Source organism: Roseivirga spongicola, assembly GCF_034376045.1.
Lineage (GTDB): Bacteria > Bacteroidota > Bacteroidia > Cytophagales > Cyclobacteriaceae > Roseivirga > Roseivirga spongicola.
In genome coordinates this window covers 2,505,001-2,562,671 of record NZ_CP139724.1, presented here as the reverse complement: position 1 = coordinate 2,562,671, position 57,671 = coordinate 2,505,001, and the positions used below count along the sequence as shown (strand labels likewise).

Genomic DNA, 57,671 nt, shown 5'->3' with positions numbered 1-57,671 from the left:
GGCAATCAACAGCGATGTTGCCAAGTTAATAGACACTACAATGGAGAAATCTGTCAGATCCCTTCTATCTTCTTCTGGCAACAGAAGCACCATTAAAAGGGCCATAATAGTAGTGAGTGATGCTGCCAACAAAGCCAAGAAAATTCTGGAGTTCTTCTTCTTATGTAGGTGATCGAGCATCACTATGGCATTGTCTACAATCAGTCCGAAGGAAATAGTCAGACCGGCTATGCTATACATGTGCAACTCTACATTCAGCGCATAAAGGATAATAGCAGTAATACAGAGATTGACAATAATGCCTAGGAACAGCGTAAATAGGTAGCGAACATTTCTATTGATAAGAAAAATAAAAAGGACCAGTATACCGATGGAAAGTCCTGTTCGAATATAAATCTTATCCATTTCCTTACGGAGAAACTCTGTGTCATCCCGCTCTAAGCGAACATCTATTCCGGCAGGTAATCCCGATTTTAGCGCTTCTATTTCCGCCTTAATCTCATCGGCCAAAACCACCTTATTCACCATAGGCCGAGCCATTATTGACATGTATACGGCATTCTTACCATTAATTCGTTGGTAATAGCTAGGTGCTTGTTCTTCCACAAAAACTTTAGCAACATCGTTCAGATAAATAGGCTTACCATCAATCCTTGCCACCTCAGTTTGCTCTAAACTGCTAATATCTGGTATTTGCGAACTTGTCTTTAAGAAATACTGCTGGCCTGAAGGCGTTTTAGCCAGTCCGGCATAAACCGCGCTTGTCGAGCTACTGAGCGCTTGATTGATACTTGATTTATTCAATCCATATCTCAGTAGAGATGGAGCATCGAATTCTATAGTTATCTGTAGAGGATTTCCCCCTCTGATTTGAACACTGTGAATATCGCGAATTTGGCTTAACGGTTTTCTGATGTATTCGTCTACATCTTCTTGCAGCTTAAAGGCTGCAAAAGGCCCGTTAATGGAATACATTAAAATAGGCGAAATCTGCTCATCATCATTTTGCTCCCCTCCCGATTGCTGCACAATGGGATAGGTAAGGTTTTCCGGAAGTTTCTTATAGATATTTCTAATGATTGCATTGACTTCAAACTTCCTGAAATCCATATCAGTGTCCTTGTCAAACACCATGGTAATATCGCCTCTGTTATACGCTGAGGTACTTTTCAACTTGTTTACCCCTTCAATTTGTGACAAGGCATTCTCTAAAGGAGAAGTGGCTAAACGCTCCACTATATCTGGAGAAGCATCTGGTAATCTATAGCTGATTTTAAGTATCGGGGCGCTTTGCGTGGGAGTAAAGTTAACGTTGAGCCTAGGGATAAACGCCACTCCAATAATGGCCAGCACTAGAAAGATAACTACTACCCTAAATGGTCTTTGTGTCTGCATGAACTAACAAAGTAGTCATGTTTTTTTTAATAGCCACCAATTAACCTAACTTTTCATCCCATTCATACCTTAATTCTAACTTGACTGATAATAAGTAAGTACTTTCATAATTGTATTTTTATTGTTTTTTTATTGTTTTTTTATTGTTTTTTTATTGTTTTATAATTGCTTTTAAAAAAATCATTCCCTAGCTTCAAACACTTTCAAATCCGGAAAAAGAAAGAAGGAAGTTCATCCTGCCACATGGCTAACGAACAAAAGACATCCACAATACCGATTATCTGAATTGCAATTCTCTCAATCCCTATTGTGTTGTTGCCGCTCATTTGAGTAAACAAAGGGGATTGCCGAAAACCCTGAAAGAGAGTAGGTAAATTCAAATAAGATAATCATGAAAAAAATATCTTTAACATTAATGATTACGGCTTTAGCTATAATGGGTTTAACACCGTTTGAAACAAAAGCGGATATAGAAAGAGGTAACACATTGGCTAGGTCTGAAAACGCCATTTGCGAAAGTGGGGTTTCCTTCATCTGTTCTGGTGTTGGAAATCTATGTGATGTATCAATTGATGGCCCAGATTGTGAACCAGTAAAACCTCAATAAAATTTAAGTTATGAGAAAAATATCATTATTATTATCCTTATGTATTTGTATGGTTATCCTATCAATAGGGTCGACCAATATTGCCTTAGCTGAACCTGGCAGGGGAGCGCATGAAGTAACTACTGAAACACCCGAGTGTGTGAGTGGACAAAAAATCTATTGTCATGGAGACGGCAATCTATGCTCCTTAACTATTGGATGGGACTGCGTACCTACGCCTGAATAACATCTTGGCCACCTTAAGAAGAGAAATGTACATTTCTCTTCTTAACCTAAAACATATATTAATGAAAAAAATAAATTACGTTCTTATATCTTATCTTCTAATCGTCTTTTCATGCCAAAAAACTGCGGAAAATGAAAGTCTCACTTATGACTGTAAGCTAGAACAGCAATATAAAGAGTTGACAAACTCAATAATTAGATCCATTAAAATAGATAACGACTCTTTAATTGGATTGTACTCTAAAATATCAGTTATCAGCAGTGAAGATGGGGAATTTTTGTATGGTATAAACTTTGGTCTTAACCGCATCGAAAAATTTAATCTCACAAACGAAACTTACATCAAAACGATTTATACCAATACCCCTGTAGAACTAAGACAACTCCCTCTATCCGAGGCAAAGTTTATTAATCAAGATTCAATCATACTTTTTGGATCTGGGGGAAGAATGGTCATTATGAATGAAGCGGAAAAGGTGGTTGACAAATGGGATTTCTCAAAATTAATCTCTCCAAATAGTGACCTTTCTGGAGTAGACCCGCTCAATAATTCGGAAAGCTTCTTTTTTTATAAGAATAAAATCTACGTTAGATCTTTCCCGCCACTAAATTGGGATAAAGACGTTGAGTTCTATGAAAAACCATTCATGTTAGAATTTGATCCGGTTAATCTTAAAGTAACAAAGTTACTCGGTATGTTTCCTGAACTTATGACTGCCGATCCTAACAATTATTTCTACAATGACTACAAATTTTCATGGACTAAATTCAAAAACAACCCAGGTGAATTAATTATATCATATAGAAGAGCTCATTGTCTTCAAATCCTAGACCTCAGTTCCTCCAACAGCACATTTGTGTCGGCAAAATCTAAATTTCTAAATGATTTTGAACTTATTCCTAGGGAATACAACTCCCAAGCAGGAAGAAACATCCTTGTTAGTCAAGGTATTTATCACAACTTGATTTTTGATAGTTATAGAAAATTATATTATCGAATAGTTTCTCACTCACAACCATTAAGGAACTCAACCACTAATCGCATAAATAGTGCCGCGATCAAGCCTTTCTCAATAATCGTATTAGATGATAAATTAAATTATTTAGGAGAATCAACCATCTCTAATTACCAAAACTACAGCTATCTTAATCCAGCAGTTTCTTCAGAAGGAATTGTTTTCCCAGTCTATGACAATGATGAAAACATTGTCTCTTTTGATATTATCAAGATAAATTATGAAGAATAAGTATGCATTTATAATAGTACTGTTGTTAGCGTCTACCCTCGTGCTCACTCAAAGTTGTATAAATAAAAACGAAAGCAATCAATACCCCTTTCTATCGGAGTTTACACGCTATATGAAAGAGGTTCATAATCAAAGTTTAAATGAAGGGGAAATATACTATTTATTGGATCTTCAAAGTTGCGACCCATGTATTGAAAAAAACCTTGCCCTTTTAAATGAAATGTCTAATGAATTAGATTTAAACGTAATCTTCATTAACAATACACGATTCAATATTTGGGATTCTCTAATAGAAAATATAAAGCAGAAATACAGCACTTTCATTGACTTGGGTGGTGAGGCTCATCTATTCGAGATTGGGCTTTCAAAGCCACTTATTATTTATTTTGAAAAAGAGAGTCATACGGACTATATGTCAGTAAGCGACTATGAAATAGATTTAGCTTACTCTTTTATAAAGGAAAACCTTAAAAACTAAAAACAACTATATAATGAAACACTTTAGAAAAAATTTATTAAATCTTATATTATCATCTTTATTAGCGGTTTTTTTTATCTTAACTCCAAACTGGGGTTTTAGTCTCAATGAGTTAGGAAACACTGAGGTAATCTATGAAACCCCTGAGTGTAATAGCGGGGTTAAAACTCGTTGCGAAGGAGCGGGCACTCTTTGTGACTACGCCACAGCTGGCTGCTTACCTGAACCAGATTAAAGAAACTATTCAAATTTCAATTTTCCTTGTTAGTTCCCACTAGTCTCTGATCTCACTGAAGTCGGTAGGCGTCATAAAAATTGAGCCTTAAACAAACTGGATACAGACTTTTAGATGCCTGATATTTTGACCAAGTTAGGTAATTGTAGAAATACCTAACTTGGTCAAAATAGTAAAATCGGGCCCTGTAAACCCTTTTGAAGGTATCTATCTTGGACTTGAAGAAATGGTCGACAGCCGCTTGGGCAATATTTAGAGTAAGTTTTACCCTCTTTTATTTCCAAAAGTAAATACAGTTGGAAAGACATCGTGTCCGACTATTGGCTCACCCCCTTAACGCCATTAGGGGTGTAGAAAGGCTGACCGAGAGCTATTGAGATGTTTCTTCCATTTAGCTTTCCTAAGTTGTCTTTTGCCTCTTTTTGTTTATTGTAATGCCTAGAGGTTATTTGTTTTATAGATTTTCGATAAGTTCAATGATGTAAATATGAGCTTACACTTTAGTACTTGTCGTTCCAAGACTAACAAAGGCTTGAAGAAATTCCCTTATTACCGTTTAGCCAATTCAACTAAAACTTTCTTTCTCAATAGTTTCTAATTCATAAAATTTGAAACTATTTTTAGCATAATGAGAAACACAATACTAGCAGCACTTTTTATTGTAACACTCTTAGGCTGCAAACAAGAAAAAGAAAAAATTGAGGAGCCCGATGTAGAATCTTTACGCGCTCAGGTAAAACCCACCGAAGTACTTACGGCAAAGGCAATCTACTCTACTTTCGAGTTTAGAGTAAATGCTTCTGGCACTATGGAGTCGGCTAAAGAGCTAAAAGTAACTTTTGAAGGCTCTGGCTACCTAGAGAAACTGTATGTAAAGAATGGTCAAATGGTTAAAGCAGGTGAGCCATTGGCCGAACTGCAGAACGACAATGAAGAATTTGCCATAGAAAAAGCCAAGCTGGCCTATGAAAGCGCAAAGGTAACTTTTCAGAATGACTCTATAGGTTACTCTACCCTTTCTCCTGCTGCCAAAAATAACTTAGAGCTAAAATCTGGTCTAAGAAGCGCTACCGTTAGTCTAAAAGAGGCCCAAATGAATCTGAAAAAGACTTTGGTTAAAGCCCCAATAACAGGTCGTATTGCCGAACTAGAAGAAAAACAGGGCAACATAATTTCTGCCGGAAAAGAGCTTTGTGTAATCTACACACCTAATCAGCTAGTACTTACTGCCAAAATTATTGAATCTGACTATGGGAGGATCGAGATTGGGCAAAAAGCAGATGTTTTCCCTCTAGCTATTAAAGATCGATCTTTCGAAGCCACTCTTATAGAAATTAACCCTAAGGTAGATGAAGGGGGAATGATTACTGTAAAGCTTCAACTTAACGCTACGGAAGGGCTGCTTCCAGGAATGACTGCAAATGCCGTAATCCGATCGCCACAGTCTGAGAACATTTTGGTGCCAAGAGAAGCCATTGTAATGAAGTCTGGAAAGCCAGTGGTCTTTACATATGAGGATGGAATTGCCAAATGGAATTATGTTGAAACAGGACTAGACAACGGTGTAGAGGTAGAGATTACCTCTGGTTTAAATGATGGTTCAGAAGTGATCATCACCAACAACATTCAATTGGCTCATGAAGCTCAGGTAAGTAGAACAAGCGTGATGGGAGCTACTAATTAAGCATCATGGTAAAGTTTCTGATTAACAGACCCATTGCCGTCTTCCTTTCATTTGTAGGCATTCTTTTTTTCTCCGCTTTAGCTATTAAGGAGCTACCAGTGTCTCTTCTTCCTGGTATTGAAGTTCCTTCTGTAGCCATCAAGGTAGACTATCCTAATAATCCTGCCCGGATCATTGAGAATAGTGTATTGAACCCTATCAGGTCCGAACTTAACTCACTGAACAACCTAAAGTCTATTGAAAGCACAGCGGGTAGTGAAACAGGTATAGTAAAGTTGCAGTTCAACTATGGCACTCGAATGGACTTGGCCTATGTAGAGATCAACGAAAAAATTGATAGGCTGACCGAATCGCTTCCTAGAGACATGGATAGGCCAAGGATTATCAGAATCAACACTTCCGATATTCCCATCATCAGACTACAGCTCCTGCCTAAAAATCAGGCCGACTTTATTGAAGTTTCTGAGCTAGCCGAAAAAGTACTTAAGAAAAGAATAGAGCAACTCCCAGGAATCTCCATTGTAGACATCAATGGTTTCCGCGATCAATATATTTCTATTAATCCAAACAGAGAGAAACTACAGGCACTTCAGCTCAGTGAGGGTCAGATAGACCAAGTACTTAAGAGTGCCAATCAAGAGCTAGGCCAGCTTTCTGTTAAGGACGGCCAATATCGGTACTATGTTAGAATGGCCAACCGACTAGACGATTTAGATGAAATTCGCAACCTGCCTTTAATCACACGAGATGGAAACGTTATAGCTCTGCAGAGTGTAGCCGACATTAGCTACCAACAAGAAAAGGTACAGAGTTACCACCTCTTTGGAGAAACCGAAGGCTTAGTAATTACAGTGCACAAGCAAAACAGTGCAAAAATGACAGAGCTGGTGCCAATGGTTTACGAAGCAGTAGAACTCTTTAAAGAAGATTACCCTAAAGTAGATTTTGAGCTTACACAAGATCAAAGTAGTCTACTCAACGCAGGTATAGACAACCTTAGAACTAGCCTCATATATGGAGGAATTTTCGCATTTGCTGTGCTCTTCCTTTTTATGGGCAATGTAAGAATGCCTATTATCATGGGAATTACGCTCCCAGTTTCTCTGATTATCAGCTTCCTTCTCTTTTATGCTGTAGGTCTTAGCATCAATATTATCTCTCTAAGTGGCTTAGCTCTTGGCCTAGGAATGCTGATTGATAATGCAATTATTGTAATAGACAACATCACAAGAAAGCGAAAAGATGGGTTGGGCATCATTGAGGCTTGTATTCAAGGGGTTAACGAAGTGATGGCTCCGCTGATCAGCTCTATGTTAACTACTCTAGCGGTATTCGTTCCTCTAGTTTTTCTTAATGGACTTTCTGGAGCCTTATTCTACGACCAAGCTGTTTCAGTAGCCATTATATTAGGCACTTCGCTAATGGTAGCCTTTGTGCTTTTACCATTGCTTTACAGAATTTTCTTTCAGAATGTTAAAAAGGAGATCAAGGAAGATAGTCTCGTTTTCAAAACCATTCTTAGCGCCTACAAAGGTTTTTATAAGCTGCTTTGGAAGTTTAGGGCCATAAGTTTCGTTATTCTCTTACTGTTAATTCCGTTGACCTATGTGACCATTAACCAAATTGAGAAAGCTGGACTACCGGACATCGAAAAGACTGAAACACTCCTCTCAATAGTTTGGAATGAACCCATAGCTGCTGAAGCTAGTAAAGACCGCATTAGAAACTTGTTGAATGAACTGAATACGGAAGCTGAAAGTGAGTCAGACATTGGGCTAAAGCAGTTTATCCTTTCTGTAGATGAAGGGAGTGTGGAGAATGCCGAAATCTATTTTAAGTTCAATTCCAAAACAGACAAAAGCGCTACCGAAAAATGGCTTTTGAGTTATTTCGAAAAGAGACACCCAAATGCGAATATTAATATTGAAGATGCACCAAATGCCTTCGATCAGATTTTCACTACTGAGGGAAGCTTCTTTTCAGCCAAATGGAAAACACTAGGTAACAATGAATTACTCACCTCTGCCGATTATCAGGAGTTAAGCAATGAGGTTAAAGCAATCAGCTCAACCCCTCCACTACAGGGCAAAGGCTTTATTTATGAAGATGCTCTAGAAGCATCTATCGATAGTGAGAAGCTATCGGTATATGGGATTTCGGAAGGGCAATTTAAATCGGCACTCAGCAAGGCACTAGATGGCTATTTGGTTACCGAAATCAGAAGATTTGGAGAGGTTACTCCTGTACGAATTCAGCGACCAGAAGCCGACTTAAGGCAACAGCTAGAAAGAGTTACTGTAATGGGCAAACAGAATCAAGAATATGCCCTAAGTAACTTTGTTACCATTAGCTTCTCTTCTAATGAAAAGAACATTACTGCCGATAGATCTAGTGTTTATCAATCTATGGAATGGGAAGAGCTAAGCAGTGAAGACATTGAAGCTCTTACAGTAGAACTCCCCAAAGTGGCATCAGCTAGAGGACTAACGGTAGATTTTGATGGCACTTACTTTGAAGACAAAGAGAACTTGAGCCAGATGGCGTTTATCTTGATGATTTCAGTGGCATTACTCTACTTTATTCTGGCCGCACAATTTGAGTCATTGATTCAACCATTAATCGTAATCTTCACTCTGCCTTTGGGTATTTTAGGAGCACTCATTGTGTTGCAACTCACTGGAGGAACACTGAACGTAATGTCGGCCATAGGTATCATTGTGATGTTGGGAATTATGGTAAACGATGCCATCCTAAAAATTGACACAATTAATAGGTTTGCAGCTAAAATCAGCCCTACAACTTCAGCAGATTATAAAACTCAATTGGCTGCGGCCATTGCTAAAACTGGAGAAATTAGATTAAAACCTATTCTGATGACTTCAATCACTACCATTCTGGCACTTTTGCCCGTAGTTTTCTCCTCAGGTTTAGGCGCAGACTTACAGAGACCTTTGGTTTATGCAGTTATTGGAGGCTTAACCATCGGTACCTTCACCGCACTCTACTTTGTACCGTTGGCCTATTGGTTTGTAAGTAAGAAGAAATAAAGACTAGTAACGTAATCAGCACTTTAAGGGCTGACTGACTTAACGAGATATACCTTTGACAAACTTTGGTAATTAGCTGCACCAAAGAATCAAGTTCTGCTAAAAATCGGCAGTAGAAGTTTGTCAAGGGTTAAGTAATAGATGTAAACACTAGTTTAAAAGACCAAGACAATGAAACTCAAAGCCTTCATATTAATATCAAGCGTCTTGATATTTACTTCCTCTTCAGTCCAAAACGACACCTACTCTCTTCCTGTAGACCCCATAGCAGACCTTTACAGCTATATGGTTCAACCTATTTCTGAAAATAATGAAGAGAAGCTCGCTATGTTCAGCTATAATGAAAATGCAATGCTCATCTATGATCTGGAAGAGCAGGAGATAGAAAGGAAAATCAAATATGACCATCAGGGACCTAATGCCTTGAATAACATGAAAGTTTATGGAGGTCTTAGCTATATCAATACCGATTCCATCATCTACTTCGACTCACAATTGGATCTGGCTTATTTATCTGACGATAAAGGAAACGTATATAAAAGGTTGACGGTAGACGGTGGTAATGTTGGCTTCGGCTCTAAGGGAATCGGACAGTCCTTAGCCTACAGAAAAGGGCATTTATATGTACAAGCATGGCCAGTAAGAATTGGTGCAAATGAAATGAAAAATGCAGACGACTACCCCAATCATTTCGGAAAGATAAGTCTAAAAGATGGTAGTGTTGAAAGACTTCTGTTTGACTTCCCACCTGAGTATAAAAACAAAGACTATTCTCAAATGCTAAAGAGCGCTAACATCATATACAACCAAAAAATTGACAAGTTCATTATCAACTTCCCATCGTCCCATTCAATCTACGTCACCGACTTTAATGGCTATACGAAAGCATATAAGGCCGAAAGCAGCATAGTGAATAATACTGAAGAAAAAAGCACCCATAAGGCTAAGGTTGGAGCCTCCTCACTCGATTCGTTTGCAACTTGGCTTAGTGATCAGTACGAAAAACTAATTTTCGACCCTAAATCTGGTTACTATTTCAGAATCGCTAGAAAGGGAATTACTGAAAGGGCTTACAATGCTCGTGACTTTGCTACAGAAAAAGAGGTGATTGTTTTAGATCCAAATTTCAACCACGTAAAAACGCTCAAGCACCACGGGGGCTCATTGCTTTACTACTTCTTTAAAGGAGATCAAATATTTTGGAATAAGGATATGCTAATACATAATGTTGAAGCTGGTAACGAAGATATTATTTACTTCGATCAGGTAAAATTTAAATAGCACTACTTTAAAGCAGTCAGTACTTAAAGTGCTGCCTTCATTAATACTACAAACCTTTGACAAACTTTAGTCACTAGTCGCACCAAAAACTCAAGTTCTGCCAGAAATCGGCAGCAGAAGTTTGTCAAAGGTTAGCACTCACCACTCAGAGCTATCCTTAAAAGTCACTTTCACTAAAGACGGGTTTTCAGATCGGCTAAGTTGATCTAGATTAGGCAATTCATGGTCCAGTTCTTCACAAAGCTGGAACAAGTCTTCCGGAAGCATTGACACGAGCCACTTATCTTCTTCCCAGCCTAAGTCAGTGACTATAGAACTAAAGTTAGAGTCCTTTCGCAGATCAACTCTTACAGACTTTCCTGTTGTTCTATCGATAATGAAATAATCATAGTGCGAATAGCCCACTACTGTCCACACATAAGCATATTTTTCTGACAGGCTCATGTCTGTTTCCCATGCTTTGTTTGAACTCACTAGCTTGTCTTCACTAAAAACTTCTTCATTCTCCCAGTACCAATCTTCTCCAAAGTCGAAGTGAATGAATGGTTTAAACTGACCTTGCTTGTAATAGTAAACCGAATCGCTGTACATGTGGGTCAGTAAAACGCCATCACTGTAAGAAAACATGGAAGGAGCAGGATTCATATCTATGTTATCCGAAGCTTCATCAGTTTTTAAAAACTTCTCAGTCAACTCCATTTCACTGTTAAGCACACCGAACTTGTACATCAGTGAATCCTCAATGATGGTGTAGTTGAATTCAACTAAATACTCGTCTTTATAGCCAATCACGTGACCAACTTCGAATGGTAGTTTTTTAGAGTCTAGGAATTCACCTTCAAGCCTATATTTAAATACTATAGATCTCTGTCTTTCATAAATAAATAGTTCATCGTCCTGAATCCAAATACTATTGATAGCTTGATACTCTCCTGGCCCTTGTCCCAACTGACGAAAAGTTCTAAGGTATTTTCCTTTGCTATCGAAGAACACAATCTCCTCATCTCCCTTGTTGATAACCAGATATTCGTTTCTGTGCATTAAAACTCTTGAAGCGGAAGTCAGCAGTGAGTTATCCGTTTCTTGCAGGGGAACCACTTCAATTGATTCAATAATAGAACTGAAACTCTTTCTTTCAGCATCAATAGAAAGTTGATAGGACTGGAAAGTTTCTAGGTTCTGAGAGTGAACACCCTCTTCATTTTTTGCTCCTGAACAACTAGCTAAAAGAAATACAACTAAGCTCAACCGTAGAGCTCCTGATAGATAGAATGTCTTGGCCGGAATGACCTTAAAGCTGTAAAAGCGACAGGCATAATCTGCCATTAGAGACATAAGTTTGTCAAAGTTTAACCTTACCATTCTGAACTCTCCTTAAGTTGAATCTTTAGCAATACAGGGTTTTCTGATGACTCAATCTCTTCTAATGTTGCTGTGCCACTAAAAGCAACCTGACTCTTATCTATACTACTTAACCACTCCTCCAATTCATAAGATGAGATGGCTCCAATCAATAATCCTTCGCTCCAATTGAGAATACTCACTCCATACTTCATGCTCTTTAAGGTGTATTTCTTCAACATAACCGCACGATTATTTCTATGGTCAATAAGATACTTTTGGAAGCCTGCCATGGCTTGATTCGCAAATAGATATAAATACTGTTTACCAATTTTTGCCGAAAGGGAATGTACCTTAGGCTGGGTTTCATTCATAATCCTCTCATAATAGTTTTCCGTATTACGACTCTCGTCCTCCCAAAACCACTCTTCCCCAAAATCAAAGTGAAACCTTGGTAACAATTCTCCTTTATGGTATTGATAAACCGTATCGGTAAGCATTGCCATATAGAGAATAGTATTACCTGATGTCATCACAGCTGAAATATCACTGTAGAATGCTACTTTGGAAAAGGACTTTACAGCCAGTAGCTCATCTACTCTTGAAAGATTAGAGTCTAAAACGACCGCCTTGAAAGTAAGAGTATCGTCAATCGCATTGAAATTCATATCCAGAAAATACCCTCCGTCATAAGGCCTGATGTGATCAGCCTGATATTCAATAGCTTCTGAGTTCAGAAACTTCCCATCTATAGTGTATCGAAGAACTGCCTTACCTCGAGCATAGACTGCAACAGTATCTCCTTCTAACCAGATATCTTGAATATTATGGTATTCCCGTGGCCCTTGTCCTTGATGGTTCCACTTAGTGACGAAGTTACCCAAGTGATCAAAAACGAAAACATCATTATATCTAGAATCTGGAAAAACTAGATTTTTTTCTGACAATTCGAGATCTCGAACGCTTGAAACAAGTGATTGAGAGGTTTCTTCCAATCTAATTACCTCAACTGTTTCTACTAGCTCTGAAAGGTGTTTTGTTTCTAAATCAGTTGACAATTTTATTGAAACAAAGCTGTTATCCTTATCAAGTTCAACACTCTTATTACCGTCTGAATTACAAGCACTAAGAAAAAAGAGAGCAACACCCCATGTAATTAAAGCCTTGCACATTTTTATATAGTTTACCACTCCGAGCTATCTTTAAACTTAATCTTAACTAAAACTGGGTTTTCTGAAGATTTAATTTCTTCCAGCGTAGTTCCTTCATTAAATGAGTATTGATCTTGTCCCAAGCTGCTAATCAATTCGGGTACGTTAATTGACTGAATGGATCCGAAAAGTTCTTCATTCTCCCATAAACTAGGGCTCAAAGCGTAATACTCTTCTCCCTTCCTTGTATCAACCCTAATGCTTTTATCATTACCCCTATCAATCAAATATTTATTCCTTCCAGGTTCACCTCCATAGGTAGAAAGCCAAATAAACTCACTACTAATTTTACTCGACACATTCCAAACTTTGCCTGAATTTTGCACGTCTATAAACATATTATCAGGCATGGAAGTCATGTTTTTGAAGTACCATTCATTACCAAAATCATAGTGTATAAATGGTTCAAACTCTGTGGCATTGAAGCTGTAAACTGTATCACTCATCATTCTATTGAATAGTATTTTGCCGTTATCTGGCATTAATGAAGAGTTAGCCATAAACACCTGAAATTGCATATCATCTCCAGATGGCAAAAAAACTTTCTGTGTTTTAAATTCACTATCCACAAATGCAAAGTTGAATCGGAGTGAGTCATCTAAAGTCAGATAAGAAGCATCAACAACATACCCATCCTGATAAGGGAAAATATGTCCTGCCTGCAAATCCATAGATTTCGACCTAATAAAGTTTCCTTCCAAATCATACCATTTCACATATCTCCCTTTGGTATATATCGCTAAATAATCCCCGTCAAACCACATGTCATTAACAGTAGAATACTCCTCCGGGCCTTCTCCACTTCTATTAAATTTTCTTACAAACTCACCTGACTCTGTAAAAACACATATATCACGTTCAGCACCATTTCTAAAAACAATCAAACCTCTATGCATCAAATAGTTATTAGCAGAGCTAATCAATGACTCGTCTGTTTCTTGTAGTCTAGAAAACTCTATATGCTCAATCAATTCTGTCAATGTTCTTGTCTCCATTTCATTGACTAAATCATAGGAGATAAATTCATCTATGGTTTTAGAATCTTTCTCGGTGGATGCCTTTTCATTATCCTTATTGGATGAACATGCGGTAAACAGAATTAAAATTATGAGCAGAAAGGTGTTTTGATTTTTTATGTGCATTACTGATTGATTTTTTTAACTACCTAAAACATACAAGCCTATTAACCTAGAGCCCACTCAGAGCTATCCTTAAACTTAATCTTAACCAAAGCGGGATTTTCTGAAGACTCTATGCTCTCCAAGGATGCATCTCCAAGGTAGTTTACCTGAGAAGAATTGAGTGAATTAACAAAGTCTGCCAAAACGGTGCTATTGGCAACAAAGACCAATTGACCAGCTTCATATTTTATTGGCCTGAACTCACTTTGATAACCACCTCTTATAGTTGCCGACTTTCCCGTTTTTAGATCGATCAAAACGGAAGGCGTTGCACCATCATGCAAGTAGGAAAGGTAGACTTGATCAGGAGAAACAATGGGAGCTATAGTATTTACCTTGCCTTCCTGCCTTCTCACCTCATCAAAATCTTCCATGCTCTCTATCTCCCCAACTCCCTTCCAGGCCCAGTTATCTCCAAAGTCGAATGACATGTAAGGCTCAAACTGACCATTTCTTTGAATGTACAGCGTGTCATTATTAGCATAATGATGCATTAACTCTTCTTCAACCAAAGTAAAATCAGAATAGCCCCAGCCGGTCATAATCAGTTTGCCATACTTATATGGAATCTGCATATCGATGGGATTACCTTCTGAGTCTAGAATGATGGTATAAAACCTATGAACGCCATCGATAGGCCTTATCGTTGAGAGGTAAAACTTACCAGATTTAGAAATAATAGAATTGATGGCGGATTGAGTAATTCTTGTTGAAGACTTATAATTTCCTTGAATGTCGTATTCCTGCACTCTACCGTTTGGAGGGTCGTAGATGAATACACTATTACCCTCCACCCAAAAAGAAAGAATAAATGAATACTCCTGAGGGCCATTACCACTTTTGCTAAAGGAAGAAACATACTTTCCCTCCTCAGTGAATTGAATAACGCTATTGGTGTTGAAGTTTCTCAGCACTATACTTTTGCCAATTCTCTCATATTCTAATACACTCCCTAAAAGTGAACTGGCTGTTTCTTCAAGTTGAATGATCTCTACAGACTCAATAAAATCAGCCAGATTTTGTCTAGGAGCGTCAATATCTATGGGAATGGATGCAAAACCATCTTTGAAGACAATCCCGGAGCTATCACAGTTACTACAGGAAGCGGCTATTAAAAAACACAGAATGAGAAAAGCTAAGGTATTGTGGGTTGATCTTTGAATCATTCCTTTAATAAACTAAAATAATAGTTTAACTGAAAGAGGATATCCAAAAATAAGGCCGTCAGCCCTTTGAGGGCTGACGGCCTTAATGTTGTTTACCTTTGACAAACTTAAGTCTCGAACAATTCAGAAGTCAATCACTCCATCAAATGCTGGAAGCAGAAGCTTGTCAAAGGTTGTATGGATAATAAATTATATCACCCCAAGCTCTTTACCTACCTCGGTAAAGGCAGCAATGGCTTTGTCTAAGTGATGCTTCTCATGACCTGCAGAAACCTGAACTCTGATTCTTGCCTGACCTTTAGGCACTACCGGGTAGAAGAATCCGATTACATAGATTCCCTTCTCTAAAAGTGCATCGGCCATTTTCTGAGCTAAAGGTGCTTCATAAAGCATTACAGGCACAATGGCATGTTCTCCTGGCTTAATATCGAAGCCAGCTTTAGTCATAGCCTCTCTGAAGTACTTGGTGTTTTCTTCTAGCTTGTCTCTCAACTCAGTAGTCTCAGACAGCATATCGAACACAGCTATTGAAGCACCTACGATTGATGGTGCCAAAGTATTTGAGAATAGATATGGTCTAGATCTCTGACGAAGCAACTCAATGATTTCCTTCTTACCAGAAGTAAACCCTCCACTAGCTCCACCAAGGGCTTTACCTAAAGTTCCGGTAATGATGTCCATTCTGTCCATGCAACCACAATGCTCATGCACTCCTCTGCCTGTTTTACCCATAAAACCAGTTGAGTGGCACTCATCGCTCATTACCAATGCGCTGTACTTATCGGCCAGATCACAGATTTTATCTAACTGAGCAATAGTTCCGTCCATTGAGAACACACCATCAGTTACAATGATGATGTTCTTAGCACCTTGCTCCCTAGCATCCTGAAGTTGTTTCTCCAAATCAGCCATATCGTTATGCTGATAACGGAATCTCATTGCTTTACAAAGTCTCACACCATCAATGATAGACGCATGATTCAATGCATCAGAAACAATTGCGTCTTCTGGGCCTAAAAGTGGTTCGAATACACCGCCATTCGCATCGAATGCTGCTGCATAAAGAATAGTATCTTCAGTACCTAGGAACTCAGAAATCTTACGCTCCAATTCTTTGTGAATATCTTGCGTACCGCAAATAAATCTAACGGAAGACATTCCAAAGCCATGTGTATCAATAGCCTGCTTTGCTGCTTCTACCACCTTAGGGTGAGAAGAAAGGCCTAAGTAGTTATTCGCGCAAAAGTTGATTACTTCTTTACCTTCAGCAGTTTTAATATCTGCTCCTTGAGGAGTTGTAATCACTCTTTCTTTCTTGAAAAGACCAGCTTCTTTGATAGATTCCAACTCAGCTTCTAGCTTCGGCTTCAGCGTATCGTACATATTAATTCGTTTTAGGTTTTACAATTCTTGGTTTCGCCATGGGCTTTTTCTTCACTGCTACAGCTTCTTCTTCTTGCAAAGGGTAAGCCCTTCTAATATTATTAATAAGAAAAAGTTTTTGTGCAGTAAAACTGTTGGGGTTCACCTGATCGAAAAGCTTCTTCAATTCCATAAACCTTTCCATTTCTTTAGAGGCAAATGCATTAGGATCAATTTTTTTCTGCTTAAGCCAGGTTTTGAAATCAGGATACTCCATGTTTGAGCAAATATAAGCAGCAGAATTCAATCGCCTTTGGTAACGCAAACGTTTTACATGTACAACCTATTAATTAATATTGCAGCCAAAATAGAATGAGGATGGATAAAGTATTAGTAATAGGTGCAAGCGGCCAATTAGGCTCAGAATTAACCTTGGGTTTAGCAGAATTATTTGGAGAAAACAATGTGGTGGCTTCCGATATCTCCTCCCCTAGTCCATCCATCAAACATTTAGCATTTGAGCAATTAGATGTAATGAATGCCAAGCAGCTTGGTGAAATAGTAGACAAGCATGGCATTACTCAGATTTATCATTTAGCGGCAATTCTTTCCGCCAAAGGCGAAGAAAACCCACAGTGGGCTTGGAATTTGAATATGACTAGCTTACTCAATGTACTTGATCTTGCTAAGGAAAAAGGCCTTAAGAAAATATACTGGCCAAGTTCAATCGCTGTTTTCGGACCTACTACTCCTGTAGATATGACACCGCAAGACACAGTAATGGCTCCTACCACCATTTACGGTATTAGCAAACAAGCCGGAGAAAGATGGTGCGAGTATTACTTCCAAAAATATGGAGTCGATGTACGTTCTATCAGATACCCTGGTTTGATTGGATATAAATCTTTACCTGGCGGAGGAACAACAGATTATGCTGTAGATATTTACCATAAGGCGTTAGCTGGCGAAGATTTTTCATGCTTTTTAAAGGAAGATACTTCCCTGCCGATGATGTATATGCCTGATGCAATTAAAGCTACTTTAAACCTGATGGAAGCTCCAGCGGAATCAGTTAAAGTAAGATCTAGCTATAATGTAGCCGGCTTCTCGTTCACGCCTGTTGAATTAGCTAACTCTATCAGAAAATTTCATCCAGATTTTCAAATTACCTATGCTCCAGATTTCAGACAGAAAATTGCAGACTCTTGGCCTAACAGCATAGATGACTCTGCTGCAAGAGAAGACTGGGGCTGGAAACCCGACTATTCTATCGATGAAATGTCTGCAGACATTTTGGAGAACCTTCCAAAGTATTTTTAATAAAAAAATAGAAACGCTATCCATTAGGAGTGCGACATCCGCAAGGAACGCCATCAATTTGAGACAAAAGCGAAACACCTTTATCTATTTCTGAATAGACAGGGTTTGAATTGTATAATTTTTCTTTAGAATTGTTAATTAAAATGTGTTTCTATTCATTTTTAGAAAGATTGTCTCAGATAAAAAACTCACATTATGAAATTCGAAGGCCTCCGCTCGGAACTCCCGGGTAAAGAAAGAAAAGTTGGTGATTTAATAAGGTTTGTAAATACACGAAGCGAAGACAACCCCAATTATAGTTTGCTTCTAGGAGCTGGTGCATCAGTTACATCTGGGATTGAGTCGGCACAAGGGTTAATTGATGTGTGGAAAAAAGAGGTTTACTCCGACAATTTTCCTGATGATAAGAATATATCGAACGAAACTATTAATGAATTTCTACAGAAACCGGAAAATAGTAGATGGTATGATTCTAGAAATGAATACTCATCCTTATTTGAGAAGAAATATGACCTTCCAAGACAGCGGAGAATGTTTATTGAAGAAAAAGTAAGTTCAAAAGTACCTTCATTAGGCTATGCTTACTTGGTTAAACTCGTTAAATCGCGATTCTTTAAAACCATTTTCACAACAAATTTTGATGATCTTATAAACGAAGCATTCTATAGATATTCAGATGAAAGACCGATAGTATGCGCGCACGACTCTGCAATTAGTAGTATAACTGTTACCTCAAAAAGGCCTAAAATAATAAAGCTACATGGCGACTACTTATTTGATGATATAAAAAGCACCTTGAGAGAAACTGAATCTCTAGAAGATAACATAAAAAACAAATTCATTGAATTCGCAAAAGATTATGGATTAATCATTGTGGGATACGCAGGAAACGATAGGTCTATCTTAGATGTGATTCACTACTTATTAAAACAGGAAGAATACTTTAAAAATGGTATATACTGGTGCTTCAGGCGTGACAGTGAAATAAACGAGGATGTAAAAAAGATACTCTGGAAAGACAGAGTTTACTACGTAGAGATTGATGGATTTGATGAACTAATGGCTTCACTAAATTGCAAGCTTAATAATGGCGAATTACCCATAGAGAGAAGCATCCTTTCGAATAGACAAAATAAATTCATTGAATCCTTAGTGTCAAACCCTAAGCTAAAAAGCACCAATTCATCTATAATAAAAGATGATATGGAAAGACTTAAAGAGGCATCCGAAGAGGAGGTGCTGTCGAACTTTTTGGATTCAATGACCAAATCTGGTGAAAAGACTCAAAATCATGATGAAGTTAAGTTTTCAAAGAAAACTGATAAAAACTCATCATCGGCCTCTTCAGAAGAAAAGATGAGACTCATTCAATTGTATGAATCATATAGATCAAAAAGATATAGTGATACGCTAGCCAAAATAGACATCATCCTAAAAAAAGGCTCCCTTTCATTCAAAGCTGAAATGGATTTAAAAAAGCTAAAGGTAGACTGTTTGATATCGCTAAAAGAGAACCATCAAGCTGTGACATTAATTCATGAGCTAATTGAGCATTTTCCAAACACAATTTCTTACCGATTAAAACTAGCTAATCTACAAGAGGACTTTTCAAAAAAACTTGAATTATATGATCAAACTATTGCAATCGACCCTTATTGGTTTAAATCATATAATGCAAAAGCTGCGGCAATTATTAATGAATATAAACAGATTCATAACACTACAATCGACCTCAAAATGTTACTTGAGACACTTGATAAAAGCCTGCAAGTCTCTCCAGGTCTTGATAACGATGCATGGCGTTTTAAAAAAGCTCTAATAACTAATGATCTATATGAAGATAAAAAAGACAAAATAGAACAGCTCCAGCTAATGAGTAATGCCGTTGAAGAGCAAGACCCATATTCCTCAATTGCTATAGACATAAAGGTCGAAATAATGTACCTAAGTAAAGCTGACTATCTTGATATCATTCAATACCTAGACACCAAAATGTCTAAACAAAAGGTGTACAGCGACAAGCACTTTCTTATGAAAAAGCTAGAAGTGTATGGAAGGTTTCATAAAAAAACCGAGGTCGAATCACTCCTAAGAAGGATAGAGTTAGACTACAATCTAGATGCAGACTTTCTTGAGGAAATGTCTTTAATCCAGCTTGAGCTGTTTGGCAATATTGAAAAAGCCAGAGAATATCTCCAACAGGCCATTGACTTGGAGAGTACCGAAAGTCGACTCAAAAGCTTATTCAACATCTTACTTTATCAAGATCGTCTTGCTGATGCAAAAGAACTTTTTGAATCGAAATTTCATAATGATTCAGATATGCACCTAAAAATTCTAGAGCATGAAAATCAATGGGACGAAAGTCTGGCGTTAGTCAAGGAACTTTTAACAGAAAAACCTCAGAATAGAAGCTTACTCCAAAGCGAAGTATTCTTATCTCTTAAAGTGGGAGCATTCGATGAAGCTCATAAGCTGGCTAGACTAGCACTTGAACCAAATAATTTTACAGACTCAATTTTTATAATCAACCATGAACTAGCTTGTAAACTCCAAGGGAAGAACATTCAAAAAGACAGACTGAATAAAGTAGTCAACAACCCAAAGGCTGCATTGATTGAAAAAGCTGGTGCATATTACTTATTAGGGGAGAAACCTAAATTTTATAAAAAACTTGAAGAAGCAATTAATGAAGACCAGTCGATAAAATATCAAATTAAAAAATGGGTTATTTTTGAAGACTTGAAAGAAACCAGATTCAAAGAACTCATAAAGATTAAATAGCAAAAAATATCCGACTAGCGAAGTCAAAAAGTTCAACCATCAAAATACAAAAATTAAAAACTGATATAATTTCAAAGCAATAAAACAATCTCTGGTCTTTGTCTCTTTGAGAAATTAACTATTCACTACCCATGCAAGCTTCTTTAACCAAAATTCAGTCTCATTGAATGTAAAAAACTATGCAAAAAGCACAGGTTGATTTTTCTGACTACATTTAACATTTTTTCTATTCTTTGGAAATGATATACTTAGTCAAAAGAATAACAGAACTGATTTAAGAACAGATATTTAAGCAGCACACAAAAAATGCTGGCCAAACCATTAACCCCTCTAAAGTATTTCGACATCGTAAGAAAGTAAACTTCCAACCTTTTACCTACCTGTTAGGTCTAATTGGTTATGAGGAAGCTATTCTATTTATGTCTCGGGTTAATTTGTCTACTCTCTTGTGAGAAAGAGACTACCCCTGGTACTACAGAGCGATACTTTTATATTAATTCGGAAATCACCCCTCCCTCGGAGGATGTAGGAATGTATGTAAACTGGACCACAGGAGATAAAACTGTGTTTAGGTTCATATATACGCACCCAGAAGAGAAGAATATTGCTGATGATGAGCTTTCAGAAATCTTTTGGATTGAAATCCCTTCGGATGTAACAGCGTTTTCAGGGAATCAGCAGGCCGATTCCGATATAGAGGTCTATTACACTCGCTCCTGTTATTGCTATTTCGAAGCTTTTGAGTTCGAAGAGTTCAGCGTTTCAGGAACCAAAAAGAACAATGGGACTTGGGAGGTGTCTTTTTCTATGAAAGCTAAGTCTCCTTCATACAATGAGATCTATGAATTGGAAGATTCAGGCACTTACTTCCTTAGTCAGATGAATTAAAAAAGCCCCTGCACCAACGTCATTCCCAACTTGATTGGGAATCTCTCGAAGTTAACCTACTAACTCAGAGAAATTCCTACTTCCGTTGGAATAACATAGCACAGAGGCTCCTTAAAATCTCCTTTACTTATTCTCCTTGGCTTAAAGAGTAACCTCTTTCACCATCGAAGTGATACAAGTGCTCAGTTTTGATAAAATCGAAACCTGTAGCTTCAACCTTATTCAAAAGCTCAATCACATCACCATTCTGAAGAACTTCACCCTCAGGATTAGTGAATCTACATCTCCAATGGTCAGTTTTGAATGTCTCAGGCATTCCATTTGGATAAACCAATACACCTCTGTTCGAGATCAACTTCAACTTCAATTTGTCTGTAGAAGCTTCGTTCAATAGCTTATCACCAATTTCATTTGCATCTCTGCTATCGCCTCTCCAATCGATGAAAACATCTACACCAACCAAGTCTTTTTTCTTGGCAGGCTTCTCTTTAACATCGATACTGATTTTTACATTCTCTTCGTACTGAACTGGTTTCAGTTTAGATGGCTTCTGACCTAATCTTTCGATTATAGCATCAGCAAATTCTTTAGTTCCCACCTTCTCAACACTTCTCTGAGCTCGGTAAATGTCTCCAGTATGAATACCATCTTCCAAAGTCTTCAACCAAGCATTCTGAATAAGCTCAGCTTTATCGGCTTTGCCTAGTTGTACCAACATCATGCAGGCGCCATTTAATAGACCAGAAGGGTTGGCCATGTTTTTACCGGCAATATCTGGAGCAGAACCGTGAATTGCTTCAAACATTGCGTGGTTCATACCAATATTAGCAGAACCAGCCATTCCTACAGAACCAGCCACCTCAGCCGCAATATCAGAAATTACGTCTCCATAAAGGTTAAGCGTAACCACCACATCTAACGACTCAGGACGAGCAGCAACAACTGCAGATCCGATATCGATAATCCAGTGATCAGCCTCAATATCTGGATACTCTTTAGCAATTTCATTAAACACTTTGTGGAACATTCCATCAGAGTGCTTCATAATGTTATCCTTTGTCATACAAGTAACCTTCTTACGATTGTAAGCTTTGGCATACTCAAAGGCATATCTAACAATCTTCTCAGAACCTGGCTCAGAAATAAGCTTTAAGGTCTGTACAACTTCGCTAGTTTGTTGGTGTTCAATACCTGCGTAAAGATCTTCCTCATTTTCTCTTACAATAACCACATCCATGTTAGGGAAGTTAGAAGGCACGTAAGGAGGGTAAGATCTAAAAGGTCTTACATTAGAAAAAAGACCCAATGACTTTCTAATGGTCACGTTTAAGCTTTTGTAACCTCCACCCTGAGGTGTTGTAATTGGAGCTTTTAGAAAAACAGGGTTGTTTCGAAGAGTTTCCCAAGACTCAGGGCTAATACCAGACTTGTGTCCAGATTTATAAACCTTCTCACCAATTTCAATTACATCGTAGGCTAGTCCTACTTCAGCTGCATCCATAATTCTAATGGTAGCATCCATAATTTCAGGACCAATACCATCACCATAGGCAACTGTAATTCTCTCTGTTTTACTCATTTTTTAGGGGGTTCTATTTTCGGCCACAAAGGTAATCACCAATGTCTGATTAAAGAATTCTAACTCAGAATAATATGAATTGTTGCTCCAAATTTTATGCAGACGGAATCAATATTTCACTTTGCCAAAAGCGACCACTATATTTGAGCCCTCACTGAATAAGACGAAATGGAATACAATAACATTTTAGTAGAGAACAAAGAAGGCATAGTTCATCTGACAGTTAATAGACCAGATAAACTCAATGCACTGAATATTCAAACTCTCGATGAAATTAAAACTGCTTTTGAAGAAATCTATGACGATGCTTCAGTTAAAGGAGTAATTATAACTGGCGCTGGCGAAAAAGCCTTTGTAGCCGGAGCAGACATTTCTGAAATAGCTGAACTCTCTGAAGTTAACGCCAGAAAATTTGCCGAAAGCGGCCAAGAGATATTCTCTGCCATAGAAAATTGCCACAAACCTGTTATTGCATTAGTAAATGGTTTTGCACTTGGTGGTGGCTGCGAATTGGCCATGGCTTGCCATATGAGAGTAGCCACTGCAACCGCTCGCTTTGGCCAGCCAGAGGTTAACCTAGGAATAATCCCTGGTTATGGTGGCACCCAAAGACTTACTCAATTAGTAGGCAAAGCAAAGTCTCTTGAGCTTTGTATGACTGGTGATATGATTGGTGCAGAAGAAGCCAAAACTTTAGGCTTAGTAAACCACGTAGAGGTAGATACTGACTCTGCCTTGGCTAAGTGCGAAGAAATTCTAAAGAAAATCGGAAGCAAGGCTCCAATAGCCATTGGTTTAGTTATTGATTGCGTAAATGCCGTTTATAACGAACAAGAAAATGGCTATCAGACAGAAGCTAACAGCTTTGCAGCCTGTACAAAAACTACCGACTTTGCTGAAGGCACAAAAGCATTCTTAGAAAAAAGAAAAGCAGAGTTTAAAGGCGAATAATATAACCTTCGCGAAAACTTACGTTTATTAGCTATAATATTTGGGCTGCCACATGGCAGCCCAATAACTTTAAATCAAACCATAGCTTTAGGCTCTATTTACCCAATGAGTCAAATCAAAAAACTAGCAGGTCAGACAGCCTACTATGGCATTAGCAGTATTCTTGGCAGAGTACTCAACTTTTTGTTATTGCCCATATGGACTGATAGACTAGATGAAGCCGAATACGGCAGTGTTAGCTACTTGTATACCTATATAGCCATCATGCTGATTATTTATACATTCGGTATGGAAACGGCTTTCTTTAGGTTTTCAAGAAAAGAAAATGCTAAAGATGCTTTTAACAATGCTGGCACAGCAGTGCTACTGGTTTCCACCCTTCTTTCTGGCTTCATTTTCTTTACTGCACCCAATATTGCTGGGCTTTTAGGCGAAGGAATCGCTCCACAGTACATTCAATACATGGCCATCATTCTCTTTATAGATGCCATTGTAGCCATTCCATTTGCCAAACTGAGGCTAGAAGAAAAAGCTTTAAAATTTGCTCTAGTGAAGTCTGGAGTTATAACTGTTACCATACTACTAAACCTACTTTTCATTATTGTTTTCCCTGATATTCTGGCAGGTAAATACCTCTCCTCTTTAGCGGGGTTTGTTGAAAGCTTTTATAAGCCAGCTTATGGAGTTGGGTATATTTTTATGGTGAACCTGATTGCCAACGCACTTTACTTGCCGTTTCTATGGCCTGAATTCAGAAGCTTAAAGCTTAAAATTCATTGGCCTACGTTTAAGCCAATGTTCCTTTACGCATTCCCTATTTTCTTAATGGGGTTAGGCGGCATATTCAATGAACAAGGCTATAACATCATTATGGAAGCTATTTTAGGCAAGGCTGAATTAGGCGTTTTTGCCAGTGCAGTTAAGCTAAGTGTCATTATGATGCTCGGCATTCAAGCTTTCCGATATGCAGTAGAGCCATTCTTTTTCAACCATGCGGAAAACAGAGAAGCACCCGCCCTTTTTGCGCGAATCATGCACTACTTCGTTGTATTCAACATTTTCGTAATGGTGGCTGTTGCTCTGAATATGAACCTATTGAGCGATTTATTCCTTCAACAAGAGGAGTATAAAGCCGCTTTATATGTACTTCCGCTTCTTCTTTTAGCCAAACTCTTTTACGGCATCTATGTAAACCTGAGTGTATGGTTTAAAATTAAAGACAAAACCATTTATGGTACCTATTACGCCTTAGCTGGAACACTTATCACACTGATAGGCAATATATTACTTATTCCAATTCTAGGGTTTTATGGTTCAACTATTACATCGTTACTGTGCTATATAGTGATGTGTAGCCTGTGCTATTTCAAGGGTAAAAAGGAATTTCCAGTTCCTTATAAATTAAAACCACTCATAATTTACCTATTACTCGGTTTGGCCATTATTTATGGTGAAGGACTAATAGAGATTGCTAATCGCTGGCTTTCATATGGTTTCGACTTGCTTGTTACTGCAATTTTTGCTGTATTTATGTATTTCAGAGAAGGTAAGTCGTTGACGTATAAAACCATTAGCAACAAAAGCTAAGGCCTAAAAATGATATGTTAAACCAATCTGCTTGATCAATCGTTGCGTGTATTAATTGTGAAGTTGAAGCTCCCTTTTTACTTATTTTTCTCATCCCTCCTTCTGGCAGGATTGAACACCTTAGCTCAAGGCGTTGAAGGAAAAATAAAAGAAGAAGCCACAAGGTATGAGCAGTCCAACGCAGAATTCATGATGATTGAAGCCGAGAAGTTCTTCTTACTAGAAGATTTTGAAAGGGCTTTAGCATACTTAGATAAGTCTATAGAAGTAGACAAAAAAAACCACGCAGCCTATTTTAAAAAGGCCGAAATCTACTTAGGTCAGAATAAACCAAAAGAAGGTTTAGAAGCCATCATGGAGGCCATCAACATAAGAAGCAACATTAAATACTACTACGTTTTGGGGGCTCAGCTGGCCAAGGCCAATAGAGATATGCAAGAAGCCTCACGGTTCTATCAACTGATGACCGAAAACACAACGGATTATAAGCCATATTTGGTTGAGCTAGCAACAACCTTTCAAGCCACAGGCAAACAGAAAGATGCTATTATCGCTTTTGAAAGCACGGAAAATCTTACGCTAGACGAAAGCATGAAGCTGGTGGAGATGTACGTACAGGAATCTAAAAAAAGAAAAGCGACAGAGTTAATGGAAAGACTGATAATTCAGCACCCTTCCGATTCAGATTTAAAATATCAGTACGCTAATCTGTTAAATACACTAGGAGAAACAGAGCTGGCTATTGCAAGCCTTGAAGCAGAGCCAAACAAAACCGCAGAAATGCGAATACTCCTCTCAAACCTATACGAGGGCAAAGGCGAGTCTTCAGCTAAATACGATCTTCTGATAGAGTCTTTTGGCGATCCTGAAGCCTCTTTAACTGATAAAACCTTGCTCCTAGGGCAGCTTATTCTAGAAAACAGCACTGACTTACCCATCGACCTGATCGATAGTCTTCAAACCAGTCTGGAAAGTCAATACCCTAATGAGGCACTAGCTGTAGAGAATGGAACCTATGTTTATACCAAGTTGGCTGAAATTGCCTCTGGCAACCAGAGAGACTTATTTCAAGTAAAAGCCATCAACAGATATAAGCAGCTGAAGGAATTAAAACCGGGCGACTTTAAAGTTTGGGACAAGGTGCTTTCTTATGAGTACAACACAGGAGACTGGCAGGCCTTAAGTGCAGATGCAGACGAAGCTTTAATGCTTTATCCTAATCAGGCAATCTTTTACATTTATCTGGCCAGCGCAAAAATAAACCTTAATGAGCCAGACGAAGCCGAAGATCTCCTGAACCAAGCATCTCGAATGACTCGCTCTAATGAATTACTCACTAGTCAAATTCTTGGAAAACGAGCTGAGATAGCTGAAATGAATAATCAAATTCAGCAAGCCTCTCAATTGTACCAACAAGCATTAAAGCTTAACCAAATTCACCCAGAAACTAGTATAAGCTATGGTAAGTTCATGGCTACTCACAATAGTATCACAGAAAGTACCGAGACCATTAGTAATAGATTTACCGTAGGAGAAAAAGATTTAAAAGACGTATACCAAAGGGCCTTAGCTTTATATTCTTCCGATAAGCCAGCTGAGGCACTCGTTTTACTATTAAGTAATATTCATACATTTGAGGATAATAAAGATGGCGCTGCTATGGAACTCTATGGCGATATCTACAAACAGCTTAAGTTGACCGATATCGCCCTGAAATATTGGGTTAAAGCAAAAGAGTTTGGTGGCGCTTCAGACAAAATAGATCAAAAAATTGCTAGCGAAAAAAACGACTAAAAGAGCATCTATCTTAGTTTTCACCCTAATGATCTTGCTCATTACTGGTTGCAACAAACGCTTCTTAGGTTTTAAGTTCTCCCCGAGAGAGGTTTTAACCATAGAAGAAGTTAAATACGATTACATCTCTACTCGCTCCAAAATCAAATACAAAAACGGAGAAGAAAAGACCAAAGCTACCGCGAACATTAGAATCAAAAAAGACAGCCTAATATGGTTTACTTTGAGCAATGGAGTTGGAATTGAAGGAGTTAGGGGAAAGATAACACAAGACTCCGTAATTGTTATGGATAGAATCCATAGACAATATGCTGCATACAGCTTCCAAGAACTCAACCAACGATTTCAGTTCGAGTTTAACTACGCTATATTCCAAGCCATCATTATTGGAGACATGCCAATCCCCATTACCAAAAATGATGATATAGTTGAAAAGAATAACAATTTCTACGTAACCCAACGTGTAAGCGACCTAAGGGTAAGCAGCATGGTAAGCTCTAAAAACAGAAGATTAGAGAACCTTTTCGCCACAACTTTAAGAAACGACAACACACTAGAATTGAAGTATGGAGAGTTTAAACCTTTAGAAGAAAAGCCTTTTGCATACAAGGCCTTAATGGTACTCACCTACTTTCAAGAAGGTAAAAAAGAAGAAGCAGAAATAGACATTGAGCACAACAGAGTTAAAATTGAAGAAGAATCGCTTAGCTTCCCATTTAGCATTCCAGACAGGTATGACAAGGTCAAATAGTTTCTTTCTGGTATTCATCTTTTGTTTGGCTACATTCTTTGTTGCGCCTAATTCTTTTGCCCAAAGCGAAAGAGCTAAGCTAGAAAAGCAGAAAGCAGACATCATTAGAAAAATAAAAGAAAACGAAAAGATTCTAAGCCAAACGGCAGCTCAAAGAAACACTTCGTTAGGTAGGTTGAAAGCGCTAAACAATCAGATATCTTCTCGCTCTTCTCTTATTACAGCCATTAACTCAGAAGTAAACATTCTTAACGAAGAAATTGCTGAAAACCAAAGCATTGTAGATGCAATGGAACAAGACCTAAAGGCGCTGAAACAAGAGTATGCTCAAATGATATATGCTACTCAAAAAACTAGTTCAGGCTTCAATCAGCTTACTTTCATCTTTGCTGCTAGCACATTCAATCAACTCTTTATGCGCATGAAGTACATAAAGCAGTATGGTGAAGCAAGGCAAAAACAGGTAAAGCAAATAGAAATCGTTCAGCAAAACTTAACCGATCAGATACTAGAAATAGAAAAGCAGAAAGAGAACAAGCAAGCTTTGTTAAATGATGAGCTTACCGAAAACCAAAAACTACAAGGTTTACAGCTTGAGCAAAGAAGACTAGTAACACAACTGGAGCAGGAAGAAAAACGCATTCGCCAAGAACTTGATAAACAACGGGAGTCTGAACGCGAGCTTACTAATCGAATTGAGGCCATAATTGAGGCCGAAAGAAAAGCTGCCGCTGCGGCTAATATTGACATGACAGCCCTAACCTCGGCCTTTGAAAAGGAAAGAGGAAAACTACCATGGCCTGTGGACGAAGGCTTTGTTTCTTCAAAGTATGGACTCCATGCTCACCCAACACTCAAAAGAGTTCAGATTAACAACAAAGGGATTGATATTCAGACGGGAAGCAATGCAGTGGTCAAAACGGTTTTCCCAGGAAAGGTAAGTGCAATTATGTCTATTCAAGGACAAGGAATTACAGTACTTATTCAACATGGAGAATATTTTACTTCATACTCTAAACTAAAAGCAGTAACCGTTCAAAAAGGACAAGATGTCCGTCCTGGCGATGTTCTTGGCCAAGTATTAACCAATTCCGATAACGTTTCTGAAATGAAGTTTAGAATTTACGGAAAGAAGGGGGCGGTAAACCCAGAAACCTGGTTACAGTCAAAAACCAACTAACCTTAAGTTGTCAAACCGCCACTTGACTAAAAAACTAAGCGCAGAAAACATACAATTGATAAACAAATTGCTTTTGAAAGCTTAAAATGATAGTTTTTGCCTATCTTTGAAAGATTAGAATTTTATACGCATGGAAACAATTTTAGCGATAGGAATGCCGGGAGGACCCGAAATCTTTGTCATCTTATTTATTGTTCTTCTCCTATTTGGAGCTAAGAAGATTCCAGATTTGGCAAGAGGGTTTGGAAAAGGAATTAGAGAGTTCAAAGACGCTACCAAAGAGATTAAGAAAGAGGTAGACGATGCTGGAAAAGAAATCGATAAAGAATAAGGTTAATGAAGGATTATCATCTTTTAGATGAGATTCAGGAAGACCTTAAGCAAAATCGAACAACCTGTGCAGAATTAGTAGATGGCTACCTAGCCAACATAGAGAAAGGAAAACATCTCAACGCATTTGTTGAAGTTTATTCTGAAGAAGCTAAGCACAGAGCAAGAGAAATAGACATTAAAATATCCAATAACACAGCCGGCCCTTTGGCCGGCTTAATTTTTGGAATCAAAGACTTGATCTGTTATAAAAACCACCAGGTAAACGGATCGAGCAATATCCTCTCAGGTTTTGAATCTCAGTTTTCCGCTACAGCAGTCGAAAGATTGCTGGAACAAGATGCTATTGTTATTGGCAGACAAAACTGTGACGAGTTTGGAATGGGTTCTTCAAATGAGAACTCTGCCCACGGCCCAGCGCTGAACCCATTAGACCCAAGCAGAGTTCCAGGTGGCTCATCAGGAGGCTCAGCTGCTGCAGTTGCTGCCAACATGTGTCATATTGCTTTGGGTACAGATACAGGTGGATCTGTGAGGCAACCTGCCGCATTTTGTGGAATAACTGGTCTTAAACCCACTTATTCAAGAATATCCAGATGGGGTTTATTGGCTTATGCCTCCTCATTCGACACAATTGGCATCTTCTCTAAATCTGCTGAAGACAATGCCAGAGTCCTTCAGGTAATTGCTGGAAAAGACGGCAAAGATGCTACCTGCTCAAGCCAGCCTACACCAGAATTTAACACGCCTGTAACAGACAAAAAATTCAGGATTAGCTACTTCAAACAGTTTTTCACTAACGAAGGCATTCAACCAGAAATTAGAGAGGCATACAAATCACTAGTAGAGGAGCTTAGTAATGATGGGCACGAATTAATAGAAGCCGAATTCCCATATGCAGACTACATTCTACCCACTTATTACATTTTAACTACTGCAGAAGCTAGCACAAACCTGTCTCGATATGATGGTGCGCATTACGGCTTAAGAAGCAGCAATACGGAAGACCTTGAGACTATGTATAAGCGCTCTCGTACAGAAGGTTTTGGTGATGAAGTAAGAAGAAGGATTATGCTCGGCACCTTTGTACTTAGTGCCGACTATTACGATGCATACTTTACTACAGCCCAAAAAGTTAGAAAGCTAATTAAGACGGCTACAGAGAACATCTTAACAGACAGCGACTTCATTATTACTCCCACTACACCCACTACAGCTTTCAAACAAAACAGCCACACAAGCCCTTTAGCTATGTATATGGCCGATTTGTTTACAGTTCAGGCGTCAATTTCTGGCATTCCAGCCATTTCTATTCCATGTGGTTCAGATGGTGAGAACTTGCCAATAGGAATGCAAATTATGGCAGGAGCTTTTGAGGAAGAAAAACTTTTTGCATTTTCGAAAATCCTGCAGAACAAAACGCGTTAAGCAGACAATGAGGAAGTGGATATCAGTCGTTTTATTATCAATAATTTCAATTTTCAGTATTGCTCAGGAAGAGCTTCATCCGTATGAGGTATATGATTATGCTCCTGACATTTCTAAAGAACAAACTGAAAAGTTATATAACGAGCTAAACCTAGACATAGACATTGCTTATAACGAGCGAGTTCATGCCTTCATCAACTACTTTACTGTTAGAGATCGTGATTACACGCGAGAAATGCTCAGAAGAAAGGAAGTTTACTTCCCCATTTTTGAGAAGTACCTAGCCAAATACGACTTACCTCAAGAGCTAAAATACCTACCCATTATTGAAGCAGGACTAAACCCGAAAGCGGTTTCGGGCCCTCAAGCCGTAGGCCTGTGGCAATTTATGTCTCCTACCGCAAAGCAATACGGCCTACACATTGACTGGTATATAGATGAGCGAATGGACCCAGAAAAGGCTACCGATGCAGCCTGTAGGTATATTAAATGGCTCTACGGAATGTTTGAAGACTGGAAGCTCACATTGGCTGCTTACAATAGTGGTATTGGTAATGTATGGCGAGCAGAAAGAAGGGCTGGAAAAAAAGGAGACTTTTGGGCTGTATATAATTACCTACCAAGGGAAACAAGGTCTTATGTTCCTCAATTTGCAGCCATCGTTTACGCCATGGAGTATGCCGACATTCATAATATTTATACTACAGAAGAACTCTTACCTCAAGATTATGAGGTAATAAAAACCAATCAGTTCATTTACTTGAAGTCTTTTGCAGAAGAGAGCAACATTGATTTAGATGTTCTAGCGGAACTAAACCCTTCCATCAAAAAAGGCGCTGTTCCTGAAAAAATCAAGAACTTTGAATTGAGAATACCGAAACAAGAAGCTCATAAGTATTATGCCAATGAAAGCAATATTCTCACAAGAGCAGAAGCAGATAAAGTGGAGTTTGAAAAGGTAGCCAAGAATATGCCTGGCAGTACCTTTGGCAAGGAAAAGGTTGTGTACAGAGTGCGAAGTGGCGATGTGCTGGGAACAATTGCCAGAAAACACAATGTAAAGCTCTCCGACCTCCGCGAATGGAACAACATTAGAGGCTCTCTAATTAGGGTTGGGCAAAAGTTAGAAATCTTTATTGGACCCGACTTTTACGATCCATCTTCTGTTACAGTGAAAAACGTTTTGAATCAGCCAATTCCAGATTCCAAGATTCACGTTGTTCAAGTTGGTGACACCCTTTGGGATATTTCTCGTATGTATCAGGGACTGAGCATCGACAGAATTAAGGAGTTGAACAACCTTAGAAGCAATACGCTCAAACCTGGCATGAAGCTCAGAATTGATTAGTAAAATCAATCAACTAAACTTTTAGTAGTTTTTCTTGTTTCTATAATTAGAAATAGTTTCCTTGAATCTAAATAGTACTTAGGTTATGAAAAAAATCGCTTTATATACACTAATAACCCTTTTCATCTTCTCATGCTCGAACAGCAAAGATGGTGCACAAGTTGATGTAGACGGAGACGGAACGGCCAATGCCAAGAAAGAAGCCCACTTACCCGAAGCCTCTGGCGAACCTGGTGAGATTGTTATTGTAATGAACAAAAAGAAGTACGAAGGCGAACTTGGTGAAGCCATAAAAACTGTCTTCAGAGAACCTGTTCCTGGACTCACCAGAACAGAGCCTATGTTCACTATAAGAATCATTGAACCATTTGAGTTTAATCGAATATTTAAACTAGCCAGAAACTTAGTTTATGTGGTTAGTCTTGAGGGCAACTCTGCAGCAGATAAATGGCTGCAAGGCACTTTCAGTGAGTCATCTAAAGAAATGATTCTCAATGACCCAGAGCGATATATGCAAACCTCTGAAAATCAATTTGCCAGAGGCCAGAAAGTTCTTCAGCTTTTCGCTAAAGACGACAAAACACTTATTAACAACCTTCTTGAAAATGCAGATGCTATTCAGAACTATTTCAACATTGCAGAGAAGCAAAGGCTAGCCGATGATTTAAGAATGTCTACGGCTTCTCGAGGCATCGTAAACAGAGTAAACGACCAACTTGGCATTTCTATCAAAATACCTGCAAGCTATGAACTTGCCATTTTAGAAGATGATTTCATGTGGGCTCGCTATTTACCCTCTGTAGGCCCTAGCAAGAACCTATTTGTCTATGTTAAAGACTACAAATCTCAAGAAGAGTTTGAAGAAGAAAACATCATCAAACTTCGTGATGAAATTGGTCAGAAGTACATTTATGGAGACCCTGCCAACCCAGAATCGTACATGATTACGGAAAACAAGTATATGCAGCCTGTTTTCAGAAACATCAACTTCAGAGATAAGTACACCGTAGAAATGCGCGGGGCATGGAAAACCAACAACTTCTCTGTAGGTGGCACCTTTGTAAGCTACACGTTTGTAGATGAACAAAAAGGCAAACTCTACTATATTGAAGGCTTTGTTATTTTCCCTAACGAAGACCACAGAGAGCTAATACGAGAAATGGAGTCTCTACTAACTACATTCAGAACTACCTGACATTAAAACTAGGAATAGGGCAGGGAATTAAGGAATCTTATTAATTTTAGGAATGGCAAGTATTACTTGCCATTTTTGTTTTTTCCTAAAGACTCGCCACATATGTTTGCTTATCTAAAAGGTAAACTTGCTTTTCAAGACCCCACCTTCGTTATTATTGATATTCAAGGTGTTGGCTATGAAGTTAAGGTTTCTCTCAACACTTTTTCTAAAATTAAAGACCGTGAAGACATTCAACTCTTCACTCACTTTCATGTAAAGGAAGATGCGCAAACACTTTTCGGTTTTGCAGATCAACATGAAAAAAACATTTTTCAGCATTTAATTTCTATTTCTGGAGTTGGCCCTTCAACTGGGCTAATGGTGCTTTCTTCTTTAAGCCCAGAAGAGGTTGAAGAAGCCATAATGGGAGAAGATGTACGTACTATTCAGGGTGTTAAAGGCATAGGCGCTAAAACCGCTCAACGCATAATTCTCGAGCTAAAAGATAAAATCGGTAGAGAGTCTGCTTCTGGCGATCTGATTAATATTGGGGCTTCTAGCAGAAACACCATAAGAAACGAAGCACTAGCAGCGTTAGTAACCTTAGGCATTAACAAGGCAGCTGCGCAAAAGAGCATCGAAAAAATAATGAAAGATCGCTCTGGAGAAATAAGTCTGGAAGAATTGATAAAGTTGGCACTCAAAGCAGCCTAAGCTATTTCTTAAGTATTGGTTAACCACACGCGGAAAATATTAGTCATCTTCTTCCTTGGAATGATTGCAAGCAGCATTTCAACGCCTGCCTTTGCTTTATTTCAAACGCAAGACACTACGTCCACAAAGGTCGATACTACTAAGTATGTCCCATCGCCATACCCAATTTACAGACCTAGATACCCATTTGGCGATCCAATTTTCAGAAAGCCATTAAACTCTCCGCTACTTTTCAACAATGCTTCATTCTACAACAGAAATTACGCTGTAGACACAAGCAAGAATATTATTACATCAGAAGAAGTTGGGAGTTCCTTTATTCGGCCACCCGCTTATGTTCCATTTAGCCAAGCACTTCAAAAGCGTATTGAGGCCGATAATCGTGAGTTTTTTAAAGAACGATCTAAAGCCAGAGATGGAGAAAGTGCTGTTGCCAATAGAGGTCGACTCATTCCTCCTATTGCTCTAAACCCTTTCTTCGATAGACTATTTGGAGGAGACCAAATACTAATCAATACCAATGGAACTGTTCTGCTCGATTTTGGTGCACGCTTTCAAAGAGTAGACAACCCTGCCATTCCTATTCGGCAGCAGCGAAACGGTACTTTCGAGTTTGACCAAAACATTCAAATGAGTTTGGATGGCACTATTGGTACCAAAATGAAGATCAATGCCAATTTTGACAACAACAACTCCTTCGATTTTGAAAACGAACTAAAAGTAGATTTCTCTGGCCTTGAATCCGACATTATAAAAACGATGGAGATTGGTAATGTAAGCCTACCAATTGCCAATAGCTTAATAACTGGAGGCCAAAACCTCTTCGGGTTTAAGACTCAGTTACAATTCGGAAGGCTCTATGTAACAGCCCTTGCGGCATCTCAAAGAGGAACCTCAGAATCTATTGAAGTAGAGGGTGGTGTACAAAGGAATGAGTTCGAGATAAGAGCCAGCGATTATGATGAAAACAGACACTTTTTCTTAGGTCATTTTTTCAGAGATAATTATGAAAACTGGCTACGTAGTATTCCATCAGTAATCTCTGGTGTACAAATAAGTAGAATTGAGGTTTACGTGTTGAACCGAAATAATAACACTCAAACGCTGCGAAACTTTGCCGCCTTTATGGATTTAGGTGAAGGCGATGTAATATATAGAGATGGTAATAACTTTGTGGGCAACGGCAACCCTTCCTCCCCTACTAGCAATGGTGCCAATAGTCTGTTCTCTAACCTTCAGAACGACCCTAGTCTGAGACGACCAGATCAGGTAAGTGGAATTTTAGAAAACCAATACAACCTAGAGAATGGTCAGGATTTTGTAAAGGTGACTGGTGCTCGAAAACTCGATCCTTCCGAATATTACTTCAATAGCGCTTTAGGCTTTCTCTCTCTAAGCAGACAGCTACAAAATGATGAAGTGCTAGCCGTTTCTTTCGAGTACAACTACCAAGGCAGAAATTACAAGGTGGGTGAAATGACCGAAGACTATCAAGGAAGAAGTGAAGAAGACATCATTTTCCTAAAGATGCTTCGCCCTAATAAAATCAACACTCAAGTTCCTACCTGGAACCTGATGATGAAGAACATCTATAACCTCAATGCTGCCAACATAGAAAAGCAATCGTTTCAATTAAGGGTCATTTACCGCGATGATAATACGGGAATTGATAACCCTAGTTTGCACGAAGGCCAGAACACCAAAGACATTCCTCTCATAGAAATTATGGGACTGGATAAGCTTAATCAAAATGGCGACCCACAGAAAGACGGTAATTTCGATTATGTAGAAGGCGTAACCATAAATCCTGATAGAGGCTACATGGTATTTCCCTATTTAGAACCCTTTGGCGATAGGCTAGAAGAACAATTCCTAGATTCTGAACAGTTTTTAAAAGACAAATATGTATTCGACACGCTTTACCAAACAACCCGTGCCGATGCTCAGCTAATTTCCAGACTGAATAAATACTTTATTAAAGGAAGCCTGCAGTCTGGCTCTACCAATGAAATAAACCTTAATGCCTTTCAAGTGGCCGAAGGTAGTGTAGTGGTTACCGCAGGTGGTACCAGGCTTGTTGAAGGCTCTGATTACACGGTAGATTACACCATAGGAAAGGTCACCATCATTAACCCATCTATCCTTAATTCAGGAAAAAAGATCCGTGTAACTTATGAAAAGGCAGACCTCTTCAGTTTTCAGGCGAGAAATCTCTTAGGTACACGATTAGATTATGTAGTCAATGACAAAACCAATGTTGGCCTCACCCTCCTACACCTAAATGAAAGGCCTCAACTATCTAGAGTAAACATAGGGAATGAACCTGTGAGCAATACCATGTGGGGCTTAGATTTCAACTATAGTGCAGACTCTCGCTTACTGACAAGAATGGTAGATGCCCTTCCATTTATAGACACTAAAGCACCATCTAAAATAACTATGGGTGGCGAATTTGCCCAGCTCATTCCAGGTACTTCAAACCAAGTAAATGGAACGAGCACCTCATACATAGACGATTTTGAAGCCACAGTAACACCTTTTAGTCTCAGTAATCCTCAAAGTTGGAAACTTGCATCTACCCCGAAAACAGATGACAATAGGTTCGACCTATCCAATCAAACACCAGACAGACTAGGCGCCAACTACAGAAGAGCAAAAATTGCTTGGTACACCATAGACAATGTTTTCTACAGATCTTCTGGCAGAAACAGGCCACAGAATATTACTCCTGAAGACTTAGAAAACCACTATGTGCGCTCTATTGGTCAAACAGAAGTAATAAAACGAGACCCTCAACAAATTGTGGTAAACGAGCCATCGTTTGATATCGCCTACTATCCATCAGAGCGAGGAATGTACAATTACAATCCTGACTTGAACCCAGATGGAACACTACCTGAACCCGAAAAGAACTTTGGAGGAATTGTTAGAGCCATCACCAATGAGGTAGATTTCGACAAGACCAATATTGAGTACATAGAGTTCTGGATGATGGATCCGTTTATAAATAGCTCTAACGGTACACCTCAGAATCCACGAGGCCAAATAGATGATGGCATAAACCCGCCAAAAGCCAATACAACTGGTGGTAAAATGTTCCTCAACCTGGGTAGTATTTCAGAAGACTTAATGAAGGATGAAAGACATGCTTTTGAGCAAGGACTTCCTACAGATGGCTCTACAGACCCTAACGATGTGGTGGTTAACGAATGGGGTTATGTAACCAACCAGCCCTACCTAAATCCAGCTTTCGACAATAGCCAAGGCGCCAGAGAAAATCAAGACGTTGGACTAGACGGACTCAAGTCTACAGACGAAGTCACTTTTTTCACCGATTACCTATCTAGTGTAAATGTTAGTGCAGAGGTTAGAGCTGCGCTAGAAAGTGATCCATCGGGAGATAACTTCCAGTACTATTTAAGCGATGAATTAGATGCTGCTGATGTAAAGATTCTAGCCCGATATAAAAACTTCAACGGCATGGAAGGTAATAGCCCATTATCTACGGGCAATCAAACTTTTACCGCTTCTAACAGCAACCTCCCAGACAATGAAGACCTAAATAGAGATAATACTCTGGCCGACTTAGAGGAATATTACGAGTATGAAATTGATGTTCGACCAAGTCAATTCCAGGTAGGCACCAACAATATTGTAGATAAAGTAACCAATGAAGTAAATGGCGACCAAGTCAGCTGGTACCTTTTCCGTATTCCTGTTAGAAAACCAGACCGCGTACAAGGAAATATCAACGGGTTTAAGTCCATCAGATATGTAAGAACTTACCTCACCGAATTTGAAGAGCCAGTTGTTTTAAGGTTTGTCAATTTCAGAATGGTTGGTAGCCAGTGGAGAACCTTCCAAGAAAGTTTATATGAAAAAGGGCTGTTTGAAATACCTGAACCATCTGACCCCAATTTTACTGTAGGGGTTGTAAACATTGAAGACAATAGTCAGGCAGCAGATGGCAGACCGCCTTATGTGCTCCCTCCAGGCATTCAGCGAGACAGAGACAATACCTCAACTGTTGAACGTAGAAGAAATGAGCAGTCCATTCAACTTTATGTAGATGGACTTAGAGATAGAGATGCTAGAGCGGTATATAAAAACGTAACTATGGACATGGTCAATTATGGAAGAATAAAAATGTTCTTGCATGCAGACAGTCCAGATAATCTTCAACCAGGCGAGGTAACTGCCTTCTTAAGGTTAGGTACCGATTTCACCGAGAACTATTATGAGGTAGAGGTTCCGCTTACCATGACTCAATCAGGCGACATTTCTCCAGAACTCATTTGGCCTGAAGAAAATGAAATAGACATAGCCTTTAGCGATCTCTACGAAGTAAAAGCAGAGCGCAATAGAATGAACGCCAACCTCAACCTACCATATACTGCTACTGTTGGCAAATACAATGTTACTGTTGTAGGTAGGCCAGATATGAGCTCTGTTCAGACATTAATGATTGGGGTTAGAAACCCTAGCTCTCTAGATGCCGAACCAAAAACTTTCTACCTCTGGGCAAATGAACTTAGAGTTACAGACTTTGACTCTAAGTCTGGTTGGGCAGCTAATGCTCGATTAGATGCTCAGCTGGCAGATTTAGGAAATGTTTCTGCTTCATTCTCTCACTCATCAATCGGTTTTGGTGGAATCTCAGATAAGGTTTCGGAAAGAAACAGAGAAAAAATGACTGCCTATGATATTTCTACCAGCGTAGCACTACACAAGTTTTTCCCAGAAGACTGGGGCTTAGAAATCCCAGCGTTCTACAGTGTGGAACACGCTCGATCAGTCCCTCAGTTCGATCCTTTAGACCCAGATTTACCGTTAGAAGATGTTTTGAATTCTTTCGATGATGAAGGAGAACGAGATGACTATTTTGACAAGGTGGTTGATGTATCTAAAAGAAGGAGCTTTAACTTTTCAAACGTACGAAAAAGGAGGACTGGAGAAGGAGGCCTTAACTTACCTTGGGCCATAGAAAACTTTAGCTTCACCTATGCTTATAATGAGATAGACCGAAGCAATATCAATACTGCCGAATACGCCTACAGAAATTACAGAGGCGCTATTAATTACAGTTATAACCCTGCCCCACTGAATATAGCTCCTTTTAAAAATGCTGAATTTCTGAACTCCAAATGGCTTCAGCTAATCCAAGACATCAACTTCAACCCGATCCCTACCTCCATAACAGTCAATGGCGATGTAAACAGAAGTTTTCTAAAGACACAGTTGCGCAATGCAGATTTGGGCACTGATGGAATTGATCCGTATTACGAAAAGTCTTTCACCTTCGACAGAAGATATGCAGTTAATTGGGACCTAACAGAAAGGCTCACTTTAGATTACACAGCTACGGTAAACGCCATTGTTGACGAACCTGAGGGTGATATTAATACCGATGTAAAACGAGACTCTATATGGAACAACTTTAAAAAATTCGGCCGAATTAAAAACTATACCCATAGTATAACTGCTGGTTATACCCTGCCATTCGATAAACTGCCAGCTACAGACTGGATTAGCTCTGACGTTGATTATACCACCACATTTAATTGGATAGCTGGAGCTATAGGCCAGCGAGACACACTTGGAAATACAGCCAGAAATAATAGAAAGTATGGGGTAACAGGTAAGCTAGACTTAGTGAAGCTTTACAATAACATCGGTGTACTTAAGAAAATTAACACACCAACCAGAAGCAGAACCAGGCCTGGCTCAAACGCTGCTGCGGCAGACTCAACGCAAAGAAAGAGTATATCTGAAATACCGTTCTGGAAAGGCTTCTTAAGAGCCCTTATGTCGCTTAGAAGTGTCAACTTTAATTATGCCCGAACAGAAGGCACCATTTTACCGGGATACATGCCAGACGTCTATCTCTTCGGGTTAGACAAAGGATTTGAAAACCCAGGCCTTGGCTTTGTTTTAGGCTCACAAGACAACAGTATAAGAAACAGATTGGCGAATAACAGCCTATACGCTCCAAGCGAATTCCTCACCTCACCTTTTCAACAAAATAGAACTACTACCTATGGCTTCGATGCTGTAGTAGAGCCATTCCAAGACTTCAGAATTAATGTAAACGGACGCAAAAACTACACAGATAATTATCAAGAAATATTCCGAAACGATGCCGATAATCCCGGTTTTGTCAGCATTAACCCAAATAGAACTGGTACTTATGGCATCTCATTCATGATGATTAAAACAGCCTTTGAGAAAGATAATGAAGATAACACCTCTCCTCTTTTTGAAAATTTTGAAAATTACAGAAGCGCCTTAAAGCAAAGGCTTGACGGCCTAAATGAAAACGGGGAATACGATATTAACTCTCAAGAAGTTGTAATTCCCGCGTTCATAGCTGCATATACGGGCAAAAATCCAGAAAGTGTAAACCTAAGTCCATTCCCTAAACTACCTATTCCTAACTGGAGCATTAATTATAACGGTCTTTCTAAACTTCCGGGCATTAGCGATGTATTCAGCACTTTCTCAATAAGCCATGCTTATGCTAGCCAATATGATGTCAGTAATTTCGTAAACTCGCCTCTTTACACAACAGGCCTAACGCTAGATTATAGCTTAAGAGATGCTGGCCTGGCCTCTCAATTCAATGAAAACGGAGATTTAGTTCCTGTCTATTTAGCCCAACAAGTAGTAATGACAGAAAGAATGGCTCCATTTATAGGAATGAATATGAGAACAAAAGGCAACTGGACGCTTAGGCTAGATTACAATAGAGAAAGAAACCTAGGACTTAACCTATCCAATATTCAAATCACTGAAAGGCAAAAGAAAGATTTTGTTCTAAATATTGGCTTCGCTAAATCTGGAGTTCAAATACCGTTCAGAATAAATGGCCGAAGAGAGTCTCTTCCAAATGAACTCAGGTTCAACATGGGACTCACCATTTCAGACACCAAGGTTGTTCAACGTAGAATCGATGAAGATCCTATCATAACAGATGGTATAATGACCTTCAGGCTCAATCCAACAGTAGATTACAAGATTAGCGAAGCCCTGCTAGTAACCCTGTATTTCGACCGAAGCGTTAACGACCCACGAGTATCTACTAGCTTCCTAAATGCACGAACTACATTTGGTGGAAGAATTCAATTCAGTTTGTCACAATAAAGTCTGCAATTCTCATTAAAGCATGTAATTTTGGTGCAAATTGAAATGACACTATGAACGTACCTGCAGACTTAAAGTACACCAAAGACCACGAGTGGGTGAAGGTAGATGGCGATGTAGCCACAGTAGGCATCACAGACTTTGCCCAAGGCGAACTAGGTGATATTGTTTATGTTGAAATTGAAACTGAAGGAGACACTCTAAATGCTAATGAAGTATTTGGTACTGTTGAAGCAGTAAAAACAGTTTCAGACTTGTTTATGCCACTGAGTGGAGAGATTGTGGAGGTAAATGAAGACCTCGAAGACTCACCAGAAAAAGTAAACGACAACGCTTATGAAGAAGGTTGGATGATCAAAATTAAATTATCTGATTCATCTCAATTAGATGACCTTCTTTCTGCAGAAGACTACAAGTCGCTTATAGCAGGTTAAGATGTTTGAGAAGCTGAGGCCGTATGCTTATTGGCCAGCAATAATCTGGGCCATAACCTTGGCCTTTTTAATGCTACTACCACAAGACACTTTTCCGCAGTCAAAGCTTCTTTCTTACGACAAATTAGCCCACCTAGCTGTTTTTCTGATATTTAGTCTATTGGTACTTATTGGGTACACTCTTAAAGGAAAACTGAAAGGTAAAGGAACGAAACAAAGGAATCTCACGTTAACTATATGCTTAGTTTACGGAATTATCCTAGAAGGTTTGCAACAATATGTACCTGGTCGTATGGCAGATATTTATGATTTACTTGCAAATTTTACAGGAGCCTTGTTTGGTGTAATTGTTTTTATGATTTTTATCAAAAATAAACTTGCGATTCCTAAACTAATATTATAGTTTTAGAATCTAACTGAAGAAAAGTTATGGAATTAAAGAAAACCCCTAAAGCGGATGTCGGCAAAAAAAGAACCATGTATATGGCTCTTGGCCTGATCATTAGCTTGTCCCTAACTTTATATGCTTTCGAAGCAAAGCAGTATGAAGAAGGCGAGTTGATGGATCTAGGTATGGCTCCGGATGATTTTGAAGAATTAACCGAAATACCTCCAACCGAGCAACCACCGCCACCACCGCCACCAATTAAGCAGCCTCAAATTATCGAAATTCCAGATGAGGAAGAGATTGAAGAAGAAATTGAAATTGACCTTGATGTAGAAATCACAGAAGAAACTGAGGTTGAGGAAATCATCTTCGAAGAGGAGCCAGAAGAAGAAGTGGCAGATGAAGTATTCATGATCGTAGAAGAGCAAGCTTCTTTCCCTGGTGGAAACGCTGCTTGGATGAAATACTTAAGTAAAAACCTTGAATACCCAAGACAAGCTAAAAGAATGGGTATTGATGGAGCTGTATTCTTATCTTTCATTGTAGACAAAGAAGGTAACATTTCTGATATCCAAGTTATTCGTGGAATCGGAGGTGGATGTGATGAAGAAGCCGTAAGAGTACTAAAAGAGTCTCCAAAGTGGAATCCTGGAAAGCAGCGAGGTAGAGCTGTGAAGTCCAGAATGCAATTTAGGATAGTTTTCAAGCTGAAATAAATAATGAAGCCCGCTGAGAAGTGGGTTTTATTTTAAACACAATAACTAAATAATTAGTTTTAACACTAGATAAATAGTCATGGAAATTAAGAAGAACAACTCAGTAAATTATACTCTTAAAAGAAACCTCTTTATGAGTATTGGTCTATGCATCAGTTCACTCCTTGTGTTCTCAGCATTTCAGATTAAGACAGAAATTCAACCAGATAAAATTATTGGCCATTATTCCCTGGACTCTGAAATATTTGACGAAACGCCAATAACCAAACACAAAGAACCACAGCCCCCAAAGCCTAAACCACAACCTGTGCTTATAGACATTGTTGATGATGAAATTGAAACACCAGAGATAGATATTCCCGACTTTGATTTTGAAGCAACAGATGTCATTGAAGATTACGAATCGTACGATATCCCAGATGAAATAGTCAATGACAACACCATTGTTATAGCTGAAACTCAAGCTAGCTTTCCTGGTGGTATGCAGGCTTGGGGTCAGTTTCTACATGACAATCTTAAGTACCCAAAAATGGCCAAAAGGGCTGGAATTGAGGGGAAAGTATTTCTAAACTTTGTCGTGGATAAGGAAGGAAACATATCCGATATAGAGGTTGTAAGAGGCATTGGTGCTGGTTGTGATGACGAGGCCATAAGGGTACTAAAAATGGCTCCTAAATGGAATCCTGGTCTACAAAGAGGCAATCCAGTAAAGTCAAGAATGTCTCTATTTATACACTTTGATTTAAGGTAGATATTCAGGGTGAAAATTCTCCCATAAACTCACAGTCAGATCTTCCCAGCATCTCTGGGAAGGTCAGGGTTTACAGGCAGTGCACCAATCTTTACGTTGAGCTATAATTAAGGCCTTAGAGCAAGGTAAGACTATATAATGTTTAGTAACTGCTCCTTAATCTTTTCGAGTTCGTCTTTCATGCCTACAACTAGCTTTTGGACTGGAGCATAATTAGCCTTTGAGCCAATCGTGTTAATCTCTCTACCAATTTCTTGACTGATAAACCCAAGCTTCTTTCCTTGGGAATCATCTTCGGCCATTACCTCTCTGAAATAACTTAAGTGATTCTTCAACCTCACTATCTCTTCAGAAATGTCTAGTTTCTCTATATAGTAGATCATTTCCTGCTCAAAACGATTCTTATCAAACTCATCCGAGCCTTCAATCTCTTGCTGATGCTTCTTAATTCGTTCTTTTATAACCTCTACCCTATCAGGATCGTGACTTATTATTTCTTCAAGCTGACTTGCGATACCATCTATATAACTCACTAACTCTTTTTCCAAGTTGGCTCCTTCTTGAATACGAAAGTCATCGCAATGTGCTATCGCTTGTTTTAGCAAAGGCATCAGCTGAGTCCACTGCTCTTCTAAAACTTTCTCATCAATATTAGAAGATGACATAACATCAGGACTATGCAAGGCAAGCCTGAAAATATCATTAGTAGAAGCGCCAACCTCTTGTGCCAGCTTATTATACTCCTTGTAGTATCTTCTGAACAACTCATGATTCACCTGCTCACTTTCCACGTCAGTATCTTGAGTAAGTTCAACATTAAGCGAAACCTTACCCCTTTTCAAACTATCGGAAATAAGTGATCTTATTTCTAATTCTTTGCCCTGAAAAGTTCGTGGTACTTTGAGTTGCAGATCTAAGAACTTAGAATTTAATGTTCTAATCTCCACATCGGCTTGAAAGCCATTAATCTTACCTTTTGTTCGGCCGTAGCCAGTCATAGATTTCAGCATACTCTAAAATTGAATATCAAAAATAGACTAATTCAGATGCTAAAAAAACTAGAAGTCGTATCCGAATGAAAGTTGGAGTTTTGGATCTAGGGTTTCGAAGTTGCGGATAGGGAAAGAGAAGTCAATTCTTGAGAAGAAACCGAACAACATAGTTCTTACTCCTACTCCTGTGCTTTGAAGCCATGGATTGGAGAAATTGTTTATTACGGCACTAAATGGAGAATTGTCATTCCTAATTTCCTCAATATTCAAGTTATTCTTCTTTTTAAACGGTGATAGATCATCCCAAGCAGAACCAATATCATAAAACGCAACAAACTGCAGGTTTCTCAAGAAGTTAGATTTCAAATCGCTGTTACTCATTAATTGGTTAATCGGAAACCTCAGCTCACCTGAGAATGTCATTACATTTCTACCTTGGAAAGTATTATAGTTATAGCCTCGAAGGTTAGTAAACTGATGAAATAAAACATCGCTGTTATCAAAAAGTGTTTGAAACTCTAATGGATTAATCTCAGCATTACTAGACTCTATTGTATTGAAAGCCCAGTTATCAACTCCTCCTAAAAGATACTTTTTCGGTGCATTTCCATAGTAAGACCCAAAATATGCCCTGCCTGCTAAGTAGATAGCTCTGTTTAACTTATAATAATGACGGACATCTACTTCCAAATTACTGAAGCTGAGGGCATTTTGATTCATTTTTAAATGAGTTTCATACCTAATTTTAGCCCTTGTTCCTTGGTGAAGGTTGGTTCCAGTAACAATGGTATTGTCAAAAACTAATGATGAATTAAAGCCTAAGTAATCAGAGGTAATTTCAGAAACATATTGTGCCGGATTATTACTAGGTATTAGCAATCTGATATCTCTATCTATATACTTAGTTTGAGTGAAAAATGGATTAAACTCCAGTCTTAACTTATGAGTGAAGGGGTAACTCAACCCTATATTAAATGTACTCTTGTTGAATCGTTGATTTAAAAAATTCGATGCATTCATTCTCACAATGCTCTTTCTATAGTAGCCAGCACTGAGGTCAATTCTATTTTTCAGGTACTCATACTCACCATAAACATCATAACCAGAGCTAAAGCTAAGAGGTATTAACACCCCTCCTTTAAACCTATGGTTCTGGAGATAGTCATTCATTTCAATTTCTAATAATTGAGAAAACGAACGCAGCTCGTCTATCACAAAAGTGGTAACCACATTATTAGTCTGAAACCTATTCTCGTAATTAGTAGGGCCTTGTATAGTATTGCCGGCATTAGCATTTTGGTAAATACTTAAAAAAGATCTCCCACTAACATTTGGATCTTCAGATGGCTTCTCGAACCTATAATCCCTGGTGTCAACTTTGGTCTGAGCTTCAAACTCATACGCTTCCGTATTGATAGCACCTTCCTTAAGAGAGTCTAACTTTTGAAATGGAGATCGTGTAGAAGTTGGTAGTTTTTCGGGGTTACTGAGCGAATCTAGCTGATTATATTGCTTGCCAATTCTACTCCTTCTTCTTTCTGCTAAAATTCTAGCCACTTCTAAAGCACGCCTAGGTGTAACAGGGCTAAACATTGATGAGCCTATATCGATAGTTTTCAAAAAGACAGACTCTTCTCCGTTTTGACTAGAGACAAACGCAAGCATTCTTGATTGAGGGTGGTAGTCATATGCTTTTATACCATACAAAAAGTCGGTTATTTGGACACTAGTAGAGTCGTAACCATTAAACTTATAGATATTATTTATTCCTTGTTGATCTGACAAGTAAAGCACGAAGTTTCCATCTACAACCTTAGGGCGCTTCGCTACAGCCAAGGCATTTGTAAGCTTCTTAAATGAGCTGTCCGGGTAATCTATATCATATGCATAAAGATTAAACTGATTCCCTTCAACTTCTTTTAAAGTTTGTGGACCATCTACAAATACACTATCCGTTTTCCTGTTAGATATAAATACAATCTGATTAGAGCCTGGGTAAAAAGTGATATCTCTTTCATCATAATAATCATCGCTTATTTTTCTGACCTGCCCTCTAACTAGATTATAGGTAAATGCGTTCGGAACATCGTTTATAGCTCCTGTCATAACGGCAAACCTACCACCATCTTTAAAATCAAAACTTTGTATTTTACTTAGTAATGGGATTTCTATCTTCTGCTCTCCCTTAGTACCTAATCTTTTTACAGCTACTATATTGCGACCATCTTCCGCATAAACAATACCTAATGTTGTACTATCTGCCCAACTTAATAATGGATATTCCATATCTACCTCCTGGTCATTAAGCTTTAGTCCACCATTAAAGATCTCTCTTTCATCATTATTTGCCATATTCAGCACCTTAATACTGAATTGACCCTGAGACATTCTAGAATAAGCTAAAAACTTGCCGTCAGGACTGAACTTTACGTCAGTAAAGCTCATCCCATTTCTATTCTTCCCACTAACCCTATTAGCTTCATTTGGAAGTTTATAGGACTTTCTAAGTTCAACATTAGTGTTGCTATAAAAAACCCTCCATTCTTTCATAAACTGATCAAATGGCACCCCTAAGGTTCTCTCTATACTATTCTCTTCATTACGTATTATCCTTGCTAAATTCAGAATATTAGAGATACTTCTCTGCCCATATTTTTGAGCAATAAAATTCCAAATAGATTGGCCCAAGAGGATATTCATCTCTGGCGTTAGCTTAACAAAACTATCCTCAATTGTAGTAGAAACATATTCTCTTACTGCATCGTCAGATTTACTATCCCACCCAACGGACACGTATCTGGCAATACCCCCAGTAAACCATAGTGGAATGGGATTAGTAAAGGAGCTCTGAAACATTTCGGCTATGTTTCCTCCGTAAAGCATCTCCTCTATCAGCATTTCGGTAATGCTGTAAATAACCTTTTCTTTAAATGAGGTGTAGTCACCAGAGTAAGCCAACTCAACTTGCGACTGAACAAAATCGGTTTGACCACCCACAGTAAAATCACCAGCATTAACCCCAACGTTACTCTGCTGTTTGTCTACAACTGAGTTATAGAGGAATACTCGAATTTTCGCAAATGGTGGGTATCCGATGGTTTCTGTAATTCGGCTAAACTCTTCTTCTAGGTATTCTATTGTCTTGTAAGCAATATCTCTACCTCCATTATAGAAGTAAACCTCAAAATTTTCAGAGGCATAGTAGCTCCAATCGAAATACTTGTATTGGATTCGGTTCTTACCAAACTCTACTTTATAGGTTTGAGCCTGTGTCTGAGGTGTAGCAATGAATAAAATCAGTGCAAAAAAAGATGCTTGAAGTAGCCTAGTATAATCTCTCACCATATATGGTTACTGAAGAAACAATTAAAATAACGAAAAAAACCTTTTAATATTGACCTCGGCATCTAAAGGTTGTTCATCTTCCATATGCTCAACCAATTGCTTGGCATAAAATGGAGCTAGAGACACTCCTTTTGTACCTAAACCATTAAAAATCCAAATCCCCTTCTCTACTGGATGTTCTCCAATAAAAGGTTTTCGGTCTTTTGTTGCTGGTCGAACACCTGCTTTTTGGTCAATCACCTCAAAGTCGAAATTTATCAACTTTTCAACCCTTTGTATTAACTCGTCTTTTGCCTTTTTGGTTGGAAGTTCATTGAGTTCATTATGCTCATAAGTAGAACCACATTTCATGAAACCGTTACCGAGAGGTATTACAAATACACCTCTGTTATAAATTACCCTTGGAGAAACGTCAGATTTCATAAAAAGCAACTCTCCCTTTACCAAACTAAATGGCAACCATGAGAAGTATGGGTTATCGACCCCGAGTCTTCCGTCACAAAATATTATTCGTTTAGCCGTCACTCCCTTGAATGAACAGCCCTCTGTTAACTTCTGGAATTGAGTAAAATGAAAATCAGATTCAATTAGCTTCTTACTTCTTCTCAGCTTGTCTTTAAATGCTTCTAAAAAAACTGAAGTATCCAAGTATCCTGATTTACTCAGCAATAAGCCACCATAAGGATTAGACACTTCATTAGTCCATTCAGGTTTGGATTTAATCTCTTTAATATAATTCGAGTATTGATTTTCGGCACTTTTTGCCATCCACTCATTCTGCTCTTCTATGGAAAAAAACGGTCTATAAATCGGAGTATCAAACAAAAAACTGGTCTTCAACTCTGATTCCAGTCCCATATAATAAGGTATGAGATAATCGAAAAGCCTGTCGCAATTCCAAGTTTTAACCATTTGCCTTCCGGTAATAGGGTTGTATAACCCTCCAGCCACCTTAGAAGAATTAGATTTGGTGGCATCGTCTACAACCATCACCTCTTTTCCTGCTTTTAATAAATGGTCAGCCAGCACACTCCCAGCAATTCCAGCCCCTACAATCAGATAGTCAACCCGCATGCTGTGAAATTATTGAAGTATTTTTGATTACTCTTGAATAATCAATGAAATTTAGAGCTTTCAAAAATTTGAATACATGGAGGTAATTAAATTCACTTTTAACCCTTTTATGGAGAATACATACATTCTTCATGATAGTGGCAAAGGAGTAATCATAGATCCGGGCTGCTATGACCCAGCTGAAGAACGAGCACTGATTGAGTGCATTGAAGATAAAAGTATTCAGATTGAGAAAATACTCAATACCCATGGTCATATAGACCATGTATTGGGTAACGCCTTTGTTAAAAGGCAATTTGACGTGCCTTTATGGGTTGGAGAACACGATGCTGCAACCTTAAAATCTGTAGAAGCCTATGCTTCTAGCTATGGATTTCAAAAGTATACACCATCTACACCAGATCAGTTCTTAAAAGAAGGTGATGAAATTAAAGTTGGAAATGGAACTTTGAAGGTGCTCTTCGCCCCTGGACATGCTCCTGGTCATATAGCATTTTACAATGCTGTTGACGGTTTTATAATTGGTGGAGATGTTCTGTTTCAAGAAAGCATCGGAAGAACGGACCTTCCTGGAGGGGATTTTGATACATTAATGGAAAGCATTAAAACCCAGTTCTTCACTCTTCCTGATGAAACAGTTGTTTACTCTGGTCATGGAGAAGAAACAACCATAGGTCACGAGAAACTATACAATCCTTTTTGTAAGCTAGTATGAGTTGGATCAAAAAGAATATCCCAAACCTATTCACCTTAGGTAATCTTTGCCTTGGAGTCTTAGCTATTCAGCAAATTCTAACGAAACCTGAAAACAGTGAGCCGGTAGTTCATCTATACGTATTCCTGGCAGCTTTTTTCGATTTGCTAGATGGGGCCGTGGCGCGGGCCTTAAAAGTATCTTCAAAGTTAGGTGTACAGCTAGATTCACTTGCTGACCTAATTACATTTGGAGTATTGCCAACCTTCATCTACGCCTCAATGTACCCCATTCAAGGCTGGGGATATCTAATTTTGTTGGTTCCAGCTTGTTCCGCTATAAGACTTGCAGTATTCAATATCTCTGAAGATCAACATACAAGCTTTAAAGGTATTTCTACAACAGCACACGGCCTATTCGTCTCAACGCTTCCCATAATAGTATGGCAGGGAGAGAGTTACTTTGGGAAGAGTTTAACTGAAACACCTATAGCATGGGTAATCATGGCCGTATTCTTTTCTTATCTAATGGTATCTCCTTTAAGAATGATATCTCTAAAATTCAAAGGCTTTGGTTTCGCTTCTAATTGGGAAAAGTACATATTACTTGTGTCAGGTTTAGTTCTAGCCATTACTCTACAGTATCAGGCTGCTCCATGGATAATGATAATCTATCTATTGCTCTCTATAATCACTAACTTTAAGAGACCCGAAAATGCGAACAAATAGGGTTTGTCGTTATTCAATTGTCATATTCAAACTTTGAAGCGCTTAAACCTACTTCTTATTTCTTTACTGCTAATTCCGCAATGCCTTTTGTGCCAGAGCAGTGTTTTAGGCTCTGGTAAATGGGTGAAAATGTCGTTCTCGGAGTCTGGAGTATACAAAATCACATGGAATAAGCTCAGAGAATTTGGTTTTGATCCATCAGATATAGACCCCAAAAACATAGCTATCTATGGTCAGAACGGGGGTATGCTTGCGCAAAGCCTAAGCGAAAATCGCTACATAGACCTCCAAGAAAATCCTATCACGGTAGTTGGTGAGTCCGATGGCGTATTTGGTGAAAACGACTACATATTGTTTTATGTAGATGAGATTAACCAAGTAGATTATGACGCAAATTCCGATCAATTCAACATAACCAGGAACCTATACACGGATGAAATCTTCTATTTTCTGACTATTAAGAACGAGCCAGGACTTAGGTTAGAAGCAAAACCAGACTTAGGAAGCTCAGGTAATTTAGTAAAATCGGCTAGACAGCTTGTATACCACGAGTCAGATGAGACAAACATTCTTTCCTCTGGAAGAGAATGGTTTGGCGAACAACTGAATGCCATTAACTCAATCAGCTTTCAACATCAGACACCCAGTCTGTCACCTAATAGTACCGTCAAAGTATTTGCAGAATTTTTAAGCCAAGCCTATGTATCTACTAGCTTAGACATACAAATTAATAACAATGCTTTGGGCACTCTTAATTTTGAAGCCATACCAAACTCACAATATGCAGTTAAAGGAAACCTTCAGAATAATACATTCAGCATTAGCAGTACTCAAATAGATGACTCTCAAATAAACGTTCAATTCACCTATAATAGAAACGGAGCCAATAGTTCTGTAGCATACTTGAACAAGTACTGGGTTGACCTTCCGATTGAACCAGTTTTCACAAACAATCCATTAATTTTAAGATACCCAGCGCAAAACTCAGGCATTTCAACTTTCTCCATTAACAGTAATGCAAGTGCTCATCAAGTATGGGATGTCACCGATCCTACGAATATTAAAGAGCAGCAACATTCAGTCATCGATAACAAGATTACCTTTTCTACTTTCAGTAATACATACACTGAATTTATGGTCTTTAATTCGAACAATCTACCTGAGCCAGATTTATACGAAGACTTACAGAATCAAGACCTCAAATCATCAGTTGCAGTCGATTTTTTAATCATTACTCACGAGAGTTTACATTCGGAAGCTCAAAGACTTGCTGATTTTCGAAATTCCCACGATCAACTTTCTGTTCAAGTAGCCACTGTAAATCAGATTTACAATGAGTTTAGTGCTGGCCGACAAGATGTATCAGCAATAAGGAATTTCATCAAATACAAGTACGATCAAGGCACCTTAAAATATGTACTTTTCTTTGGTAAAGGATCCTACGATTACAAAGACCGAATAGAAGAAAACACCAATTTGGTACCCATTTACGAATCAAGGAACTCTATACATCCCTTGCTCACTTTTGCTTCAGACGATTTTTATGGCTTCTTAGAAAACCATGAAGGAGAATGGGAAGAATCTACCGCAGGAGACCACTCTCTAGACATTGGCGTGGGACGTATACCTGCCAAGGATTTAGCACAAGCTAAAAAGGCCGTAGATAAAATAATACTTTACCAAACTAGCCCAAGTACCTTAGGCGACTGGAGAAGTAAAGTACTTTTTGTTGCAGACGATGGTGATAGAAACATTCACCAACGAGATGCTGACCAGTTAGCTACGCTAGTCGACACCTCTTTTCAACAGTTTCAAATCAGAAAGCTCTATTTAGATGCATTTAAACAAGAACGCTTACCTTCTGGTGAAACCTCAAGAGATGCAGAAAAAGCACTAATTGAGGCAGTCAATGAAGGACGATTAATCATCAATTTTACTGGCCATGGTGCAGAATTTGGTTGGATGCAAGAGAGAATTCTCACTTTCGAACTAATGGAAGAATGGAGAAACACCTACAAGCTTCCATTTCTTATAACCGCTACTTGCGAATTTGGAAGAAATGACGACCCCTTAACTGAATCTGGCGCAGAAAGACTGATCTTTAAAAATGTAGGTGGAACAATAGGGCTCTTGACCACTACAAGGCCCGTGTTTTCTAGTACGAACTATAGGCTGAACCAAGCACTCTATGGAACCATGTTAAATAAGCAAGGGGATGAATACCAAAGGCTCGGAGATGTAATCAAATACACTAAAAACAACTCGTTAGAAGGAAGTCTCAATCGTAATTTTATTCTACTTGGTGACCCCAGTATGAGACTGTCATATCCTAAAAACGAAATAAGTGTTACGGCTATTAATGGTAAGACTCCGTCCAAAAAAGATACAATCAAAGCACTTCAACCAGTTACTATAGAAGGTCAAATTACCGCAGGAGGTCAATTGAATTCTAGCTTTCAAGGCACCATTGGCTTTACTTTGTTTGATAAGTCTCAAGAGAAGACCACAAGGGGCTCCGAAAACCCTCCATTTCAGTTCCAAGAAAGAGATATAGTTCTATTTAAAGGAATGGCCTCGGTAACCTCCGGAAAGTTCAAGCTTGATTTCATTGTCCCTAAAAATATCAATTATGCTTTCGGTGAAGGTAAAATGCTAGTATATGCAATTGAAAACAATGAGAATTCTGATGCTTTGGGAAGCAATCTAAACTTCACACTGGGTGGTACCTTTGAAAACCACCTAGTAGACAATACCCCGCCTGAAATACGAATCTTCTTAAACGACACCTTAAAGGCAGTAAGTGGAATCTATGATCAAAACGTAAAAACCATAATTAAGCTCTCTGATGAAAGTGGAATTAATATTTCGGAATCAGTATTAGGTCAGAGTTTAACTCTCAACTTCAATGACAGTCTCACTTTCAACTTGAATGATCGCTACAGCGCTCAACTCGACAACTACAAGAAAGGTATTGCAGAATTGGATCTTGAAGATCTTAGTACAGGCAAATACACACTCACTGTATCTGCTAGAGATGTCCATGGTAATTCATCATCCAAAACAGTAGAGTTTGAGATTAGAACCAAAAGTTCATTTATTACAGAAATAAAAAGCTATCCTAACCCGTTTATAGATGAAACCTTCTTTAGTGTTGGGCACAATCTTTTGGGAGAAAATCTAAATCTAGAGATTGAAATACTAAACAGTAGAGGTCAACCTGTCAATAATTTACTGACAGAAATATTGAGTGCAGAAGAGACAATACAACTTAAATGGGATGGTAAAAACCACCATAAACAAAGTCTCGAAGCAGGAATATATTTTTACACACTCAGGTTGGCATCAAATACTACAGGAAAAAGCGACTTTGTACGCGGAAAACTGATAATTTCGAATTAACTATATAGTACTATCTTTGAACAAAAATTTCATGCGAAATAGGCTCATCATTCTCACCACAATTATTACCTATTTTTCGGTCAATGTATACGCTCAAAACTCAGGAACCATTAGTGGTCAAGATACAGATCGCAATGTAATAGCAACAGCTGTCCCGTTTTTAACAATCGCTCCAGACCCTGTTTCTGGCGCCATGGGCGATGTAGGAGTAGCAACCACACCAGACATAAACTCCACTTTCTGGAACCCAGCTAAGCTTACGTTTATCAACCAAAACTCTGGACTAGGTTTAACCTTTACCCCTTGGCTAAAGAAGTACGTAGACGATATGTCTTTGTCTTACCTTTCTGGCTATAAGAAACTCGATGATGAACAAGCCTTTGGTGCTGCTCTAACCTATTTCAACCTTGGTGATATTGAGCTCACTAATGGAAACGGGCAACCAATAGGAAGCTTTACTCCGAGAGAATTTGCTATATCTGCCTCATATTCTAGAAAACTTAGCGACAATTTAAGCATAGGGGTTACTGGTAAGTACATTCTCTCTAACCTGTCTGGAAACATTACTACAAGCCCTGTAACCGATCCAAAACCAGGAACAAGCATCGCTGCCGACATTGGAATCTACCACAACCAACAAATTACAGTTTTCAATAAGCAGTCATTACTGGCTTTAGGAGCTTCTATTACCAATATCGGTTCCAAAATATCTTACAATAGTGCAGATGAAGAGGACTTCATACCTACCAACCTAAGGATAGGGAGTTCACTTTCTTCATTTTTAGATCCTTATAACAAAATCACTTTAGCCTTAGACCTCAATAAACTGATGGTACCAACTCCGCAAGCTGATGGGTCACATCGCGACAAAGGATTACTAGCAGGTATGTTCGGATCATTCGGAGACGCTCCAGGCGGCTTCAAAGAAGAAATTCAAGAAATAATGTATTCAGTGGGAGCTGAGTATGAATATCGCGAAACTTTCGCTTTAAGAGCTGGGTATTTCTACGAACATGTAAACAAGGGAAATAGAAAATATTTCACCGCTGGCGTGGGCTTTAAGTTGCAGAAGCTAGAGCTTAACTTTTCCTACCTAGTACCTCAATTGCAAGAGCATCCATTAGCCGAAACTCTAAGATTTGGAGCTATTTTCAATTTTACGAAATCAGAAGACAAATAATATATGCTTGATAGAACTCAGGCACCCCCAATTCGTCAGGTAAGTAACATCACTCTTCCCGAGATTGAGGACTATGACCTTGGTCAAGGAGGAAAACTCTATCTTCATAGAGAGAGTAACACCAATGCGTTTAAGGTTGAAATACTAACGAAGGCAGGAAACATTTCTGCTAAAAATGCAGCTAGTGTTCAATTAACACTTAAAATGCTAGCTGAAGGCACCAAAAAACGCACTGGTCATCAGCTATCTGAACAAATAGATTCTCTTGGGAGCTTTTTAGAAATCAGCCCAAGTTTTGACCATTCTTCCGTGGCCATCTACGGACTGAAAAAGCATTTTAAAGAGAACCTAAGCCTCTTATCTGAAATGCTCTATACTCCTGAGTTCAATCAAAAGTCTTTAAAACTATTAAAAGAAAGAGAGATCAATAAATTACAGATGAACCTTGAAAAGGGCTCCTACCTTTCTTCTACAAATTTAAGAAAGACACTCTTCAACGGTCATCCTTATGGTTATATCCTATCTATCGAAGACTTAGAATCAGTCTCAATTGATGAAATAAAAGCTCTCTATCAAAGTAGTGTTTTATCATTTGATGTCTATCTATCTGGAGATATTCCGATTGACGCAGTTCAGGTTATTCAGCATTTATTCGGCACAAACATTCAGTACACTACAAGATCCGGTTTAGAGCACTTCCAAGCTTTTGGAGAAAGCATCTGTCACCGCGACAAGAAGTTTGTTCAGAGCTCCATTAAACAAGGAAAAAGGCTATTCAACCGATCACACCCTGACTATCTGAAATTTATGGTTAGCAATGAAATTTTAGGTGGGTACTTCGGTTCAAGGTTAATGAAAAATATAAGAGAAGAAAAAGGTTACACATATGGAGTCTACTCTTCCCTATACTCTCTTAAGCACGCTGGTTACTTCCTTATTTCTACAGATGTCAAAGGAGAAAACGAAAAAGAAACCCTTGAAGAAATCAGTAGAGAAATATACACTCTTCAAGACCAACTTATTCAAGAATCCGAATTGGAAACGGTAAAGAACTATATGTGTGGTTCTTTCATTAACTCTTTTAGTTCACCATTCGCTGCAATCACCAAATTCAAAACGGTGAATACTCAAGAAGTGGAATTTAGCTTCTATGAGCAATATATTGACCAAGTATTAAACACAACTGCACAAGATGTTTTGGGCTTAGCTTGTAAATATCTAGATCCTGCCTCTCTTAGAACTAGCATAGCAGGACCATTCAAAGAACCTAGCCTATAAGTTTTTACAGATTCATCATCTGGAGTACGTTGTTAAACCAGTCGAGGTAGCTAGCTGGTATTCTTTATCAACCTATAAGTACTGAAGAACAATCCATTCCACTTCAATTTAAGAAGATAATAGTTGTGATAGTAGCTATCATGCAAAGAGTTTGAGTGATAAGCCGAAGCTAAAAAATATTCACTACAAAAGGACACGGAGTTTCACCCGTTCATCAAATTCCTCCTACTGACAGCTAAAAAAAATGGGCATAAAAAAAGGGTCACTTAAAAAGTGACCCTTAGATCAATAAGGTTGGCGACTACTTACTCTCCCACCGGTAAAGGCAGTACCATCAGCGCAAGTGGGCTTAACTTCTCTGTTCGGAATGGAAAGAGGTGGGCCCCACCGCTATAATCACCATAAAATCTTAAATATTTTATGACATATTAATTGTAAGAGTATCACACAAGATTAGGTGTTGCAGGCTGTCCCTGTAAACAAGGACAGCCATGCGTTACGGAAAGTCTACGGGTAATTAGTACTGCTCAGCTATGACATTTCTGCCTTTACACCTGCAGCCTATCAACGTCATCATCTATAACGTCCCTTAAAGGAAGTCTCATCTCGAGGGGAGTTTCGCACTTAGATGCTTTCAGCGCTTATCTCTGCCCAACGTAGCTACCCAGCAATGCACCTGGCGGCACAACTGGTACACCAGCGGTTAGTCCAACTCGGTCCTCTCGTACTAAAGTCAGGTCCTCTCAAACTTCCAACGCCCACAACAGATAGAGACCGAACTGTCTCACGACGTTCTGAACCCAGCTCGCGTGCCACTTTAATGGGCGAACAGCCCAACCCTTGGGACCTTCTCCAGCCCCAGGATGTGACGAGCCGACATCGAGGTGCCAAACCTCCCCGTCGATGTGAGCTCTTGGGGGAGATCAGCCTGTTATCCCCAGAGTACCTTTTATCCTTTGAGCGATGGCCCTTCCATGCGGAACCACCGGATCACTATATCCGTCTTTCGACCCTGATCGGCTTGTAGGCCTCACAGTCAAGCACCCTTTTGCTATTGCACTCTGCGCACGGTTACCAAGCGTGCTGAGGGTACCTTTGAAAGCCTCCGTTACTCTTTTGGAGGCGACCACCCCAGTCAAACTACCCACCACACACTGTCTCCCTTTAGGGATTAGGCATCAGATAAATAAAGGGCGGTATTTCACCAACGACTCCAACATGCCTAGCGACACGCCTTCAAAGTCTCCCGCCTATCCTACAC

General features: G+C 38.8%; 40 protein-coding genes and 2 rRNA genes (2 of these 42 only partly in view). 29 read left to right on the top strand and 13 right to left on the bottom strand.

Annotated elements, in window-relative coordinates:
* Positions 1 to 1,395: the 5' end (the start) of an efflux RND transporter permease subunit gene (locus tag T7867_RS11420; RefSeq protein ID WP_068225065.1), read on the bottom strand. The gene continues 1,722 nt to the left of window position 1, outside the view; the window shows 1,395 of its 3,117 coding nt (coding positions 1-1,395); it begins with the start codon at positions 1,393 to 1,395; the stop codon falls past the left edge of the window.
* A 391-nt stretch (positions 1,396 to 1,786) separates the two neighbouring features.
* Between T7867_RS11420 and T7867_RS11415 the strand changes: the two genes are divergently transcribed.
* From T7867_RS11415 to T7867_RS11390, 6 genes are all read left to right on the top strand, one after another.
* The gene (locus T7867_RS11415) at positions 1,787 to 2,002 is read left to right on the top strand and encodes a hypothetical protein (RefSeq protein ID WP_273515482.1); all 216 of its coding nucleotides are present in this window, start codon (positions 1,787 to 1,789) and stop codon (positions 2,000 to 2,002) included.
* A 287-nt stretch (positions 2,003 to 2,289) separates the two neighbouring features.
* Positions 2,290 to 3,474 (top strand): DUF4221 family protein, encoded by a 1,185-nt coding sequence (locus T7867_RS11410; RefSeq protein WP_068218782.1) that lies wholly within the window; start codon positions 2,290 to 2,292, stop codon positions 3,472 to 3,474.
* Positions 3,464 to 3,952, top strand: coding sequence for a hypothetical protein (locus T7867_RS11405; RefSeq protein WP_068218778.1), 489 nt, complete (start codon positions 3,464 to 3,466; stop codon positions 3,950 to 3,952). The genes T7867_RS11410 and T7867_RS11405 overlap by 11 nt, the downstream gene beginning before the upstream one ends.
* 863 nt (positions 3,953 to 4,815) lie before the next feature.
* Positions 4,816 to 5,871 (top strand): efflux RND transporter periplasmic adaptor subunit, encoded by a 1,056-nt coding sequence (locus tag T7867_RS11400; protein WP_068218776.1) that lies wholly within the window; start codon positions 4,816 to 4,818, stop codon positions 5,869 to 5,871.
* A gap of 5 nt (positions 5,872 to 5,876) precedes the next feature.
* Positions 5,877 to 8,918, top strand: a complete 3,042-nt coding sequence (locus T7867_RS11395) for an efflux RND transporter permease subunit (RefSeq protein ID WP_068218773.1) — start codon at positions 5,877 to 5,879, stop codon at positions 8,916 to 8,918.
* 171 nt (positions 8,919 to 9,089) lie between these two features.
* On the top strand, positions 9,090 to 10,199 hold the full coding sequence (locus T7867_RS11390; RefSeq protein ID WP_322299286.1) for a DUF4221 family protein: 1,110 nt from the start codon (positions 9,090 to 9,092) through the stop codon (positions 10,197 to 10,199).
* Between the two features lie 138 nt (positions 10,200 to 10,337).
* Here T7867_RS11390 and T7867_RS11385 read toward each other — a convergent pair whose 3' ends face one another.
* The 6 genes from T7867_RS11385 to T7867_RS11360 form a co-directional block, all read right to left on the bottom strand.
* Entirely contained in the window at positions 10,338 to 11,561 is a 1,224-nt protein-coding gene (locus T7867_RS11385; protein ID WP_322299285.1) for a 6-bladed beta-propeller, read from the bottom strand.
* Positions 11,555 to 12,712: a 6-bladed beta-propeller gene (locus T7867_RS11380; protein WP_322299284.1), complete on the bottom strand. Its 1,158-nt coding sequence runs from the start codon at positions 12,710 to 12,712 to the stop codon at positions 11,555 to 11,557. Before T7867_RS11380 ends, T7867_RS11385 begins: the two co-directional genes overlap by 7 nt.
* A gap of 11 nt (positions 12,713 to 12,723) precedes the next feature.
* Positions 12,724 to 13,893, bottom strand: coding sequence for a 6-bladed beta-propeller (locus T7867_RS11375; RefSeq protein ID WP_322299283.1), 1,170 nt, complete (start codon positions 13,891 to 13,893; stop codon positions 12,724 to 12,726).
* Positions 13,894 to 13,934: 41 nt separating this feature from the next.
* A complete protein-coding gene (locus tag T7867_RS11370; protein WP_322299282.1) occupies positions 13,935 to 15,098 on the bottom strand; it encodes a 6-bladed beta-propeller in 1,164 nt (387 codons plus the stop codon).
* 189 nt (positions 15,099 to 15,287) lie between these two features.
* Positions 15,288 to 16,481: a glycine C-acetyltransferase gene (kbl, locus tag T7867_RS11365; protein ID WP_288342624.1), complete on the bottom strand. Its 1,194-nt coding sequence runs from the start codon at positions 16,479 to 16,481 to the stop codon at positions 15,288 to 15,290.
* Between the two features lies 1 nt (position 16,482).
* Complete coding sequence (locus T7867_RS11360) at positions 16,483 to 16,737, bottom strand: hypothetical protein (RefSeq protein WP_322299281.1); 255 nt, start codon at positions 16,735 to 16,737, stop codon at positions 16,483 to 16,485.
* Positions 16,738 to 16,838: 101 nt separating this feature from the next.
* Here T7867_RS11360 and T7867_RS11355 point away from each other — a divergent pair, with 101 nt between their 5' ends.
* From T7867_RS11355 to T7867_RS11345, 3 genes are all read left to right on the top strand, one after another.
* Positions 16,839 to 17,780, top strand: a complete 942-nt coding sequence (locus tag T7867_RS11355) for an NAD-dependent epimerase/dehydratase family protein (protein WP_322299280.1) — start codon at positions 16,839 to 16,841, stop codon at positions 17,778 to 17,780.
* A 363-nt stretch (positions 17,781 to 18,143) separates the two neighbouring features.
* The gene (locus T7867_RS11350) at positions 18,144 to 20,564 is read left to right on the top strand and encodes an SIR2 family protein (protein ID WP_322299279.1); all 2,421 of its coding nucleotides are present in this window, start codon (positions 18,144 to 18,146) and stop codon (positions 20,562 to 20,564) included.
* Positions 20,565 to 20,963: 399 nt separating this feature from the next.
* The gene (locus T7867_RS11345) at positions 20,964 to 21,452 is read left to right on the top strand and encodes a hypothetical protein (protein WP_322299278.1); all 489 of its coding nucleotides are present in this window, start codon (positions 20,964 to 20,966) and stop codon (positions 21,450 to 21,452) included.
* A 127-nt stretch (positions 21,453 to 21,579) separates the two neighbouring features.
* On the opposite strand, the gene T7867_RS11340 is transcribed toward T7867_RS11345, so the two are convergent.
* The gene (locus tag T7867_RS11340) at positions 21,580 to 23,031 is read right to left on the bottom strand and encodes an NADP-dependent isocitrate dehydrogenase (RefSeq protein WP_273273529.1); all 1,452 of its coding nucleotides are present in this window, start codon (positions 23,029 to 23,031) and stop codon (positions 21,580 to 21,582) included.
* Between the two features lie 168 nt (positions 23,032 to 23,199).
* On the opposite strand from T7867_RS11340, the gene T7867_RS11335 reads away from it, so the two are divergent.
* The 15 genes from T7867_RS11335 (at position 23,200) to T7867_RS11265 (ending at position 43,720) form a co-directional block, all read left to right on the top strand.
* Entirely contained in the window at positions 23,200 to 23,982 is a 783-nt protein-coding gene (locus T7867_RS11335) for an enoyl-CoA hydratase/isomerase family protein (protein ID WP_273273530.1), read from the top strand.
* Between the two features lie 105 nt (positions 23,983 to 24,087).
* Positions 24,088 to 25,569 carry an oligosaccharide flippase family protein gene (locus tag T7867_RS11330; RefSeq protein ID WP_322299277.1) on the top strand — a complete coding sequence of 494 codons (1,482 nt, stop codon included), beginning with the start codon at positions 24,088 to 24,090 and terminating at the stop codon, positions 25,567 to 25,569.
* A gap of 57 nt (positions 25,570 to 25,626) precedes the next feature.
* Positions 25,627 to 27,363: a tetratricopeptide repeat protein gene (locus T7867_RS11325; RefSeq protein WP_322299276.1), complete on the top strand. Its 1,737-nt coding sequence runs from the start codon at positions 25,627 to 25,629 to the stop codon at positions 27,361 to 27,363.
* 28 nt (positions 27,364 to 27,391) lie between these two features.
* A complete protein-coding gene (locus T7867_RS11320) occupies positions 27,392 to 28,114 on the top strand; it encodes a DUF4292 domain-containing protein (protein WP_157717558.1) in 723 nt (240 codons plus the stop codon).
* A 25-nt stretch (positions 28,115 to 28,139) separates the two neighbouring features.
* Positions 28,140 to 29,294 carry a murein hydrolase activator EnvC family protein gene (locus T7867_RS11315; protein ID WP_322299275.1) on the top strand — a complete coding sequence of 385 codons (1,155 nt, stop codon included), beginning with the start codon at positions 28,140 to 28,142 and terminating at the stop codon, positions 29,292 to 29,294.
* 130 nt (positions 29,295 to 29,424) lie between these two features.
* Positions 29,425 to 29,625: a Sec-independent protein translocase subunit TatA/TatB gene (locus tag T7867_RS11310; protein ID WP_068218733.1), complete on the top strand. Its 201-nt coding sequence runs from the start codon at positions 29,425 to 29,427 to the stop codon at positions 29,623 to 29,625.
* Positions 29,626 to 29,630: 5 nt separating this feature from the next.
* Positions 29,631 to 31,052 (top strand): Asp-tRNA(Asn)/Glu-tRNA(Gln) amidotransferase subunit GatA, encoded by a 1,422-nt coding sequence (gene gatA, locus T7867_RS11305; RefSeq protein WP_322299274.1) that lies wholly within the window; start codon positions 29,631 to 29,633, stop codon positions 31,050 to 31,052.
* A 7-nt stretch (positions 31,053 to 31,059) separates the two neighbouring features.
* Positions 31,060 to 32,400, top strand: a complete 1,341-nt coding sequence (locus T7867_RS11300) for a lytic transglycosylase domain-containing protein (RefSeq protein ID WP_273273535.1) — start codon at positions 31,060 to 31,062, stop codon at positions 32,398 to 32,400.
* Between the two features lie 85 nt (positions 32,401 to 32,485).
* Positions 32,486 to 33,595, top strand: a complete 1,110-nt coding sequence (locus T7867_RS11295; protein WP_068218724.1) for a DUF4837 family protein — start codon at positions 32,486 to 32,488, stop codon at positions 33,593 to 33,595.
* A 102-nt stretch (positions 33,596 to 33,697) separates the two neighbouring features.
* Positions 33,698 to 34,291, top strand: a complete 594-nt coding sequence (ruvA, locus tag T7867_RS11290; RefSeq protein WP_288342646.1) for a Holliday junction branch migration protein RuvA — start codon at positions 33,698 to 33,700, stop codon at positions 34,289 to 34,291.
* 60 nt (positions 34,292 to 34,351) lie between these two features.
* Positions 34,352 to 41,431, top strand: a complete 7,080-nt coding sequence (gene sov, locus T7867_RS11285) for a T9SS outer membrane translocon Sov/SprA (RefSeq protein ID WP_322299273.1) — start codon at positions 34,352 to 34,354, stop codon at positions 41,429 to 41,431.
* A 53-nt stretch (positions 41,432 to 41,484) separates the two neighbouring features.
* On the top strand, positions 41,485 to 41,865 hold the full coding sequence (gene gcvH, locus T7867_RS11280; protein ID WP_068218715.1) for a glycine cleavage system protein GcvH: 381 nt from the start codon (positions 41,485 to 41,487) through the stop codon (positions 41,863 to 41,865).
* Between the two features lies 1 nt (position 41,866).
* Positions 41,867 to 42,268, top strand: a complete 402-nt coding sequence (locus T7867_RS11275) for a VanZ family protein (RefSeq protein WP_273515517.1) — start codon at positions 41,867 to 41,869, stop codon at positions 42,266 to 42,268.
* 26 nt (positions 42,269 to 42,294) lie between these two features.
* Positions 42,295 to 42,969, top strand: a complete 675-nt coding sequence (locus T7867_RS11270; RefSeq protein ID WP_068218709.1) for an energy transducer TonB — start codon at positions 42,295 to 42,297, stop codon at positions 42,967 to 42,969.
* A 79-nt stretch (positions 42,970 to 43,048) separates the two neighbouring features.
* The gene (locus T7867_RS11265; protein ID WP_273515519.1) at positions 43,049 to 43,720 is read left to right on the top strand and encodes an energy transducer TonB; all 672 of its coding nucleotides are present in this window, start codon (positions 43,049 to 43,051) and stop codon (positions 43,718 to 43,720) included.
* Between the two features lie 131 nt (positions 43,721 to 43,851).
* Here the strand turns inward: T7867_RS11265 and T7867_RS11260 are convergent, their stop codons facing one another.
* Genes T7867_RS11260 through T7867_RS11250 form a run of 3 tightly spaced genes read right to left on the bottom strand, consistent with a single transcriptional unit; the run spans position 43,852 to position 49,131 of the window.
* Positions 43,852 to 44,730 carry a YicC/YloC family endoribonuclease gene (locus T7867_RS11260; protein WP_273515521.1) on the bottom strand — a complete coding sequence of 293 codons (879 nt, stop codon included), beginning with the start codon at positions 44,728 to 44,730 and terminating at the stop codon, positions 43,852 to 43,854.
* Between the two features lie 48 nt (positions 44,731 to 44,778).
* Entirely contained in the window at positions 44,779 to 48,057 is a 3,279-nt protein-coding gene (locus T7867_RS11255) for a hypothetical protein (protein ID WP_322299272.1), read from the bottom strand.
* Between the two features lie 21 nt (positions 48,058 to 48,078).
* A complete protein-coding gene (locus T7867_RS11250) occupies positions 48,079 to 49,131 on the bottom strand; it encodes an NAD(P)/FAD-dependent oxidoreductase (RefSeq protein ID WP_273515526.1) in 1,053 nt (350 codons plus the stop codon).
* Positions 49,132 to 49,207: 76 nt separating this feature from the next.
* On the opposite strand from T7867_RS11250, the gene T7867_RS11245 reads away from it, so the two are divergent.
* The 5 genes from T7867_RS11245 to T7867_RS11225 are packed head-to-tail and all read left to right on the top strand — an operon-like array spanning position 49,208 to position 56,410.
* Entirely contained in the window at positions 49,208 to 49,846 is a 639-nt protein-coding gene (locus tag T7867_RS11245; protein WP_273515529.1) for an MBL fold metallo-hydrolase, read from the top strand.
* On the top strand, positions 49,843 to 50,553 hold the full coding sequence (locus tag T7867_RS11240; RefSeq protein ID WP_273515532.1) for a CDP-alcohol phosphatidyltransferase family protein: 711 nt from the start codon (positions 49,843 to 49,845) through the stop codon (positions 50,551 to 50,553). Before T7867_RS11245 ends, T7867_RS11240 begins: the two co-directional genes overlap by 4 nt.
* 3 nt (positions 50,554 to 50,556) lie before the next feature.
* Entirely contained in the window at positions 50,557 to 53,952 is a 3,396-nt protein-coding gene (porU, locus tag T7867_RS11235; protein ID WP_322299271.1) for a type IX secretion system sortase PorU, read from the top strand.
* Between the two features lie 31 nt (positions 53,953 to 53,983).
* Positions 53,984 to 55,132 (top strand): type IX secretion system outer membrane channel protein PorV, encoded by a 1,149-nt coding sequence (gene porV / locus T7867_RS11230; RefSeq protein WP_068218680.1) that lies wholly within the window; start codon positions 53,984 to 53,986, stop codon positions 55,130 to 55,132.
* Between the two features lie 3 nt (positions 55,133 to 55,135).
* Positions 55,136 to 56,410 carry a M16 family metallopeptidase gene (locus T7867_RS11225; protein WP_068218678.1) on the top strand — a complete coding sequence of 425 codons (1,275 nt, stop codon included), beginning with the start codon at positions 55,136 to 55,138 and terminating at the stop codon, positions 56,408 to 56,410.
* 292 nt (positions 56,411 to 56,702) lie between these two features.
* Here the strand turns inward: T7867_RS11225 and rrf are convergent.
* Both rrf and T7867_RS11215 read right to left on the bottom strand, forming a co-directional pair.
* Positions 56,703 to 56,814: ribosomal RNA gene (gene rrf / locus T7867_RS11220) — 5S ribosomal RNA — on the bottom strand.
* Positions 56,815 to 56,907: 93 nt separating this feature from the next.
* A 23S ribosomal RNA gene (locus T7867_RS11215) occupies positions 56,908 to 57,671 on the bottom strand; it runs 2,110 nt beyond the window's last position.

Bases quoted from the DNA above. Each gene is read 5' to 3' on its own strand.
- T7867_RS11415 (WP_273515482.1), top strand. From the start codon at position 1,787: ATGAAAAAAATATCTTTAACATTAATGATTACGGCTTTAGCTATAATG.
- T7867_RS11410 (WP_068218782.1), top strand. From the start codon at position 2,290: ATGAAAAAAATAAATTACGTTCTTATATCTTATCTTCTAATCGTCTTT.
- T7867_RS11405 (WP_068218778.1), top strand. From the start codon at position 3,464: ATGAAGAATAAGTATGCATTTATAATAGTACTGTTGTTAGCGTCTACC.
- T7867_RS11400 (WP_068218776.1), top strand. From the start codon at position 4,816: ATGAGAAACACAATACTAGCAGCACTTTTTATTGTAACACTCTTAGGC.
- T7867_RS11395 (WP_068218773.1), top strand. From the start codon at position 5,877: ATGGTAAAGTTTCTGATTAACAGACCCATTGCCGTCTTCCTTTCATTT.
- T7867_RS11390 (WP_322299286.1), top strand. From the start codon at position 9,090: ATGAAACTCAAAGCCTTCATATTAATATCAAGCGTCTTGATATTTACT.
- T7867_RS11385 (WP_322299285.1), bottom strand. From the start codon at position 11,561: ATGGTAAGGTTAAACTTTGACAAACTTATGTCTCTAATGGCAGATTAT.
- T7867_RS11380 (WP_322299284.1), bottom strand. From the start codon at position 12,712: ATGTGCAAGGCTTTAATTACATGGGGTGTTGCTCTCTTTTTTCTTAGT.
- T7867_RS11375 (WP_322299283.1), bottom strand. From the start codon at position 13,893: ATGCACATAAAAAATCAAAACACCTTTCTGCTCATAATTTTAATTCTG.
- T7867_RS11370 (WP_322299282.1), bottom strand. From the start codon at position 15,098: ATGATTCAAAGATCAACCCACAATACCTTAGCTTTTCTCATTCTGTGT.
- kbl (WP_288342624.1), bottom strand. From the start codon at position 16,481: ATGTACGATACGCTGAAGCCGAAGCTAGAAGCTGAGTTGGAATCTATC.
- T7867_RS11360 (WP_322299281.1), bottom strand. From the start codon at position 16,737: ATGGAGTATCCTGATTTCAAAACCTGGCTTAAGCAGAAAAAAATTGAT.
- T7867_RS11355 (WP_322299280.1), top strand. From the start codon at position 16,839: ATGGATAAAGTATTAGTAATAGGTGCAAGCGGCCAATTAGGCTCAGAA.
- T7867_RS11345 (WP_322299278.1), top strand. From the start codon at position 20,964: ATGAGGAAGCTATTCTATTTATGTCTCGGGTTAATTTGTCTACTCTCT.
- T7867_RS11340 (WP_273273529.1), bottom strand. From the start codon at position 23,031: ATGAGTAAAACAGAGAGAATTACAGTTGCCTATGGTGATGGTATTGGT.
- T7867_RS11335 (WP_273273530.1), top strand. From the start codon at position 23,200: ATGGAATACAATAACATTTTAGTAGAGAACAAAGAAGGCATAGTTCAT.
- T7867_RS11330 (WP_322299277.1), top strand. From the start codon at position 24,088: ATGAGTCAAATCAAAAAACTAGCAGGTCAGACAGCCTACTATGGCATT.
- T7867_RS11320 (WP_157717558.1), top strand. From the start codon at position 27,392: ATGATCTTGCTCATTACTGGTTGCAACAAACGCTTCTTAGGTTTTAAG.
- T7867_RS11310 (WP_068218733.1), top strand. From the start codon at position 29,425: ATGGAAACAATTTTAGCGATAGGAATGCCGGGAGGACCCGAAATCTTT.
- gatA (WP_322299274.1), top strand. From the start codon at position 29,631: ATGAAGGATTATCATCTTTTAGATGAGATTCAGGAAGACCTTAAGCAA.
- T7867_RS11300 (WP_273273535.1), top strand. From the start codon at position 31,060: ATGAGGAAGTGGATATCAGTCGTTTTATTATCAATAATTTCAATTTTC.
- T7867_RS11295 (WP_068218724.1), top strand. From the start codon at position 32,486: ATGAAAAAAATCGCTTTATATACACTAATAACCCTTTTCATCTTCTCA.
- ruvA (WP_288342646.1), top strand. From the start codon at position 33,698: ATGTTTGCTTATCTAAAAGGTAAACTTGCTTTTCAAGACCCCACCTTC.
- sov (WP_322299273.1), top strand. From the start codon at position 34,352: ATGATTGCAAGCAGCATTTCAACGCCTGCCTTTGCTTTATTTCAAACG.
- gcvH (WP_068218715.1), top strand. From the start codon at position 41,485: ATGAACGTACCTGCAGACTTAAAGTACACCAAAGACCACGAGTGGGTG.
- T7867_RS11275 (WP_273515517.1), top strand. From the start codon at position 41,867: ATGTTTGAGAAGCTGAGGCCGTATGCTTATTGGCCAGCAATAATCTGG.
- T7867_RS11270 (WP_068218709.1), top strand. From the start codon at position 42,295: ATGGAATTAAAGAAAACCCCTAAAGCGGATGTCGGCAAAAAAAGAACC.
- T7867_RS11265 (WP_273515519.1), top strand. From the start codon at position 43,049: ATGGAAATTAAGAAGAACAACTCAGTAAATTATACTCTTAAAAGAAAC.
- T7867_RS11260 (WP_273515521.1), bottom strand. From the start codon at position 44,730: ATGCTGAAATCTATGACTGGCTACGGCCGAACAAAAGGTAAGATTAAT.
- T7867_RS11255 (WP_322299272.1), bottom strand. From the start codon at position 48,057: ATGGTGAGAGATTATACTAGGCTACTTCAAGCATCTTTTTTTGCACTG.
- T7867_RS11250 (WP_273515526.1), bottom strand. From the start codon at position 49,131: ATGCGGGTTGACTATCTGATTGTAGGGGCTGGAATTGCTGGGAGTGTG.
- T7867_RS11245 (WP_273515529.1), top strand. From the start codon at position 49,208: ATGGAGGTAATTAAATTCACTTTTAACCCTTTTATGGAGAATACATAC.
- T7867_RS11240 (WP_273515532.1), top strand. From the start codon at position 49,843: ATGAGTTGGATCAAAAAGAATATCCCAAACCTATTCACCTTAGGTAAT.
- porV (WP_068218680.1), top strand. From the start codon at position 53,984: ATGCGAAATAGGCTCATCATTCTCACCACAATTATTACCTATTTTTCG.
- T7867_RS11225 (WP_068218678.1), top strand. From the start codon at position 55,136: ATGCTTGATAGAACTCAGGCACCCCCAATTCGTCAGGTAAGTAACATC.